Annotated in this window: 47 protein-coding genes and 1 riboswitch; of the genes, 8 read left to right on the forward strand and 39 right to left on the reverse strand. The window is 31.8% G+C overall.

Translation table 11 applies throughout. The features are described from left to right. Positions 1–283: 283 nt before the first annotated feature. From cas2 to BUB47_RS08230, 20 genes are all read right to left on the reverse strand, one after another. The gene (cas2, locus tag BUB47_RS08135) at positions 284–562 is read right to left on the reverse strand and encodes a CRISPR-associated endonuclease Cas2 (RefSeq protein WP_073185278.1); all 279 of its coding nucleotides are present in this window, start codon (positions 560–562) and stop codon (positions 284–286) included. Between the two features lie 2 nt (positions 563–564). Further along, positions 565–1,551, reverse strand: coding sequence for a type I-B CRISPR-associated endonuclease Cas1b (cas1b, locus tag BUB47_RS08140; RefSeq protein ID WP_073185280.1), 987 nt, complete (start codon positions 1,549–1,551; stop codon positions 565–567). Between the two features lie 10 nt (positions 1,552–1,561). Continuing rightward, a complete protein-coding gene (cas4, locus tag BUB47_RS08145) occupies positions 1,562–2,053 on the reverse strand; it encodes a CRISPR-associated protein Cas4 (RefSeq protein ID WP_073185281.1) in 492 nt (163 codons plus the stop codon). A gap of 8 nt (positions 2,054–2,061) precedes the next feature. Further along, positions 2,062–4,362 carry a CRISPR-associated helicase/endonuclease Cas3 gene (locus BUB47_RS08150; RefSeq protein ID WP_073185283.1) on the reverse strand — a complete coding sequence of 767 codons (2,301 nt, stop codon included), beginning with the start codon at positions 4,360–4,362 and terminating at the stop codon, positions 2,062–2,064. An 11-nt stretch (positions 4,363–4,373) separates the two neighbouring features. Continuing rightward, positions 4,374–5,117, reverse strand: a complete 744-nt coding sequence (gene cas5b / locus BUB47_RS08155; protein ID WP_073185285.1) for a type I-B CRISPR-associated protein Cas5b — start codon at positions 5,115–5,117, stop codon at positions 4,374–4,376. After that, positions 5,104–6,009, reverse strand: a complete 906-nt coding sequence (gene cas7i / locus BUB47_RS08160; protein WP_234945653.1) for a type I-B CRISPR-associated protein Cas7/Cst2/DevR — start codon at positions 6,007–6,009, stop codon at positions 5,104–5,106. Before cas7i ends, cas5b begins: the two co-directional genes overlap by 14 nt. Next, positions 5,966–7,663, reverse strand: a complete 1,698-nt coding sequence (gene cas8a1 / locus BUB47_RS08165) for a type I-B CRISPR-associated protein Cas8b1/Cst1 (protein WP_073185287.1) — start codon at positions 7,661–7,663, stop codon at positions 5,966–5,968. The genes cas7i and cas8a1 overlap by 44 nt, the downstream gene beginning before the upstream one ends. Positions 7,664–7,674: 11 nt before the next feature. Next, complete coding sequence (gene cas6 / locus BUB47_RS08170) at positions 7,675–8,406, reverse strand: CRISPR-associated endoribonuclease Cas6 (protein ID WP_073185288.1); 732 nt, start codon at positions 8,404–8,406, stop codon at positions 7,675–7,677. A gap of 143 nt (positions 8,407–8,549) precedes the next feature. Further along, on the reverse strand, positions 8,550–9,017 hold the full coding sequence (locus BUB47_RS08175) for a tRNA (cytidine(34)-2'-O)-methyltransferase (protein WP_073185290.1): 468 nt from the start codon (positions 9,015–9,017) through the stop codon (positions 8,550–8,552). A gap of 1 nt (position 9,018) precedes the next feature. After that, entirely contained in the window at positions 9,019–10,563 is a 1,545-nt protein-coding gene (locus tag BUB47_RS08180) for an NAD(P)/FAD-dependent oxidoreductase (RefSeq protein ID WP_073185292.1), read from the reverse strand. Positions 10,564–10,668: 105 nt separating this feature from the next. Further along, positions 10,669–11,838 (reverse strand): iron-containing alcohol dehydrogenase, encoded by a 1,170-nt coding sequence (locus BUB47_RS08185; RefSeq protein WP_073185293.1) that lies wholly within the window; start codon positions 11,836–11,838, stop codon positions 10,669–10,671. 154 nt (positions 11,839–11,992) lie between these two features. Next, on the reverse strand, positions 11,993–13,474 hold the full coding sequence (locus tag BUB47_RS08190; protein ID WP_073185295.1) for a carbon starvation CstA family protein: 1,482 nt from the start codon (positions 13,472–13,474) through the stop codon (positions 11,993–11,995). A 140-nt stretch (positions 13,475–13,614) separates the two neighbouring features. Further along, positions 13,615–15,096 (reverse strand): UxaA family hydrolase, encoded by a 1,482-nt coding sequence (locus BUB47_RS08195; protein ID WP_073185297.1) that lies wholly within the window; start codon positions 15,094–15,096, stop codon positions 13,615–13,617. Then, positions 15,096–16,451, reverse strand: a complete 1,356-nt coding sequence (locus BUB47_RS08200; protein ID WP_073185299.1) for a tagaturonate reductase — start codon at positions 16,449–16,451, stop codon at positions 15,096–15,098. Before BUB47_RS08200 ends, BUB47_RS08195 begins: the two co-directional genes overlap by 1 nt. Positions 16,452–16,466: 15 nt before the next feature. Beyond that, positions 16,467–17,753: a TRAP transporter large permease gene (locus BUB47_RS08205; RefSeq protein WP_073185301.1), complete on the reverse strand. Its 1,287-nt coding sequence runs from the start codon at positions 17,751–17,753 to the stop codon at positions 16,467–16,469. Then, positions 17,746–18,252: a TRAP transporter small permease gene (locus BUB47_RS08210; protein ID WP_073185303.1), complete on the reverse strand. Its 507-nt coding sequence runs from the start codon at positions 18,250–18,252 to the stop codon at positions 17,746–17,748. Before BUB47_RS08210 ends, BUB47_RS08205 begins: the two co-directional genes overlap by 8 nt. Before the next feature lie 19 nt (positions 18,253–18,271). After that, on the reverse strand, positions 18,272–19,333 hold the full coding sequence (locus BUB47_RS08215) for a C4-dicarboxylate TRAP transporter substrate-binding protein (protein WP_073185304.1): 1,062 nt from the start codon (positions 19,331–19,333) through the stop codon (positions 18,272–18,274). Positions 19,334–19,352: 19 nt separating this feature from the next. Then, positions 19,353–20,384 carry a zinc-binding alcohol dehydrogenase family protein gene (locus tag BUB47_RS08220; RefSeq protein ID WP_200779508.1) on the reverse strand — a complete coding sequence of 344 codons (1,032 nt, stop codon included), beginning with the start codon at positions 20,382–20,384 and terminating at the stop codon, positions 19,353–19,355. Positions 20,385–20,397: 13 nt separating this feature from the next. Further along, entirely contained in the window at positions 20,398–21,420 is a 1,023-nt protein-coding gene (locus BUB47_RS08225; RefSeq protein ID WP_073185306.1) for a sugar kinase, read from the reverse strand. Then, a complete protein-coding gene (locus BUB47_RS08230) occupies positions 21,420–22,046 on the reverse strand; it encodes a bifunctional 2-keto-4-hydroxyglutarate aldolase/2-keto-3-deoxy-6-phosphogluconate aldolase (protein ID WP_073185308.1) in 627 nt (208 codons plus the stop codon). Before BUB47_RS08230 ends, BUB47_RS08225 begins: the two co-directional genes overlap by 1 nt. A gap of 178 nt (positions 22,047–22,224) precedes the next feature. Between BUB47_RS08230 and BUB47_RS08235 the strand changes: the two genes are divergently transcribed. The 5 genes from BUB47_RS08235 (at position 22,225) to ribH (ending at position 26,762) form a co-directional block, all read left to right on the forward strand. Next, entirely contained in the window at positions 22,225–22,986 is a 762-nt protein-coding gene (locus BUB47_RS08235; RefSeq protein WP_073185310.1) for an IclR family transcriptional regulator, read from the forward strand. Between the two features lie 105 nt (positions 22,987–23,091). Further along, a riboswitch (FMN riboswitch) is annotated at positions 23,092–23,207 on the forward strand. 141 nt (positions 23,208–23,348) lie between these two features. After that, positions 23,349–24,455: a bifunctional diaminohydroxyphosphoribosylaminopyrimidine deaminase/5-amino-6-(5-phosphoribosylamino)uracil reductase RibD gene (ribD, locus tag BUB47_RS08240; protein ID WP_073185312.1), complete on the forward strand. Its 1,107-nt coding sequence runs from the start codon at positions 23,349–23,351 to the stop codon at positions 24,453–24,455. After that, positions 24,437–25,075: a riboflavin synthase gene (gene ribE, locus BUB47_RS08245; RefSeq protein WP_073185314.1), complete on the forward strand. Its 639-nt coding sequence runs from the start codon at positions 24,437–24,439 to the stop codon at positions 25,073–25,075. Before ribD ends, ribE begins: the two co-directional genes overlap by 19 nt. 9 nt (positions 25,076–25,084) lie before the next feature. Continuing rightward, positions 25,085–26,281 (forward strand): bifunctional 3,4-dihydroxy-2-butanone-4-phosphate synthase/GTP cyclohydrolase II, encoded by a 1,197-nt coding sequence (locus BUB47_RS08250; RefSeq protein WP_073185315.1) that lies wholly within the window; start codon positions 25,085–25,087, stop codon positions 26,279–26,281. Positions 26,282–26,294: 13 nt separating this feature from the next. After that, positions 26,295–26,762, forward strand: coding sequence for a 6,7-dimethyl-8-ribityllumazine synthase (gene ribH / locus BUB47_RS08255; protein ID WP_073185317.1), 468 nt, complete (start codon positions 26,295–26,297; stop codon positions 26,760–26,762). 106 nt (positions 26,763–26,868) lie between these two features. Here ribH and BUB47_RS08260 read toward each other — a convergent pair whose 3' ends face one another. The 14 genes from BUB47_RS08260 to htpG all read right to left on the reverse strand — a co-directional run bounded on the left by BUB47_RS08260 (position 26,869) and on the right by htpG (position 45,162). Next, positions 26,869–27,681 (reverse strand): alpha/beta fold hydrolase, encoded by an 813-nt coding sequence (locus tag BUB47_RS08260; RefSeq protein WP_234945654.1) that lies wholly within the window; start codon positions 27,679–27,681, stop codon positions 26,869–26,871. 33 nt (positions 27,682–27,714) lie between these two features. Continuing rightward, the gene (locus BUB47_RS08265) at positions 27,715–28,662 is read right to left on the reverse strand and encodes a CPBP family intramembrane glutamic endopeptidase (RefSeq protein WP_073185319.1); all 948 of its coding nucleotides are present in this window, start codon (positions 28,660–28,662) and stop codon (positions 27,715–27,717) included. A gap of 116 nt (positions 28,663–28,778) precedes the next feature. Further along, positions 28,779–30,524 (reverse strand): pyruvate kinase, encoded by a 1,746-nt coding sequence (gene pyk / locus BUB47_RS08270; protein ID WP_073185321.1) that lies wholly within the window; start codon positions 30,522–30,524, stop codon positions 28,779–28,781. An 11-nt stretch (positions 30,525–30,535) separates the two neighbouring features. Continuing rightward, positions 30,536–31,495 carry an ATP-dependent 6-phosphofructokinase gene (locus BUB47_RS08275; protein ID WP_073185322.1) on the reverse strand — a complete coding sequence of 320 codons (960 nt, stop codon included), beginning with the start codon at positions 31,493–31,495 and terminating at the stop codon, positions 30,536–30,538. A 7-nt stretch (positions 31,496–31,502) separates the two neighbouring features. Next, entirely contained in the window at positions 31,503–34,949 is a 3,447-nt protein-coding gene (locus BUB47_RS08280; protein ID WP_073185324.1) for a DNA polymerase III subunit alpha, read from the reverse strand. 58 nt (positions 34,950–35,007) lie between these two features. Next, positions 35,008–35,274 (reverse strand): HPr family phosphocarrier protein, encoded by a 267-nt coding sequence (locus BUB47_RS08285; RefSeq protein WP_073185326.1) that lies wholly within the window; start codon positions 35,272–35,274, stop codon positions 35,008–35,010. 2 nt (positions 35,275–35,276) lie between these two features. Next, positions 35,277–36,215, reverse strand: a complete 939-nt coding sequence (gene whiA, locus BUB47_RS08290; RefSeq protein ID WP_073185327.1) for a DNA-binding protein WhiA — start codon at positions 36,213–36,215, stop codon at positions 35,277–35,279. A 337-nt stretch (positions 36,216–36,552) separates the two neighbouring features. Then, positions 36,553–36,981 carry an aspartate carbamoyltransferase regulatory subunit gene (locus BUB47_RS08295; protein WP_073185329.1) on the reverse strand — a complete coding sequence of 143 codons (429 nt, stop codon included), beginning with the start codon at positions 36,979–36,981 and terminating at the stop codon, positions 36,553–36,555. Positions 36,982–36,983: 2 nt separating this feature from the next. Then, a complete protein-coding gene (gene pyrB, locus BUB47_RS08300; RefSeq protein WP_073185330.1) occupies positions 36,984–37,898 on the reverse strand; it encodes an aspartate carbamoyltransferase in 915 nt (304 codons plus the stop codon). Between the two features lie 284 nt (positions 37,899–38,182). Then, entirely contained in the window at positions 38,183–39,637 is a 1,455-nt protein-coding gene (locus BUB47_RS08305) for an SLC13 family permease (protein WP_073185332.1), read from the reverse strand. An 8-nt stretch (positions 39,638–39,645) separates the two neighbouring features. Beyond that, positions 39,646–40,566: a hydroxymethylglutaryl-CoA lyase gene (locus BUB47_RS08310; protein ID WP_073185334.1), complete on the reverse strand. Its 921-nt coding sequence runs from the start codon at positions 40,564–40,566 to the stop codon at positions 39,646–39,648. A gap of 14 nt (positions 40,567–40,580) precedes the next feature. Continuing rightward, on the reverse strand, positions 40,581–41,771 hold the full coding sequence (locus BUB47_RS08315; protein WP_200779509.1) for a CaiB/BaiF CoA transferase family protein: 1,191 nt from the start codon (positions 41,769–41,771) through the stop codon (positions 40,581–40,583). 341 nt (positions 41,772–42,112) lie between these two features. Next, on the reverse strand, positions 42,113–43,000 hold the full coding sequence (locus BUB47_RS08320) for a LysR family transcriptional regulator (protein WP_073185337.1): 888 nt from the start codon (positions 42,998–43,000) through the stop codon (positions 42,113–42,115). Positions 43,001–43,308: 308 nt separating this feature from the next. Further along, entirely contained in the window at positions 43,309–45,162 is a 1,854-nt protein-coding gene (htpG, locus tag BUB47_RS08325) for a molecular chaperone HtpG (protein ID WP_073185339.1), read from the reverse strand. Between the two features lie 447 nt (positions 45,163–45,609). On the opposite strand from htpG, the gene BUB47_RS08330 reads away from it, so the two are divergent. Together BUB47_RS08330 and BUB47_RS08335 are read left to right on the forward strand one after the other, a co-directional pair. Further along, a complete protein-coding gene (locus tag BUB47_RS08330; protein WP_073185341.1) occupies positions 45,610–46,791 on the forward strand; it encodes a hypothetical protein in 1,182 nt (393 codons plus the stop codon). Between the two features lie 24 nt (positions 46,792–46,815). Then, entirely contained in the window at positions 46,816–47,997 is a 1,182-nt protein-coding gene (locus tag BUB47_RS08335; RefSeq protein ID WP_073185343.1) for a M20 metallopeptidase family protein, read from the forward strand. 73 nt (positions 47,998–48,070) lie between these two features. On the opposite strand, the gene BUB47_RS08340 is transcribed toward BUB47_RS08335, so the two are convergent. The 5 genes from BUB47_RS08340 to BUB47_RS08360 all read right to left on the reverse strand — a co-directional run bounded on the left by BUB47_RS08340 (position 48,071) and on the right by BUB47_RS08360 (position 53,640). Beyond that, entirely contained in the window at positions 48,071–49,039 is a 969-nt protein-coding gene (locus tag BUB47_RS08340; RefSeq protein ID WP_073185345.1) for an ABC transporter ATP-binding protein, read from the reverse strand. Further along, positions 49,032–50,048 carry an ABC transporter ATP-binding protein gene (locus BUB47_RS08345; protein ID WP_073185347.1) on the reverse strand — a complete coding sequence of 339 codons (1,017 nt, stop codon included), beginning with the start codon at positions 50,046–50,048 and terminating at the stop codon, positions 49,032–49,034. Before BUB47_RS08345 ends, BUB47_RS08340 begins: the two co-directional genes overlap by 8 nt. Positions 50,049–50,056: 8 nt before the next feature. Beyond that, complete coding sequence (locus BUB47_RS08350) at positions 50,057–51,007, reverse strand: ABC transporter permease (RefSeq protein ID WP_073185349.1); 951 nt, start codon at positions 51,005–51,007, stop codon at positions 50,057–50,059. Next, positions 51,007–51,933 carry an ABC transporter permease gene (locus tag BUB47_RS08355; protein ID WP_073185351.1) on the reverse strand — a complete coding sequence of 309 codons (927 nt, stop codon included), beginning with the start codon at positions 51,931–51,933 and terminating at the stop codon, positions 51,007–51,009. Before BUB47_RS08355 ends, BUB47_RS08350 begins: the two co-directional genes overlap by 1 nt. A gap of 84 nt (positions 51,934–52,017) precedes the next feature. Continuing rightward, complete coding sequence (locus BUB47_RS08360) at positions 52,018–53,640, reverse strand: peptide ABC transporter substrate-binding protein (protein ID WP_073185353.1); 1,623 nt, start codon at positions 53,638–53,640, stop codon at positions 52,018–52,020. 371 nt (positions 53,641–54,011) lie between these two features. Between BUB47_RS08360 and BUB47_RS09830 the strand changes: the two genes are divergently transcribed. Then, the coding region (locus BUB47_RS09830; protein ID WP_143270629.1) for a transposase family protein at positions 54,012–54,249 on the forward strand (238 nt) is incomplete at its 3' end.

The following is a 54,249-nucleotide window of genomic DNA, read 5'->3' on the forward strand; positions in this document are numbered from 1 at the left end:
TTAATCTAATTTACATTCTACTTTAGTTCTATTAAGGTACCATTTATCATGTATGATTCGCCGTCTTCTGTTGTTGATTTACATTCTACTTTAGTTCTATTAAGGTCCTGCATCTTGTAATGCAGTATTTTACAAGTCTATGTTGCTACTTATTGTCATTCTATCATTTTCAGCAATAAGTATACAGATATATTTTTGATTTTCCCAATTATTTGTCTGCTAAGCTTAATATATAGACCTTTGTCAATCCCTGGTATTTTTTACACTATTCCAGGTTGACAGATTAAAAAATATTTGATGTTTTATCATCTTTCTTTCCAATAAATTTTTTATCTACCCAGTTTTCTGATCTACTTTCAAATATTATTATTGAATCTTTATCTTTTCTAATGAAATTTTTTAATTCATATTCTAATTTAATTAATTCGGATTTTTTTAAGTTTCCTTCAAATACAGATTTTTGTATGTTAGTTAAATATTTTTTACAAATTTTAAATACATTTCTAGATACTCTTGCTCCTTCTTCATCAGAAATTATATCATACACCAATAATATATACATAATTACCACCACATCCTAAATGCTTCATACTCTTTTTCTCTTATTATGTGTTTTATTAACTTATATGCTTCAAGTCTCATTAAATAGCGATAAGACACACTCCTATCAAGATCTCTATGTTTTATAGTAGTAGCTAGTCTTTTATCATATTTTTCTATTATTTTTTTTCTTGCACTTTCTTTTAAATAAAGAAAATTTGAACCTGTATCAAAATCTTTTTCAGTTATTTCCGCTTTGTTTAACATTGAAAATATCATTCTATCCACGATTATGGGCTTAAATATTTCCGATATGTCTAATGATAGAGAAAATCTTTTTTCACCTGGCTCATGAAGAAAACTAATTGTAGGATCTAATTGTGTCTTATATATTTCACTTAGTGTTGTCGTGTATATTAAAGAGTTTAAATATGATATAAGTGTGTTTATCATGTTATCAGGCGGTCTTTTTACTCTTTTTTGAAAATCTATATCTTGCTTCACTATCTTATTCCAAGTAGAATAATAAATTCTTCTTATATTTCCCTCTAATCCCATTAGTGCTTGGATTGTATCCATATCTTCAATTTTTTTTATTAAAATATCTACTTGTTTTAATTCCTCATCTAATTTCACATCTCTGGAATTGTAATACCTGAGATTCCTATAAATATTAAAACTGCCAGCTGATATAAATTGTTTTGCTATGTATAGTCTATTTTCATAGTCAAGATAGTTTTTCACTTGCTCTACTAAAAGAGATCCACCGACATTTGTCTTCCTTGGATAGTAACTTCCACTATAAAACCCATAGTAGTTAAATACATGGATTGTAATGTCTTTTTGACTTGCAAAGTTTAGCAGCTTTGTATTTAAGCTAACTTCTCCAAATAAATATATATCTTCAATAACTTCCGATTTTAAATCTTTCTTTTCCCCATCTACAATTATGGAGATATTGTTGTCTTTTCTTATTAACTCTCCATTACTAAATATATAAAAGTTAGACATAACTCACCTCTTAAATATAACAGAGTTCAAAATATGAACATGATTTACAATATCCTACCTTCTTTCCTTTTGGTGGTATTTCTCTATTTATAATGGTTTCTATATTTAATAAAATTTCTTTAATTTTAACTCTGTCTTCTTCAGAAAAATAAACTTCAGTCTTTTTCTTTAATTTTGGATAATCCAATACTCCCTTTTTTATATTTAAGCCCTGCTCTTCAAGGACTGAAATATAATATTTTATCTGCCAAATAGATGCTTCTTCTAACTTATCTGATTTTTTAACTTCATGAATTATATCCCACCCACGTGTAAAATCAATGTTAATTTTCTCATCTATCATTAAGTGCTTTTTTTCTCTTGAATAACTGTATTCATCTATTAACTTTCCTATTTCAACAAGTTCACTTTCCTGTTCCATATTTAAACCTTTAGCAAAATACCAAAGTCTTTTATGACAGATAAAATAATAGTACACCATAATACCGGTAATTTTTTTCATAGTATCACCTAAATAATATTTACTATATCTTCTTCATATTCTTTTTTTACTTTTTCTTTAATGTGTCTTAAACCATCTTTTTTATCATATTCGCATTCGTATATACTAATGGATTCATAGTCATTTATCTCCTCACGATAAGTATTATCGTAGTTTGAAAAATAGTAGGGTATACTCACTGTTAAATCATTTATCGCAATCCTTGCTTTTATTTTCTCCAGTCTTTCCTTCTCAGTAGTTTTCAAGTCTTTTTTATCTGTATATTTTCTTTTAATAATCTCAATGTTTTTCTTGATTTCTATTTCATTTTCTTTGTAAACCTCACTAGGTATTATATCAATATTATCTATTGCTCTAAATACTTTGCTAACCTCTGATTTACTTTTCTCGTAGATAAATGTGCTGTCTAAATACTTTATTGTATCTTCTACTTCTCTATAGTAATCTGTACTATTCATTTTTTCCGTACTGTATACTTTTTCAATTAAGTCCAGTTTCTCTAGTTCAGAAATTCTCCAAGTTTCTCTGTTCTTAAATTCTTCTCTAAGTTCATTTTTTGAAAACTCAAAAATACCTTTATCGTTTACAAATCCAATTCCAGTACATAGTTCATCTCCTCCATCAAATACAAATATATTAGTCTTTCCTTCTTCTAAATTCCTATTTCTATAACAACGTCCCATTCTTTGAAATAGTCCATTTAAATCCGAAAGTTCCGTTACCAATATATCAAAATCTATATCCAGAGATGCCTCTGCAACTTGAGTACATATCCATATACCTGTATCTTTATTGTTTTTATCTCCAAATTTAATTATTTGATCCTCTTTACTTTTTCTATCTTTTTTTATATAACTACCATGAAATATATTGATTTTTTCTTCTAATTCATCTTTTAAACCATCATAAATTTCTTGGGCTTTTCTAACTGTATTTGTTATGACTAAAACTTTGTTATCTTGAAATTGTTCTCTTACAAATTCAAAGTTTAGTTGTTCTTTTAGCAATTTTATTTCATGTCTAATTCTATTTTTCTTTGTATATTTATTTATAGGCTCTTTAAATTCTATATTCCTCTTTCTAAGTAAATCTACTATAAACGGAGGAAGTGTTGCTGTAATAATTGCAAATTTACCTCCAATTTTTGTAATCATATCTAAGCCAACTATTAAATATGCCAGTAAATCCGGAGAGTACATTTGAATTTCATCTATTACTATTTTTGAATAAGAAAGTGTTGCCAAATCTTGCTCAAAGCCCTGATACTTATATACAAATTTAAAAATTTGATCTAGTGTGGATACTGTTAAAGGCAGAGATTTTTGTCTAGCTCTATCGTTATAGTCAAGTATTTCTAAATCTTCTAACTTTAATTTATCTTCCTCTGCTTCTACTCTTTTAAACAACTCACTTAATGAATCTGAATGCAGCAAGGCTAGTTTGTAGCTTAAATTATTGTTGTTCTCTTTTAAAATTTCATTTCGTATTCTGTCATAAATTGAGTTTATTGCCGCTCTTATAGGAAGTGTAAATATTCCCTTGTTATTTCCTATCCACAGAAGTCCCGCCTCTGTTTTTCCATATCCAGTTTCTGCTACAACTATTACATTTTCATCCTGACTATCTTGCATATATTTTTGTAAGTCATTGAAATCTGCATTTTTTCCCCAAGATTTTTTATATTCATTTAAAGCCTCTGTCAAAAAATCATTTTTATATTCTATTTGATAATATCCACTAGCAGCATAGTCTATTCTGTTTAATAGACCTTTTACTAAAATATAATTTATCTTATCTTCTTCTTTAGAAAAACCACTTAACTCATTGTTATAGAGAGCCTCCAATGAATATTCATCTATATATTCAGATATATTCGGAATTTCATCATATGAAAATTCAGATTTAAATTCCTTGGACACTTCTTTTAAACTTTCAACTTCTTTTCTTATTTCTTCACGCATATCTTCTATTTCAAATTTTCTAATATGATGTTTTGCTACTGCTGTAACTAAAATACACACCTCTTCTTCAGTATATTTATCTATTAAACTATCAATATCAATAAAAGTAGCACTTAAATATCCATGCGGTATCTCTTTTATCTCAACTTTTTTTTGAGTTCTCTTTAACTTGTTTTGAAAAGCATTATTTATTTTTCCGACATCATGATATAAACAGGCCAATTTTAAAATTGACCAATTTATATCTATCTCTTCACCATATATTTTCTTCAATATATCATAGTTTTGTAATAAATTATCTGTATGCTTTTTTATGCTTTCTTCGGGATTTGATTTTGCTAAAAACATTTAATCACCTACTATAATAAAAACACAGGAATATTATCTGAGTCTGCAGCAATACTTAAATTGAATTTTTTAAAATCTTTTATGTAAGCCACATCAACTCTATTCCATTTTCTAAAATACTTATCTTTTTTTCCAGACCCAAAATTTATTAATTCATAGTTTTTATTTAAAGTATATTTTGAGCCCACTTGGTAACCTTCAATCTTTTCTGTCTTTAATTTTTCAAATATATCCATAGGTATATATTTGTTAAAATATTCATCTTTTAAGTCTCTACCCGTTACTTCTCTTAACTCAACTATTTTAACATCATCTATTAATGCAATATCCTCTCTTCTTCCAAGGGAAGGATATTCCCTTGGATATTTTAATGCATTATAAATTTCATCAAATAAACTTTCATCTTTTGGTTTCACATGAATTAACAACTCTACATCAACTAATAATTCAACTGTAGATACTCCCCTAGTTATTCCAACTTTTCTCTCATTGTCTTTTACATATAGTTGGTGACGTCCCTTTTCAAATTCCATATTTCCAAATTCATACATTGTATATAGGTCATTTACTTTTGAATAGTATTTACCTTGAATACTCACATCCATTTCCTTGTATTCTTCATATCCACAAAGATTGTGAATCATTCCAATTACAGTTGAAGGTGGTGGCAATGGATAGGTTTCTTTTAATTGAAAACTATTTGGTTTTTTATAATTAGGCATATTTTGATAAACTTTAAATCTAATTGCTTTCATAATACTGCCTAACTTTATTTTTTAAGTTTGAGAAGAATTCATTAATCTCAATGGTATTTAAACTGTCTTCTATTTCTTTTGTATTATCAAATACACCTTTTACTAAACCAATTTGAGTTTGTTCTTTAATTTTTGCATCTGAAAGTACGCTTTTAATTCTCTCTAAAACCACTTCATTGTTTTTTACATCTAAGGCATTATAGAAAAGAGGGTTCTTTATATCATATACTCCTCCTATTACAAATAATGGACTTAAATCTTCTCTTCTTCCCTTTATATCTCTATATAAATATCTAATTGTATTTAAAAGTTTTTCAATTCTATTTGCCTTTTCCTCATTATCTATTTCTATATCTTCATTTTTATCTATTCCCACTTGGTCTAAATCAACAGTTATAGTGTAGGCATAGTAAGAGCGATGTATTTCTGACTGCGCTATATTTCCTCCATCTTTTTTATTAGTTTTTGTATATCTATCTAAAAGGCCTTTATTAGTTAAAAAATCTAAATCACCTTTAAATGTTTCTAATGAAACTGCATTTGAAAGTCTGGCTATTGCAGACCTGGTCTTAGTATCTTTACCTGTTTTCATATATCCAAATAAATCTATTTCTGGATACTCATCTATCATAGCTTCTTTATCAAATTGAAGTACTGAGCCATCAACACCTATTGGAGTGTTATCAACGCCCATTTGATTTACTATATTATATCTAAGGGCCTGCCTTGAAATATATGTATATTGGTCTCCTGCACCTCTAGATAGTTTCTTAAGTGATGTTACGTTTCCTATTCCCTCACCATAATTGGCACTTTCCGCCTGAAATATAATAGATATTGTCAAACCCTTATTTATCATTATCTTCTCCTCCATCATTTTTTCTATCATCATAGGAATTTACTCCTGCTACAAATGCATATCCAACTATTCTTAACCCATCATCACTTTTTAACGCTTCTACTAAGTATATTGGAATGGGTTTTCCAACATAGGCATAAGTATTAATTAAAGTGTCCATAAATGATCCACTGTTATTCGTTTTTAATGCATTTAGCATCTTATAGGTTATGCTTTTCATTCTGTTATTTACTCTTTTTTCATCTTTCATGTTGTCCATATAATTTTTCCTTAGATGATATCCTGCATTTTTTGAAAGATCTGTTAGTTTACCTCTATCTTTTTCAACAGTCATAAATTCTTCCTCCCTAATAATTCTGCTATTAATATTTAAAATTCTAGATATGTGATGAATATTATAAAATCTTTGAAATCCAGCTCCTTCAGAAATTAAATGTACTATTAAAAAGTGAATTAAAGAATATAAATTTTGATTGTTAAATACTTTATCTATTACTAAATCATAAATACTAAAATTTGTACTTCCATCTCTATATCCCGCTTTCACAAGATAATTTATATCTGCTCTTGAGTCTATAATTATCTTTAGTGCTTCTTTTGACAATATATTAAATTTATACCTATCGTCAATATATCTTACAATTTGTATATCATTTAATTCAAATCTAGCATGTCTTTCATATTGTTTTTCTATTGTACTAATTAAGGTTCTATAGGAAATCGCATTTTCAGGTCTATTGATTTCAGCAATTGCATTTTCTTTTAAATTATTATTAATTATTTGTAGCCCTTCTAAATCAAAGTTGTAATTTACAAATATACCCTCATTCATAAAATAAAAGAAACCTGCAGAAAGACAACTATATAAAAATTGACACTTCGGACATATTGCAAAATCAGATTCATGGTTCCATATATTTGAAGTTTTTCTGGCACTGTCAAATCCCGTATTCTTTACTAAATTCATATTTATAGACAAATTCTTAATTTTTGAGCCACAAGAAAAACATTCAAATTTATATTTTTCCTTGTCTTCATCCAAATATTCCTCTAGTGGCTTAATAAAATAATTTTTATAATCAATAAAAATATCCCTTTCTTTTGTCTGTCTAAACAAAAAAGATACTCCATCAATTCCTCTATTTATGTAACTATAAATAACACCTTTAGCACCCATATAGTCTCTTGCTCTATCTGTACTTACATATTTAATTATTTCCTTTAATTTATTGAGTTCTAATTCTACTTCTTCAAGTTTATCTTTTAATTCTTCACCCTTTTTTAAATTAATTTTATTTAAATTTTTAACTTGCTCCTCTATATCAATATTTTCATCTATTAATTCATATACCTTAATATAATTTTTTCTTCGCATATAGTCTTTAACTATGTCTATTTGATTATTTAAGTCTTTTAACTTAGCTTCATCAAACTCAGATAAATTATTTAAATATTCCTCTACATTATCTTTATAGTTGGCAATTCTATACCAAGGAATAAATTTTTCATAAGTATCTATAAAGTACGAAAAATAATATTTTTCAAAATTTTCAAATATTTCATTTTCTATTAATAAGCTTTGTTTATCTTTTGAAAAATCATACTTTAAATTACTATGGTCTAAAATATTCATCAAACCTAGAATAGAGACGTTTGTTCTCCAGTCACCCATTTTAAAGTCAATCACTTTATCACCTCCTACTCAACTAAATCTAAATACCCAAATCCTTGACTTTTCCTACTACCTACTCCGTCTAAATACAAATATTCTAATATATATGGCTTGGCTTTAATTTCTATTTCCACTAAGTTACTATCTACTACTATTCCATAGTGTTTTACCTTAACATCTCTATTCCACAAAATTTCAAAGCTGATTTCTTCTAAGTCTCTTTCTTTAATTTCAGGAAAAGTATCTTTTATTTGATACTTTAAATTTTTAATAAAAATTTCTTTACCTTCTTTAGTTGAAATACTATGGTAAAATGTTGAACTGTTGTCGTTATTGTGCTCACGAATAACTATGGGACTCTTTGATAGAAATCTAATTTTATCACTTGTAATTGGCCTTGGCCTAACAATTCTAACTTTATCAATTAAAACTGTATTATTTTTTATTGGTATTTCTAGTCCCTTATATTTTAAGAAACAATTATACAATGATACTCCAATTACAGGATCATAAGTTGAAAAGTTAACTATAATCTTTTGTGATGGAATTTCTATTTCATCTCTTAAAAATTTTACATCTCGACCTAAATACATTGAAAAATTAATATCCTTAGGTCTGTTTGCATTTTCTGCATATATTTCTTTAAATATTCCATTGCTTTCTTTTTCCAATAATAACTTAATAATATGCATTATTATTTTATTTTTATCTTTATCTATTTTATTATTTTTTAGTAGCAAATCCACTGCTAATCTCATTTTTTTCACCTCCTTGCTTATATTCTAACTATTTTCTATATAAATGACAACGTTCTACTTGTACTAAATATATACTTTGCTTTAATGCCGAATATAAAAAGCTTGAGACAATTATTTATCTCAAGCTTTTTACTATTCTACATTTATTCCAAATCTAAAAAATCAAGTTGTCTAAGTGCTTCAAAGAGCATTATATTTGCAGAGTTTGAAAGGTTTAAACTCCTTCCAAAGTCCTTAATCATCGGAATTCTAATGGCATTTTCATAATTTTCAAATATTAATTCTTCCGGAAGTCCTCTTGTTTCAGGGCCAAACACTATAAAGTCTCCATCTTTATAGGATACGTCTGTATATTTCTTCTTTGACTTTGTACTTGCATAGTAAAATGTATTGTCCGGATACTTTTCCTTAAGTTCATCAAAGTTCTTATATATTGTAATATCTACAAGGTGCCAATAATCTAATCCTGCTCTTTTTAAATGAGAGTCATCTACAGAAAAACCAAGTGGCTCAATTAAGTGCAGTCTGGTGTTAGTAAGTCCACAAGTTCTTGCTATGGCTCCTGTATTAAATGGTATTTCCGGTTCATAAAAAACTATATTAAGTGACATGTTACTCTCCCTTTAAAATCAATTCCGCTGCTTTAATTCCATCTATTGCCGATGAAACTATTCCTCCTGAATATCCCGAGCCCTCTCCAATTGGATATAAGTTTTCAAAACTTAAAGACTTCATATTTTCATCTCTTAAAATTCTAATTGGACAGGAACTTCTAGTTTCAACTCCTGTTAAAATTGCATCTTCTGCTGCAAATCCCCTTAGTCTTTTGCCCATGTACTTTATTGCATTAGCTATGGCTCCTTCAACTGCTTCAGGATAAATCCCTCTTAAATTTGAAGGTTTATATCCCGGTTTTACTGTTGGGATAATTTTTCCAAATTCTGTTGTCTCTTTATTTTCTAAAAAGTCGCCAACTTTTTGAACCGGTGCAAGATAACTTTCTCCTCCTAGTTCATAGGCTTTTTTTTCAATTTCTCTTTGAAATCTAATTCCATCAAGTAAGTTACTGCCATAAATTTTTTCATCAATTGTAGCAATAATTGCAGAGTTAGAATTTTCTCTGTCTCTACTGTGAAAGCTCATTCCATTTACACATAGGTGGTCTTTTTCAGATGAGGCATTTATTACGTACCCTCCGGGGCACATGCAAAATGTATATACTCCAATGCCGCTATCTTCATCTCTATAAGTTAAATTATAGCTTGCAGGAGGAAGTGTTTTGTCTTCAACTTTATATTGAGCAAGGTCAATATCTCTTTGCTTGTGTTCTATTCTAAATCCAACTGCAAAGGGTTTATTTTCCATTTTTACATTTTCTGAAAGTTTAAAGAAAGTATCTCTGGCAGAGTTTCCCAGTGCCAACACAAAATTATCTGCCTCAATTTTTCCATTTGTAGTATCTATTGAAGTTACTCTATCTCCATTAAATTCAATATCATTCATTTTTGTAGAGAATCTAAATTCCCCACCTTTTTTTTCAATGTACTTTCTCATATTTGCCACTACATCTCTAAGGACATCTGTACCAATGTGAGGTTTTGCCTCATATAAAATATCTTCAGGAGCTCCGTTTTCCACATATATCTTTAGAACTTCTCTCAGTCTTTTATCTTTAGAACGTGCAGTTAACTTTCCATCAGAAAATGTCCCTGCTCCTCCTTCGCCAAACTGAACATTTGACTCTTCATCTAGAGAAAAACTCTCCAAGAACTTTTCTACATCTTCTACTCTTTCCTCTACTTTTTTTCCTCTTTCAATTAAAATTGGCCTAATTCCATATTTTGCAAGTATATATCCACAAAATATTCCTGATGGTCCAGTTCCCACAATTACCACTTTGCTATCACTATAAGGTGGATTTATTTTAAAATTTTCTTCCTTATATATTTCTGCATCTTTAATTTTTTGAAGTTTTCTGTCAGTTAAGTGAACATCTACCAACACTTGATAGTTAAAAGTTATTCCATTTCTGGCGTCAATTGATTTTTTATAAATTTCATATTTAAAATCATCTTCTATCCATAAAATTTTCTTGATTTTATTTACAAGTGTCTCTTCATCATCTTTTTTTATTTTTACATTTTTTAATAATATCATCTACACAGTCCTCTACTTTAATCTCATACCATTATATACAACTTGTTTTCACAAGTAAAATAAAAATAGTAGCAACTTAAAAAGTTACTACTATTTGACATATTACTATAAGCTCAATTTATAAATTTCCAATACATCTTTTGCCTCAAGTTTAGCAAACCCTTGAATTGGTCTACCCTTGTGTTTTATAGTTAGTTCTGCCATTTCTTCAAGGTGTTCTTCGCCTATTCCAACTTCTTTTAATGTACTTGGAACTCCTAAACTATTAAAGAAGTTTCTAAGCTCATCTATTGCTCTATTTGCATCTGCAAAATTATCTCCACTTAATTCAAGTTCAAATACATTTTTGCCAAACAAGCTTATTTTTCTTGCTGTATGCTCATTTAAAACGTACTTTAGCCAGTTTGGTGTAAGAATTGCAAGGCCTATTCCGTGAGTTATATCATAAAATGCACTTAACTCATGTTCCATAGGGTGAACGCTCCAATCAGTAGATTTCCCCGTACTTAAGAGCCCATTAATAGCCCATGAATTAGCCCACATTATATTGGCCCTTGCATCATAGTCCTTTGGATTTTCAAGTGCTATAGGTCCATATTTTACACAGGTTTTAAGAAGTCCCTCTGAAAATCTGTCTACTAGATAACATCCATCATTTAGTGAAAAATAATTTTCCATAGTGTGACTCATAATGTCAATAACACCTGATGCAGTATGGTGTGCATTAACAGTATAGGTATATACCGGATTCATTATTGAAAACTTTGGAAGAACCTTTGAACTGCCCCAACCTAATTTTTGTTTTGTTTTTAAATTTGTAATTACAGAGTTTTCATCCATTTCAGAACCTGTTGCTGCAAGTGTTAAAATAGTTCCAATAGGTAGAGCTTTTTCTACTCTACTCTTTCCAGTTACAATATTCCAAGGGTCTTCATCTACATAAAATCCTGCTGCAATAAGTTTTGCACAGTCAATTACTGAACCTCCACCAACAGCCAGTATAAAGTCTATGTTGTTTTCTCTTACTATTTTTATTCCATCTACTGCTGATTCTAATCTTGGGTTTGGCTCAATTCCACTTAGTTCTTTATAAAAAATGTTATTCTGTTCTAATAATTTTATTACATCTTCATAAAGTCCTATTTTTTTAATACTTCCCCCACCATAACAAAGTAAAACTCTACTCCCATGTTTTTTTATTTCACTTGGCAAATTTTTCAGTTGATCTTCTCCAAATAAAATCTTAGTATCAACTTCAAATATAAAATCTTTCATATAACTCCTCCTATGTAAATAATAAGCATTAAATCCTTTTCCATACTACTATATTATAACTTATTACCATTTAAATTTAAAGGAGTTTACATAATATTACATAATATTACAACAAAAAAGAGAGTGTAAAAAAACACTCCCCTCTAATTAATATTTAAATTCCATCTGCTTCTCTTATAATGTTTCTTCTCTTCTTGCTAATATTGTTTATTAAAACATAGAATAACACTACACAGATTGCAGCTAATGTATAAGAAATCACATAACTACTAGGATCTAATCCCAATCTTGATTCCAGTCCAAAACCTATTGGAGCATGGAATATATAAGATGTAACTATGAATGTATAGAACAAGCCTGGAATTAATGAAATCCAATAATTTTTTCCATGTGTCTTTAAGTATACACTTATCATTGCCAAAGCAAATACTGCAACTAATTGGTTGGTAAATCCAAAATATCTCCACAATAAATTAAATCCATTTGCATTGCTCTTTGCAAAGAATAAAATTAAAAGTGCAGGAATAAATATTACTAGTGACAATCCAACTCTCTTGCTGGCACTTTTTTGATCAATGTGGAATTGTTCTGCTATCATAAGTCTTAGTGCTCTAAAAGCTGTATCTCCAGATGTAATTGGAAGAACTATAACTCCAGCTACTGCAAAAAATCCTCCAATTGTTCCCATTAATTCTCTTGAAATTATTCCAACCATTGCTGTAGCACCAGTTGTAATATCTGTACCTCTGTTAAATAATATCATTGCACCTGCTGCCCAAACCATAGCTATAAATCCTTCAGCAATCATCATGTTGTAAAAAACGCCTCTACCTTGTTTTTCATGTTGTACTGTTCTGGATATTAGTGTGGCTTGAGAGCCGTGAAAACCTGACATAATTCCACAGGCAACTGTTATAAAGAATACCGGAATAAATCTTTGGCCGTCTGGATGAGTTGAAAATAGAAGTCCTGTATTAGTAATATTATATAGACTTGCTCCACCATCTCTTATAATTCCAATAAAAATTCCAACTGCTGAAGCAGCTAAAATTGCACCAAAAACCGGATAAATTCTTCCTATAATTTGATCTATTGGAAAAATAGTAGATACAACATAGTATAATAAAATTATTGCATACACAACCCAAATAATATTAGAATTTACATCCATTCCCAACATATCGTTTACGATTAAATCTCCGGGAGTATAAATAAATACAACACCGGTAAGTAACATTAGTATCCAAATTATAACGTTATAGATTTTATTCATTCCACTTCCCATGTACTTATCAACTAATTTTGGAACTTGAGCTCCGCCATTTCTCATGGAAATCATTCCAACGAAATAATCATGTAGTGAACCAGCTAGTACGCATCCTATTGGAATTGTTAAAAAAGCTATTGGTCCAAATAAAATCCCTTGAATAGGTCCAAGTATGGGTCCTGTCCCCGCAATATTTAAAAGCTCTATTAACTTGTTCTTCCAATCCTTCATAACAACGAAATCCACACCGTCATTTAACTTTACAGCCGGCGTTTCTCTGTCATCCGGTCCGAATACCTTTTCACAAAAAGCGCCATATAGATATCCGCCCACTACTAAAATAATAAGTCCAATAATAAATAGTAACATTTTCTCTCCTCCTTTTTATTAATTAATTCTTCTATAGGTCTTAACTATAGTATACTCTACTTTTCAATAATATCAATTGTGTAAAATTAATAAATAAAGAACTTACTTTAATAAGTAAGCCCTTTAAAATACAAATTAAGTTATAGTGTTACACCCTGTTTAAATATTGCCCATTCTTGACTGAAATTTCCCTCAGAACTTATTTTTTTTCCTGAAGCTACTTCACTTACATAGTCAAATAATTCCAGTGCTAACGAATGCTTGTCCACATCTCTCACTATTTTTCCTGCATCAAAGTCTATCCAATTTCTCTTCTTTTCAAATAACTCAGTATTTGACGATATCTTTATAGTAGGCACTGGACAAGAAAAAGGTGTTCCCCTTCCCGTTGTAAAAAGCACAATATGTGCTCCACTAAGTGCTAAAGCTGTTGATGAAACTAGATCATTTCCCGGTGCATTCAGCAAATTCAGTCCCGCTTTTTTTATTTGTTCCGCGTAATCTAATACATCTACTATATTTGAATCTCCTGATTTTTGAATACAACCATTTGACTTGTCCTCAAGTGTTGAAATTCCACCTTGCTTATTTCCTGGTGATGGATTTTCATATATAGTTTGATTATGATTTTGAAAATATATTTTAAAGTCATTTACAAGTTTTACTACTTTACTAAATATCTCTTCACTTTCAGCTCTGTCCATTAAACTGGTTTCCGCTCCAAACATCTCCGGAACTTCTGTCAAAATAGTACTTCCGCCTTTTGCTATTAGAATATCAGAAAATTCTCCTACTAAAGGATTTGCGGTAATTCCACTTAAACCATCTGAACCGCCACATTTGAGTCCCACTACTAATTCGCTGGAATCTATTTCTTCTCTAGTATCTCTACTTACAACTTTAAATATTTCTTCTAATTCCCTTTGTGCTGCACTATATTCATCATCTTCATCTTGACATTGAATAAATTTTATTCTCTCTGTATCATATTCGCCTATATAGTCTCTTAAAATTTCAATGTTACTATTTTCACAGCCCAAACCTAAAACTAATACTCCCCCTGCATTTGGATGACTTATTAAAGCTGCTAAAGCTTTTCTGGTATTTTCCTGATCGTCACCCATTTGTGAACATCCATAGGGGTGTGTAAAGGCAATAGTATTTATTTCATCACTTTTAATTTGAGCATTAAAGTCTATTGCCAATTTATTGCATATAGAATTTATACAGCCCACCGTTGGAATAATCCATATGTCATTTCTTATTCCAACTTTCCCATTTTTTCTTCTAAATCCTTTAAACGTTGAATGCTCTAGATGTAAAGGTTCGACTAATTTAGGTTCATATTTATAATTTAATATATCTCCCAAACTAGTTTTAATATTATGTGTGTGCATCCAACTACCAATATTTGTGTTTTCAGTAGCAATACCTATTGTCATTCCATATTTAATAATTTTTTCATTAGATTCAATTTCCTCTATGGAAAATTTATGTCCTTGTGGAATATCTTCTTTTAAATTAAAAGTATTATCATCCACATATATCTCTGTTCCCTTTTCCAAGTTTTTTAATGCCACTGCTACATTATCTTTTTTATTAATTTTTATATAGTCTAACATTAAATTACTTCCTCTTCTATTACATATTCAAAAGCTTTTTCAATTCCATTTTCATTAATCATATCATAGTACTTTTGAACTATAGGGATTAATTCTATTAAATCTGAATGCCACAGATCTCTATTTTTTAGTATATCTTCTACACTATTTTCCGCCATAAATTTCATTACTTCTTCTGAATCATTTGCCTCGTTCGTCTTATAGAATTTAATTAATGCCGCCATAGAAAAACTTAATCCAGCTGGATAATATCCAAACTTTTCTCTGTACTCCAATATAGTTGGCAGTACTCTAACATCAAATTTACTAACTGAATTTAATGCAATTGATAAAAGCTGATGTTCTATAAATGGATTTGAAAATCTCTCTATCACTGCATTTCCAAATTTTAAGTCTTCATCACTTCCACCTATTGCAGGAATTATTTCCTTAAAAATACACTTCCTGAGAAATTTATTTATAGTTTCATCTTCTAAGCACTCTCTTACTGTTGAAAGACCATATAGTCTAGCTCCAAGCACCATAGAAGTATGTGCCCCATTTAATATTCTAACTTTTCTCTTCTTATAAGGGCTTACATCATCAGTCCAAATAACGTTAAATCCTGCTTCTTGGAGTGGAAGTTCTGATTCATAATTGCCCTCTATAACCCATTGGTGAAATATTTCAGCTGTATCTAAACATAGGTCCTTATAGCCAATTTCAGCTTCTAATTTTTTTAACTCTGCTTCATCTTTCGGGTATCCAGTGACTATCCTATCAACTAGTGTAGAACAAAAATCATTTTCTGTATCGATCCATCGTTTAAATCCCTCTTCTAATTCCCACAGTTCAATATATTTATTTACACATTTTTTTAATTCTAAACCGTTGTTATCTATTAGCTCACAAGAAAGCACAATAAATCCAGGTAAGTTATTTTCATATCGCTTATATAAAAGCTGTGTCAATTTTCCTGGAAAACTACTTGCAGGTTTATCTTCAAACTTATCATCTTCATTTACAACTATTCCAGACTCTGTAGTATTGGAAACTATAAATCTAAAGTTTTTATCATTAGCTAAATCCAAATATTCTTCAAAACTAATATAGGGATTTATGCAATGTGAAATAATATCAATAAATTTATGTTCATTTACTACCTGTCCATTTTCAATTCCTCTTAAATAGAGATTGTAGTTGCAATCCTGTTTCTCTAAAACATCACACATTCCCTGTTTTATCGGTTGAACTACTACAACATCTCCATTAAATAAATTTTTTTCTTTAAGTTCATATAGAAAATCGTCTACAAATCCCCTTAGAAAATTCCCCTCTCCAAATTGAATAACTCTTTTTAATTCTTTGTTTTCCATAAAATCACCTTTCTTTTAATAGAAAAGATTTACTAAAAAAGTAGTAAATGGCGGGAAGTACGTCAATAATAATAAATTAAATGCTAGAAGTATATAAAATGGTACTGCCTCTTTAATAAATGCCCACGTTTTACATTTTGTAATACTACATGTAACAAACATAAGTGTTCCCATTGGTGGCGAAAGAGCTCCTATAGCATTATTAAATATATATACCATTGCAAATTGTATATCATTAATTCCATACTGTCTTGCAATTGGAGCTAGTAGTGGAACCAAAACTATCATAGAGGCATTTCCCTCTATAAACATTCCCACTAACAATAAAAATATATTAATAACAAGTAAAAACACATATTTATTCGTTATTACAGTCATTATATATCCAGCTAGTTGTTGAGGAATTCTCTCTTTTGTCAATATCCAAGAAAAAACGCTAGCCGCTGAAACTATTAGCATTATTGAAGATGTTGTAGTTATTGTCTCTTTAAGACCTTGTAATACATCTTTCATTCGCATTTCTCTATAAATTATTCCAAGCATTACTGCATAAACTATGGCAACTGCTCCAGCTTCTGTTGCAGTAAATATTCCCACTCTAATACCACCTATTATAATAATAGGTAAACACAGTGGCAAAAATGCCGGTTTAAATACTTCCCAGAATTTACTTGCTGTAACTTTTTCATTTGATATATTACCATATCCTCTTTTTATAGAAATATATCCTACTAAAATCATCATAGTAATACAAAGTAATGCTCCTACTCCAAATCCTGAAATAAACAACTTTCCTATTGAAACATTTGCTATTGATCCATAAAGTATCATTGCTATTCCAGGTGGAATTAAAGGTGTTATCATTGATGAAGCAGCTGTTACTACTGAAGAAAATTCAAGAGAAAATCCTTTTTTCACCATTTCGGGAACTAACATTTTAGACTGCATAGCAGCATCTGCTATATTAGATCCTGAAAGTCCACCCATTAATGTTGACAACAAAACGTTAACTTGAGCAAGACCCCCTGGAAGTCTTCCAGTAATTACTTCACAAAAATCCATTATTCTCTTTGTAACACCTGTATAGTTCATAAAAATACCTGCACATACAAAAAATGGAATTGCCAATAGTGAAATTTTCTCAACACCTGTTATTGCCTGTTGTGCAAATATTATAGGATTCGCCGTTGGATTTAATACAAAGTAAACTGCAGAACCACCTAAAACGGCAATATATACAGGAACTTTTAAAAACAAAAGTACCAACATTACTATTGCGGCCAATATTAAAATATCACTCATCGTTATTTGCAGCCTCCTTTGCTTCAGATTGCACACCTTTGACTAAGCTATAAAAATAACTTACAATCATTAAAATATATGAAACAGGTGCAATTCCATATATTAACCAATATGGAATTTTTAGCATACTGGTACTTCTTGCACTTTTTATAAATAAATTTATAAATCCTAAGCTATTTTTAAATAAATATCCAATTACTAATACCACTACTATTGAAATAAATACTTCCATTGCCTTTTGAACTTTTTTAGGCATTAAATCAACTATCATTTCAATTGCAACGTGATTTCCCGTTCTAAATGCTGCTCCACCTGCTGCAAATACAATCCAAACCATACATGCAAGCTGAACTTCTTCAAGCCAAGTAAATGGGGCGTTAAATAAACGCCTCCATATTACTCCTGCAAAAGTTAACACTATTAGAACTACTAATATTACACTTGCAACTGCAATATCTAAGTTTCCCAGTACAGAGGTTAACTTTTTCTTTTCTTTCATAATTAAACCCTCACTTTATTTACTTTGTCATAGCTGCTTTTACAGTATCATAAAGCCCTGGTGTCCATCCAAAAGTATCTTCCATTTCATAGAAAGGTTTAACTTTTTCTTTAAAAGCTGCAATTACTTCTTCTGATGGTTCTACAACTGTTACGCCTTCTTCTTTCATTTTATCTAAATAATCTTTATCTGCTATTTCTTGAATTTCGTTATTGTATAGTCCTGCTTCCTTAGCTGTACTTACTAAAAGTTCTTGTTGCTCTTCTGTCAATCCATTAAACCAATCTTCTGAACAAACTAGTGTTGTAAAGTTTTTAACGTGACCATCTAAAATTAAGTTTTTAGCTACTTCATGAAGTTTTCTACCATATAGTGTAGCTAGTGGGTTTTCTGCTCCATCAATAGTCTTTGTTTGAAGCGCTTGATAAACATCACCTAAATCCATTCCAACTGAAGCTGCACCCATAGTATCAAAACCTAGTGATTGAATTTGATTACTTGGAACTCTAATTTTCATTCCCTTTAAATCATCAACAGTATTCACCGGATCTACAGTTAACGTATGTCTTTCGCCATATTTCCAATTTGAAGCTATTAGTTTAAGACCCTTATCTTCTAATAATTTTGTTTGCTCTTTGTACCAGTCTGACTCAATTAAAGTCCAACATTCATCCCAAGTATCAAATAAAAATGGTCCAAATACTATTCCAAAATCTGGAACACCATAGTCTGCATAAAATGCTCCATCAGCTAATGTACACACATTTTCTCCCAGCAACATTGAATCTATAAGAGCTGGTTTTCCACCAAGTTGTGAATCTGGATACAAGTCTATTTTCATAGTTCCATTTGATTGCTCTGCTAATAAATCCGCCCATTTTTGAACTCCTTGAGAAAATGGTTCAGTCATATTATTTTCAAATCCCACTTGTAATACTACTTCAGCATCTGCTGTTTCTGTAGTCGCTACCGGAGTGTCTGCGTTGTTTTTTCCCTCTTCATTTGATTTTCCACAAGCCGTCAAGCTAAATAACATCATTACAGATACCAGTGTTAACGATAAAACTTTTTTTAATTTCATTATAATTTCCCCCTTATAATTATTTACTAAAATCCAATAGGATTTTTAACATTTTTCCACCTTTGTTTTCGTCAAATTCTTTAAATGCTCTAGGCGCTTCTTCCCAACTATACATATTAGTAATTACCTTTTCAATAGGAATGTTTCCTTTTCCAACTAAATCTATCAGTGTTTCAAAGTCTTTTTTTAATGCATTTCTTGATCCATATATATTTAATTCCTTTTTTTGAATAATTGTAAAGTTAAAATCTAAATTTTCCTTTCCAACACCAATTACAACTACCGTTCCACCAAAGCAAGCAGCCTCTATACAATTTTGAAATGTAGATGGTAATCCTACTGCTTCAACAGTTACGTCAAATCCATTCCCATTTGTTATTTCATTTACTTTATTTATAAATTCTTCATTAGTTGTATTTAAAATTATTCCATCTAAATTAAACTCTTTTTTTGCATACTCTAATTTATCTTTGGAAATATCTGCTACATACACATTAGCACCACGAGCTTTAGCACCAATGGCAGCAAATACTCCTATTGTGCCAGAGCCAACAATCAACACATTGTCTCCCTTTTTTACATTTCCTCTATCTATTCCATGCCAGCTTATGCAGAACGGTTCAATAACAGCTAAAAGTTTTGCATCTAAACCTTTTCCATCATATATTCTATCTATTGGCATAGTAATATATTCACTAAATGCACCTTCTCTTTGAACGCCCATGGTTTCATTTTGCATACATGCATTTACTACACCTTTTTTACACGAATAACATTCTCCACAGTTAAAGTATGGATTGCAAGTTACTACCATGCCCGGTTTTAAACCCTTATCATTTGGTCCAATTTCAATTATTTCAGCAGAAAATTCATGACCTGGCACTCTAGGATATTCAAAATATGCAAATGTCCCTCTATAAGATCCTAAATCACTTCCACATATTCCCCCGTATAATAATTTTAAAAGGGCTTCATTTTCTTTTGGCTCAGGTTTATTAAGTTCTACGAACTCAACTTTCTTTGGTTCTTTTATGCATATACCTTTCATCATAAATTCCCTCTTTTTATCTTTGTACTCTTCCCGAAGAATCTCCGTCTACAAGTGTTTGAACTTCAGACCTACTCATATGGTTAAAATCTCCCTTAATAGTGTGTTTTAAAGCAGATGCTGCAACTCCAAACTCAAGTGCATCACTTGTGCTCTTTCCATCTAATAGGCCACAAATAAGTCCTGAAGCAAAAGAATCTCCTCCACCTACTCTATCAACTATTCTCACATCATATTTTTTAGATTGGTAAAATTCTTTTCCATCATATATACAAGCACTCCAACCATTGTCAGATGCACTATAAGATTCTCTAAGAGAACTTGCAACATATTTAAATCCAAACTCTTCTTTCATTTCTTTCAAAATTTGTTTGTAACCTTCGATATTGATTTTTCCAGAAGTAACATCTAATCCTTTAGGTGTAAATCCTAAACTAAGTGAAGCATCTTCTTCATTTCCAATGCAAACATCTACATATTGCATTAAATCTCTCATCACTTCTTGAGCTTCCTCAGGTGTCCAAAGTTTTTTTCTGTAGTTTAAATCTATACTAACCATTACTCCCGCTTCTTTAGCAGCTTTCATAGCAGCTCTTGTAATTTCTGCTCCACTTTTACTTATTGCAGGAGTTATTCCAGAAATATGAAACCACTTAGCATCTTTAAATATCTCCTCAAAGTTGAAATCTTCTACTATAGCTTCTGCAATCGAACTGTTTGATCTGTCATAAACAACCTTTGATGGTCTCATTGAAGCTCCTGACTCAGAAAAGTAAATTCCCACTCTCTCTCCGCCTCTAGCTATGTAGTCTGTATTTACTCCGTACCTTCTAAGTTCATTTACTGCCGCTTGCCCTATTTCATGCTCAGGTAATTTTGTAACAAAATAAGAATCAAATCCATAGTTCGCAAGACTTACAGCTACGTTTGCCTCTCCGCCTCCATAAATTGCATCAAAAGAATTTGCTTGAACAAATCTTTCAAATCCCGGAGTTGACAATCTAAGCATTATTTCCCCCATGGTTACAACTTTTGTCATTAAGCTCTAGCCCCCTTTATGTTTTTTATAAATAATTTGCATTTTTCAATAATTTCTTCTTTAGTACCCTTTACTAAACTTGATCCTGCACCCACTGCAAATGCACCATTTCTAATCCACTCTCCAACATTTTCTACATCTACTCCACCTGTTGGCATTAAATTTACATGTGGTAGTGGTCCGTGGATGGCTTTAAAGTAATCTGGTCCAAAAGCAGAGCCTGGAAATATTTTTATTACATCTACACCAAATTTTAATGCATTAGTAATTTCTGTTGGCGTCATACAACCCGGCATATATGGCACTTGATATAAGTTACATAGCTTTGCTACTTCTTCATCAAAAGAAGGAGACACTATAAATTTAGCACCATTCATAATAGCAAGTCTTGCAGTTGTAGAATCTAAAACAGTACCGGCACCTAGTAAAGCGTTTTCACTTAAACTATCACTAAGTTCTTTAAGCACATCTACCGCATTTGGAACTGTGAAAGTAATTTCCAATATATCTACACCACCTTCAACACATGCCTTTGCATATTCCAAAGCTTCTTTTGAGTCTTTACCTCTAATTACAGCAACTATGCCTAAATTTTTTATTCTCATTAATGTATCGATCTTTGACATTCTATACCCCCTTTTAGTTTCGTATTGCGAAACTATATATTGTTTTATGAAACTTATTTAAAGTATACAAGATTTGTTTTTACAAGTCAATGTTAATTAGAGTTTTAAACAGATAAAATAAACAAGTATTTTTATAAATTTTATGTTAAAATCTTTAATTAGATTGGAGGATTTTCTAATGGAAGAAAGAATACAATCAGTTGAAAGAGTTTTTAAGATATTAGAAGCTTTTAAAAATTATCCACATGGAGTGGGATTAACAGAATTAAGCAAAGAAGTAAGTTTACACAAATCTACTGTTCACAGATTTTTAAATACTCTTATTTTTCTTGGCTATATAGGACAAAATTCTGAAAATAAGTATTATTTGACTTTTAAACTATATGACATTGCAAGTTCTAAATTAGAGGGATTAGATTTTATTGGTGCTGCTAGAAGCTATATTGAAAAACTTTCAAATATGGTTAATGAAGTTGTTCATCTAGTAATTAGAGAGGACATATATGCAGTATATGTAGATAAAGTAGATTCTGATAATGTAATTACAATGCACTCTAGGATAGGAAGAAGAAGCCCATTAATATACACCTCTGTAGGAAAGTCAATTCTCTCAAATTGCAGTGACTTAGAGATAAAAGATGTTTGGGATAAAACTGAAAAAATTAAAAAAACTGAAAATACTATATTGGATTTTAATACATTTATGGATGAAATAAATGAAACTAGAAAGACTAAAATAGCTAGAGATAACGAAGAAAATGAACTTGGAATATATTGTATAGGAACTTCTATTTATGATTCTTCTGGAAATGTTGCAGGTGCAATTTCCATAACCGGTCCGGTTTTTAGAATGAAAGAAAAACTAGGAAGTGATTTAAATAAAAACTTATTATTTACAGCTGAACAAATATCAAAACAATTAGGATATATAAAAAGGTAATGCTATGTTAAGGCGTTATCTTTTTATTCATTTCAAGGCACTTTAATTATATTAAAAATATACCTTGACAACGTTTCTATAACATTTTATAATCAATCTATTGAATAATATCTTCAGGGCAGGGTGAAATTCTCCTACCGGTGGTATAGCCCACGCGCCGCAAGGCATGATTCGGTGTAACTCCGAAGCCGACAGTATAGTCTGGATGAAAGAAGATTGTAATAAAGCAACGGTATTTTTGCTTATTTACTCTGAAATGAACAATTCATTTCAGAGTTTTTTTATTTTTTTGCAGAAATCTGTCCCTTTATTTTAATGCCCTGAAAATATTTTCAGGGCATTATTTTTTTGGAGGTGCACTATTGAAAGACTTAGAGTACATGAATATAGCTATTGATATGGCGCTCAAAGGAAGGGGCTGGACAAATCCAAATCCAATGGTTGGAGCTGTAATTGTAAAAGACGATGAAATTATATCCACTGGATATCACAGAAAATATGGCGACCTACATGCAGAGAGAATGGCAATTAAAAATTGTAAAAAATCTCTGCAAGGTGCTTCACTTTATGTAACTTTAGAGCCTTGTTGCCACTACGGACTTACGCCACCTTGCACAGAAATTATTGTTGAAAGTGGTATTAAACGTGTAGTTATTGGAACGCTTGACCCAAATCCAAAAGTTGCAAGTAAAGGTGTACAAATATTAAGAGACAACGGAATAGAAGTCGTCGTTGGAATTTTAGAGAAAGAGTGTAAAGATTTAATAAAAATATTTTCACACTATATAAAAACTAAAAAGCCCTATATAACCATGAAGTATGCCATGACAATGGATGGAAAAATTGCAACTTTCACCGGCAGTTCTCAGTGGATTACAGGTGAAATCGCACGTAGTGAAGTTCACAAGAGTAGACACTACTATTCTTCCATTATGGTGGGAGTAAATACTGTAATTGAAGATGACCCAATGCTGACAAGTAGGCTGGATAATACTAAAAATCCAATACGCATTATATGTGACACAAACTTAAGGACTCCCCTAGCTTCAAAAATAGTTCAAAGTTCTAAAGAGGTGCAAACTATTATTGCAACTTGCGAGTTAAATTCTACCAAGCACTCCCCTTATATAGATATGGGCTGCGAAATAATCACAGTTGATAAATATAATTCTCACCTGAATATTTTAAAACTTGTAGAGATTATTGGAAGTTTAAATATTGACAGCATACTACTTGAAGGAGGCTCTACATTAAATTGGAGTGCACTAAAGTCCGGGATTGTAAACTCTGTTCAAGCATATATTGCACCAAAGCTCTTTGGGGGAGTTGACGCAAAGTCTCCAATAGGAGGACTTGGAGTTGAGTTTCCCAATGATGCAATACACTTGACAAAACCTACAGTGCGCTTCCTCGGCGACGACATATTATTAGAAAGTGAGGTAATCAATAGATGTTCACAGGAATTATAGAAGAGGTCGGAACAGTTAAGTCTATAGAAAAAAATCACCGCTCTCTTCTTCTTAAAATATCTGCTAAAAAAGTAATTAGTGATTTGTCCATTGGAGACAGCATTGCTGTAAACGGAATATGTTTAACTGCTACTTCCTTTAATCATAATTCTTTTTCAGTGGACGTGATGAATGAAAGTATAGTTTCAACTTCCCTTTCAACTTTAAAAAATGGCAGCCTTGTAAATTTAGAACGTGCCATGCCTATTAATGGTCGCTTTGGAGGGCATATTGTATCCGGACATATTGATGGAACAGGTGAAATTACCTCCACTTCTAAATGTGGAATAGCAACTATCTACACCATTAAAACTTCACCTGAAATTTTAAAGTATATTATTAAAAAAGGCTCAATAACAATTGACGGTATTAGCCTTACAGTTTTAAGTGTTTCAAAAGATAATTTTGAAGTTTCAATTATACCTCACACTTCTAAAAATACAATTTTAAATTTAAAAAAAGTGGGAGATGTAGTTAATTTAGAAAATGACCTTATTGGAAAATACGTTGAAAAACTATTTTTACGCAGTGATGACAGTAGTTCCATAACTAGAGATTTTTTGTATAAACACGGATATTAGGAGGATAAAATGAAATATAACTCTATAGATGAAGCCCTTTTAGATTTAAAACAGGGTAAGATAATTTTAGTAACTGATGATGCAAATAGAGAAAATGAAGGCGATTTAATTTGCGCCGCAGAATTTGCAACAACTGAAAATATAAATTTTATGGCGACTCATGCCAAGGGTTTAATCTGCATGCCAATGAGTTTAGAACTTGCAAAAAAATTAGAATTTCCACAAATGGTTTCAGTAAATACTGACAATCATGAAACAGCTTTTACTGTTTCCATAGATCATATAAGTACAACTACGGGAATCTCTGCAGAGGAGAGATCCATTACTGCTAAATTTTGCATAGATGATTCCTCAAAGCCATCTGACTTTCGAAGACCCGGTCATATGTTTCCCTTAGTTTCAAAGAAAAACGGTGTTTTAGAGCGAAATGGTCACACTGAGGCAACTGTGGACCTTGTGCGTCTTGCCAACTTAAAAGAATGTGGTCTATGTTGTGAAATAATGGCAGAAGACGGAACTATGATGAGAGAAGAAGAACTATTTGAATTTGCAGAAAAGTGGAATATAAAGTGCATTAACATAAAGGACTTACAAGACTACCGTAAAAAACATGACCAACTTGTAGAATGTGTATCTACTACGAAAATGCCAACTAAGTATGGAGACTTCTCAGCTCATTGCTATATAAATAAATTAAACGGAGAACATCACATTGCATTAGTTATGGGAGATATTAGCAGTGGAAGAGATATTTTATGTAGAGTTCACTCTGAGTGTTTAACAGGCGATGTACTGGGATCTCTAAGGTGTGACTGCGGAGAGCAACTTGATGCGTCACTAAGTCAAATTCAAAGAGAAGGACGTGGAATCCTCCTGTATATGAGACAGGAAGGTCGAGGAATTGGACTTGTAAATAAATTAAAGGCCTATGAATTACAGGATAGGGGCTTAGATACTTTAGATGCCAACATAGCTCTTGGCTTTGATGGCGATTTAAGAGAATACTATACTGGTGCACAAATACTAAAACACCTTGGCGTTAAGACTTTAAATTTGCTCACAAATAATCCTGACAAAGTCTACCAACTTTCAGAATACGGAATAGAAATTTCACATAGAGTTCCAATTGAAATGAAAGCCAATTCACATAACTTGTTTTATTTAAAGACAAAGCAAGACCGCATGGGTCATGTTTTACACTATTAGGAGGAATTGAAAAATGAAAATATATGAAGGACAATTAATATCAGAGGACATTAAAATAGGAATAGTAATATCCAGATTTAACGAATTTATAACTTCTAAACTGCTATCCGGAGCAATTGACTGTTTAAAAAGACACAACATCAAAAAAGAGGACATAAATATTGCATGGGTTCCGGGTGCATTTGAAATTCCCCTAATAGCTTCTAAAATGGCTAAGAGTAAAAAATATGACGCTGTAATTTGCCTTGGTGCAATTATTAGAGGTAGCACAAGTCACTATGACTACGTATGTAGTGAAGTTTCAAAGGGCATAGCTCAAGTTTCACTTTCAAACGACATACCTGTTTCCTTTGGAATTTTAACCACCGAAAATATAGAACAAGCCATTGAAAGAGCCGGAACAAAATCGGGAAATAAAGGATTTGACTGTGCACAGGGAACTATTGAAATGGTAAATTTAATAAAAGAACTTGAATCATAAAATTTAAATTTGTATTTAAATAAAGTAGGTTTCTATTAAAAATAGAGCACCTACTTTATTTACTTTATAATTAATTTTCTAACTGTTAAATTTAAAATCTAATCTCTTAATTTTTATTTAAACTTAAAAAAATTATAATTCTATCTTCAAAGTCTTTAGCCTCTTCATAAGTTCCATGTCCAAGACCTCTATACATAAATAATTCACTTCCCACAATTTTTTCTGACAGCTCTATTGAGGCATCCGGACCTACAATTTTATCTTCATCTCCCCCAATAATTAAAGTTGGACACTTTATTTTATCCAGCTCGTCATAGGAGTTGTGGTTAATACATGAATTGGCCTCTATAAAAAATCTGGTAAAGTCCTTTGGCTTTCCCACTATTCCAAGAACGGGATATATAAGTCTATATTTTTTAAGAAACTTTTCTGAATAGGACTTTTCTGCAATGTCTAGTACTATAGATTTATAATCTTTGTTCTCTGCCATTTTTATCCAGCTACCTATAACTTTTTCTACTATTTCATTTTTCCTTGACATAGTTACAGCCAATATCAGTTTTTTTACCACATTTGGATAGTCAATTGCTATGTACTGAGAAATCATTCCACCTTGAGACACTCCAAGAAAATTAGCGCTTTCAATTCCCAACTCTCTCATGGCCTCCACTTGATCTCTTGCCATATCTCTCGTTGAATATCCCTTTCCCAAGCAGTTTTTCCTGCTAAACATATAGACTCTATACTTCCTTGCAAATTTTCTATATGCAAATGCCATAACAATAGCTTTGCCCCTTACAGTTACAAAGCTATCTCCAAGTCCCGGAATTATAATTAAAATTTCACTTCCCATTCCAAAGGAAACATAGTTCATATTTGTATTTTTAAGTTCAACACTTCCATTTTTCAAATTTAACAATATATTTTCTCCTACTTTTAACTAAGTTATTAACTATTTTTTACTGTCTACTCTATACTCTTTAGAAAGTATAAAAGGCATAAACAATATTATCTCTACAGCTATACTAACTAAAAAACTCTCAATTGTATAGACTGATTCATAACTAAATTCGCTTACAAATAAAACTGCCATATTGTTATTTAAATAGTGAATAATTGTAGCTATCCACACATTTTTAGTCTTCATTTGCACCAGTCCGAAAAACACTGAATAACAAATACAAGAAACAATATAACTAATTACAGAATAAATTGGAGTCTGCGGACTGTAGAGCATAAAATTTAAAGGCAAGTGCCACAGTCCCCATATTGCCCCAAGAACAATTACACCAAGTCTCTTTCCAAGCTTATTTTGAAGTTTTTCCTGTAAAAAATATCTCCATCCATATTCTTCTCCCATATAATACATACATGAAAAGAAAAACAGCATTACTAACAATGGTATTTTTATTATATAACTTAGTAAAAGTTTTATATTTAAAAATTCGTAACTTCCAAGTAATCCTCTAAACAAATATACTAACACAAATACTAATATGTACTTTAATCCAACTTTAAAATTTAATCCGAACTGTAGTCCATTTTTCTCTCTTTTATCTAAATCTACTAGCAAAATCATAAAACTTCCAAACATCATTATTATATTTACAAGACTATTTACTTTATTAACACTCATATAATTTAGCTTATAGAGCACTAGTAAGATTACCATTACTATAAAAGCAATTAGATACACCCCATAAAATTTAAGTGGAAGTTCGCTTTTCTCCTCTGTAAAATACTTTGCAACTCCAACGCTAAGTGCCGGAAATAGCATCATCATCCCTGCTAAATAACTGGAATCTAATTCTCTATTTAGCCAAAAAAACATTCCAAACAATGCCACAAGTCCAAAATTTGTTATAAAAAATAGTTTAAGTTGTTTGTTTTCTTTTTCCATGTCTACCTTCTTTTTATATCTTTTATACATTATATCACTTTAAAATATATACTTCTCAATAAAAAAGTACACTTTAAAAGTTAAAACTAACTTTAAAATGTACTTTAAATACTTATTTAAATTCCTCGTCCTATTACTCCCTCTGTTGGGTCTATAGTTATTATGTCGCCTGTTTTTATTTTATTTCTAATTCCCAATATCCCAAATACAGTGGGTATTCCCAGTGTTATTCCCGTTATTGCCGCATGAGAAGTGTATCCTGCCTCTTCTGCAATTATTCCGGATGCCTTTTGAACATAGTTCATTATATCTTTATCTGTCTCTGATACAACTACTATATCTCCATCTTTAAAATTTCTAATTAAATCTTCTTTGTTATTTACAACTACTGCCTTTGCTGTAACTTTTTCTGAACCTACACCTGTTCCCTTGCCTAAAATTTCAGAAATAGTCTGTACTTTAATAAGATTTGTCGAACCTGAAAGTCCCACAGGAACTCCCGCAGTTATAACTACAGTATCTCCCGGCTCAATTAATTTTTCCTCAAGAGATCTTGCTATTGCCACATTTACTACATCATCTGTATCTCTAGCATCTGGAACTAACACAGATATTACTCCCCACTCAAGAGACAACTGACGCCTTACTCTTTCATTTGGTGTTGCTGCAATTATTTCACTCTTAGGTCTAAACTTTGAAATTGCCCTTGTAGTATTTCCGGAAGTAGTTGCTGTTATTATCGCCTTTGCATTTAAATCTTCTGCTATTGTGCAAGTGCTCTTTCCTATTGCATTAGTAACTGTACTGGACAGCTCTTGAATTTTCTTTCTTAAAAGTTCTTTATAGTCTATAGAATTTTCTGTAACTTCTACTATTTTTCTCATAGTTCTAACTGCTAATAGCGGGTACTTTCCACTTGCAGTTTCTCCTGACAACATTACTGCACTTGTGCCGTCAATTACTGAATTTGCAACGTCATTTGCCTCTGCTCTGGTAGGTCTTGGGTTTCTCATCATGGAGTCCAGCATTTGTGTTGCCGTTATTACTGCCTTTCCAGCTAAATTACATTTTTTTATCATTTCTTTTTGTGCCAACGGAACTTCTTCTGTTTCAATTTCTACTCCCAAGTCTCCTCTCGCCACCATTATTCCATCGGAGACTTCCAGTATTTCGTCTATATTTTCAAGCCCTTGACCTGATTCTATTTTTGAAATTATTTTAATATTGTAGTTGTCATTATTTTCTAAAACTTTTCTAATTTCAAGTACATCTTCTTTTTTCCTTATAAAAGATGCAGCTATAAAGTCTATGTCATTTTCAATCCCAAAAACTATGTCCTCTCTGTCCTTTTCAGTAAGTGCAGGAAGTTTTAAGTGAATTCCGGGAATATTTACTCCCTTTCTAGATGAAATTTTCCCGCCGTTTTCAACTATACAGTAGACTTCCGTTCCCTCTATATTTTCAACTATAAGTCCAACAAGTCCATCGTCTATTAAAACTCTTGAACCCTTTGATATTTCTCTTGGAAGTTCTTTATAGGAAACTGATGCTATTTTTTGATTTCCCTCAATTTCTCTAGTTGTCAATATAAATTCGTCTCCATTGTTTAGCTCTATTTCCTTCATGTCTTCAAAAACACCAAGTCTTATCTCTGGTCCCTTTGTGTCCATCATTATTGCAATTGGCAAGTTTAATTCTTCTCTAACTTTTTTTATTCTCTCAATTTTTATCTTGTGCTCTTCATGTGTTCCATGAGAAAAATTAAGTCTACAGACGTCTACTCCCTCTTCAAATAATGTCTTTAGCATTTCTTCACTTTCGCTGGCTGGTCCAATTGTAGCTACAATTTTTGTTTTCTTCATATTTAACCTCACTATATTGAAATTATTTTTAATATTTCACTTAACTTTTCATCAAACTTATTTTCCATCTTTAATGCATCACCTATTGGATAGGTCTTTACACTTCCTTCTCTTATAGACATAACATATCCACCGGTGTTTTTTAAAATATGCTCCACTGCCACATTGCCCATAGTAGAGCCCAATATTCTATCTACTACACTTGGACTGCCACCTCTTTGAATGTATCCTAAAATTGTAACTTTAGTGTCTATGCCCGTTAGTTCTTCAAATTTTTCTGCAAATTCGTAGGAATTTCCCGCTCCCTCTGCCATTATAATTATATGGTGCCTCTTGCCTCTATTCTTACCCACAATTGCCTTCTTTGCAATTTCACTTATTTCATATTTTTTCTCAGGGACGATTATATTTTCCGCTCCACCTGCGATTCCTGAGTACAGCGCAATATCTCCACAATCTCTGCCCATTACTTCTACAACATTTGCTCGTCCGTGAGATTCCGTAGTGTCACGTATATTCGAAATTGCATTTGTAACTGTAGTTATAGCTGTAAAAAATCCAATAGAGTAGTCAGTAAAACCCAAGTCATTATCTATACTAAGTGGAATTCCCACAACATCTATTCCCGATTCTGAAAGTTTCTTAGCTCCTCTTAAAGAGCCATCTCCCCCTCCAACTATTACTTTGTTAATGCCGTATTTTTTTAGCACATCTATTGCCTGATTAAAACCCTCGTGAGTTATAAACCTCTCACTTCTTGAAGTTCCCAGCACAGTTCCACCTCTTTGGATTATATCTGCAACTGAGGACTCTATTAATTGTTCAACTTCTCCGTCAATTAATCCCTCATAGCCATTTTTTATTCCATATACTTCTATACCGTAATATATTGCTGTTCTCACCACAGCTCGTATTACAGCATTCATTCCAGGTGCATCGCCACCACTTGTAAGTATTGCTATTTTATCCATACTCCACCTACTTTAAAACTATTTTCGAAGGGTCATTGCCCAAATACTGTAGTATTTCTATTTTTAAATCATCTATTTTTCTCTCATCTACCCACAGGTCTTTTTGCGTGCCATAAGTTTTTTGTTCTTCTTCTGAATAGAGTATTACTGGTACATTTCCATTGTAATTTCTCAAAACTCCACTTATTGCATTTAAAAGGCTCTTTTCATTTATTGAATCTATACTTATATAGAGTCTCTCTTGTGAAGGATTTTCAATGGGTCTAATGCTTGAAACTAAAATTTTAGGTTCTTCTACATCTGAGGCTTGAATATGACCTTCTACAACTACTACACTGTCCTCAATTAGTATTGAAGATGTAAGTGCATAGGTGTTTGGAAATATTACAAGTTCAACTTGTCCATATAGGTCTTCTAATGAGGCAAATGCCATCATCTTTTTATTTTTTGTAATCATTGTCTTTTTGTTTTTTAACAGTCCGCCAATTTTTACATAATAATCCGAACTTCCCATGCTTTGGTCTTCATAGTTTTCAAATATTATATTTGTATTGATATTGCTAACGGAACTTAAAATATCTTTATAATCATCTAATGGGTGTCCTGATACGTAAATTCCCATCATTTCTTTTTCTAATTCAAGTTTTATTCTGGGGTTAAAGTCCTTTAAATTTGGAAGTTCTTCTTCAACACTTACATTATCAAAAAGTGAAAACTGCCCTTCTATGTTATTTCGCTTGTTGTTTAGTGCATTGTCTATTGTCTTTTCATATATAGCTAAATACTGCGCCCTGTTTCCGCCTAAACTGTCCAGTCCTCCCGATTTTATAAGTGACTCCACAGCTCTTTTATTTATAGACTGTGAATTCATTTTGCTGACTCTCTTTACAAAATCCTTTAGTGAAGTAAATTCTCCATCTTTTCTGGATTCCACTATTGCGTCAATAAAATTTTCTCCAACATTTTTAATTGCCTTTAGTCCAAATCTGATTTTTCCGTCTTCAACTGTAAACTTTTTAAAACTCTTATTTACATCGGGCGGAAGTATTTCAAGACCCAATCTCTTACACTCTTCTATATATAGAGAAACTTGTTTTATATTTCCCATATAAGAAGAAATTTGAGCAGCCATAAATTCTTTTGGATAGTAGTGTTTTAAATAAGCCGTTCTATAGGCCACTACTGAATATGCCACACTGTGGCTCTTATTAAAAGCATAGTTTGCAAAATCTATCATCAAGTCATATATTTCATTGGCACTTTTTTCATCTACGCCATTGGCGATTGCGCCATTACAAATAACTTCTCCATTTTCAACTTTTCCATAGATAAAGTTCTTTCTCTCTTCCTCCATTACAGCCATGTCTTTTTTACTCATTGCACGTCTTACAAGGTCTGCTCTTCCCAGTGAATATCCACCAATTGTTTGAACAATTTGCATAACCTGCTCTTGGTAGACTATACATCCATAGGTTGAGGAAAGTATATCTTCAAGTTTTTCGTGAATATAGCTGATTTTACTTGGATTGTGCTTTGACTCTATAAATTTTGGAATTTGGTTCATTGGTCCAGGTCTAAAAAGCGCATTTGCCGCTACTAAGTCGTCAAAGGCATCAGGTCTTAAATCTTTTAGAAAAGCTCTCATTCCGGCAGACTCAAATTGGAAAATTCCCAATGTTTCAGCTTTTGCAAACATTTTTAACACGTCTTTGTCGTCAAAGGTTATCTTTTCTAAATCTATTTTTTTATTATAGTCTTTTTCTATTAAATTTATGGCATCTCTTATTACTGTAAGAGTTCTAAGTCCCAAGAAGTCCATTTTTAAAAGTCCCAATTCTTCCAACTCTATCATATTGAACTGAGTTGCAATAATATCCCCATTCCTAGTTAGGGGAACATATTCCGTCAATGGCTCTTTTGAAATTACCACACCTGCCGCATGAGTTGAAGTATGTCTTGGAAGTCCCTCTACTTTTAGTGCGGTGTCTATTAAATTCTTTATCTCTGAATCTTCTCTATACTCTTTTATTAAAGTAGGGCTTACTTCAAGGGCCCTTTCTATAGTCATATTTAATTCATTGGGAACTTGCTTAGCAATATAGTCCACTCTGCCATAGTTTAAGTCCAGCGCCCTTCCAACATCTCTTATAGCACCTCTTGCCCCCATAGTTCCAAATGTCACTATTTGAGCTACATTTTCATCGCCATATTTATTTATTACATATTCAATTACTTCCTCTCGCCTTTCATAGCAAAAGTCAATATCAATATCCGGCATGGAAATTCTCTCAGGATTTAAAAATCTTTCAAATAGAAGGTCAAATTCCAAAGGATCTACGTCAATTATTTTTAATGCATAGGACACAATTGACCCAGCAGCCGATCCACGTCCCGGTCCAACTATAATCTCATTTTCTCTTGCATATCTTATAAAGTCCCACACAATTAAGAAGTAATCCACATATCCCATGCTCACTATAGTATTAAATTCATAGTTAAATCTATTTAAAACTTTTTCATCTATACTACCATATCGCTCTTTTAATCCACTTTCAACTAACTCTCTTAAATAAGTTTCGTTAGTATAGCCACTTGGAACTTCAAAATGTGGCAAGTGTAAATTGTGAAATTCAATATCTACATTGCATCTATCTGCAATTTTTTGAGTATTTAAAAGTGCTTCCTCATTTGAAGAAAACAGCTCATACATTTCCTCAGGACTTTTTAAATAGAACTCATCTGTTTCAAATTTCATTCTATTTGGCTCATTCACTGTAGTTCCAGTTTGAACACAGAGCAGTACGTCATGAGCTTTAGAGTCTTCTCTTTTCAAATAGTGCACATCATTAGTGGCAATAAGGGGAATGTCCAACTTTTCACTTAGAACTTCCAGTCGCTTATTTACTTCCAGTTGCTCTCTAATTCCATGATTTTGCAACTCTAAAAAGAAATTACCTTTCCCAAAAATTCTCTCATATTCCAAAGCCACATCTTCAGCAGTTTCAAAATCTCCATCTGAAAGTTTTCTTTGAACTTCACCTGCCAGACAAGCACTGCTGGCAATTATACCCTCATGGTACTTTTCAAGAATTTCTTTGTCAACTCTGGGTTTATAATAATATCCATTTACATATCCCTCTGATACGATTTTCATTAAATTTTTATAGCCTATATTGTTTTCTGCAAGAAGTATTAAATGAAATCTCTTCATATTTTTATCTCTGGATTTATAATCACCATCAGAAACATATACTTCACAACCCAATACAGGTTTTATTCCCTCTTTTTTACATGCTTTATAAAATGCTATTATTCCATACATATTTCCATGATCTGTCAGAGCAACAGAATTCATCCCCAGTTCTTTTACTCTCTTTGGCAATTCATCTATCTTTACCGAACCGTCAAGTAGTGAATATTCACTATGCACATGTAAATGAACAAAATTTTTCAAATTATCATTCCTTTAAATTTAAAAGAGTTTTAATATAATTTATTAAAACTCTCATTAACTAACTGCTTATAAAATTATTTTCCACTAATTCAACTAAATTGTCAATGGCTTCTTGTTCATCTACCCCATTAGCACTTATCGAAACTTCTTCTCCATGAAATGCCCCCAAGGACATTATCCCTATAATACTTTTGCCATTTACACTGTCTCCATGGGCTTCAAGAGTAATTTCAGAAGTATATCTGTTAGCTGTTCGAACAAAAATCGCAGCAGCTCTAGCATGCAGACCATCTTCATTTGTTAGTTTTACTGTTTTTGTTACCATTGTCATTCACTCCTTAACTTATTTGCAATTTCTTTTATTTTTTTTAATCTGTGATTTACCCCTGACTTTCCAATTGGAGGATTTAATTCGTCACCAATTTCCTTAAGACTAATTGAATCGTTTTTAAGCCTTATCTCTGCAACTTCTCGCAAGTTTCTTGGCAACCTATCTATCCCTATGGTCTTGTCTATAAACTCTATATCTGCTATTTGAGATAAAGAGGCATCTATTGTCTTGTTCATATTTGCTGTTTCTAAATTTACAAGTCTATTTACTTGATTATTAACAGATTTTACTACTCTAATATTTTCAAATTCAAGTAGTGCTTTTGTAGCTCCAATTATTGTAAGTAAGTCAGCAATTTGCTCAGCTTCTTTTAAATATACAATATAGTTTTCTTTTCTCATTACAATTTTTGAGTTCAAGCCAAAACTGTTTATTATCTCTGATAGGAATTCAGCATGTTCAACTTCTTCGCAAACAAATTCAAAGTGATAAGATCTTTCAGGATTTGTAATTGATCCCGCTCCCAAAAAAGCTCCTCTTATGTATGCCTTTTTGCAACTGACATCTTCAATAATTCCCCTTGGTCTATAGTTTAACATAAATACGTTTTCACTCTTTAGAAAATCAATATCATATAAAAGGGCCTTGACAGCGCCACTTTCCTTTAAAATAATTGAATATACATTTCTCTTTTTAAGCTGCTTGGACTTTGATACCATCACTTCTACTTCCTCAGAGTAATATCCCTTTAAAAATGTGAATATTCTCCTTGCAACAGCAGCATTTTCAGTATTAAAATAAATAGTAATACCCAGACGGTTAAATTTTAATGAGCCACAAGTTGGAACTAATCCACAAAGTTCTGAGATAACATCACATACATCATCGACCTTTATCTTTGCAACTTCATTTTTTACAATTGAAGAAAAACTCACTATCTCACCCCTCGAGGTTTTTATTTAATAAGCATCAATAATTTTATGAAAATGTTTTTATATTATCCTATTATACATCTTATATATATAAATTAAAAGTATAAATAAAAATAAATCACATTAAAATGCAATGTATTGGTGCTAATTTTTACACCTTTTTATTATTGTATATAAAAATATAAACATGTAACTCTTTTAAAAATACGATTTCCGATTTTTAGAGTATAAGTTTATTTTTCACTTTACAATATAAAATATGAGAGCAAGTACTTAATTTTAAAATTAAATACTCCCCCTCATGTTATAAATTAAATCTTTTAATTGTCTTTAAATTCTCTTATTCGTCATATATATTTAAAGAATCACAATACTCACATTTGTATTCTCTAGTTTTTGCATTTGAAAGTGTAAAACCGGCATCTTCTACTTTTTCTATATTTGTAATACACCTTGGATTTTTACAGTGCATAACTCCCTCTATTTTTTCAGGAAGTTCCATTCTGACTTTTTTAACTCTGATTCCCTCTTCTATAAAGTTCACTGTGGTGTGAGGTGCAATTAAGCCCAAAACTGTAAAATCTATATCAAAGTCTGTCTCTATTTTTATTAAATCCTTCTTTCCAAGCGTAGTTGAATTTATATTTTGCATCATTACAACCGGGTCTTCAACTTCGTCAAGTCTCAATGCCTTATAAATTATATGAGCTTTTCCACACTCTATGTGATCAAGAACAATACCTTTTTTTATTTTAGACACATTTATCATTTTTAGACCTCCAAATTTAACAAAAACATTATAAGAGCCATTCTAACAAACATACCGTACCTTGCCTGTTCAAAATAAACTGCTCTTTTATCATTATCTACTTCTGTTGAAATTTCATTTACTCTTGGTAAAGGGTGAAGTACTATCATGTCATCTTTTGCATGTCTCATTTTTTCATTGTCCAGTATAAAGAAGTCCTTTAATCTAACGTACTCTTCCTCTGATACAAATCTCTCTTTCTGTACTCTTGACATGTAAAGTATATCCAAATCTCCAATGACATCACTTAAACTTGTAGTTTCAATATAATTTTCCGGATCTATTTCATCTAAAAATTGTTTTGGCATTTTAAGTTCATTTGGAGATATAAAAATAAATTTCACATTTTCATATCTATTCATTGCCCTTACAAGAGAGTGGATAGTTCTTCCAAACATCAAGTCCCCGCAAAGTCCAATAGTCAAGTTGTCAAATCTATTTTTATAGTGTCTTATAGTCATTAAATCTGTAAGTGTTTGAGTGGGATGTTGATGACCTCCATCTCCGGCATTAATTATTGGCATAGTTGTCATATGCTTTGATGCTAAAAGTGCAGCTCCCTCTTTTGGGTGTCTCATTGCTGCTATATCTGCGTAATTTTCAACAGTTCTCAGTGTATCTGTAAGCGATTCGCCCTTAGCTGTAGAAGAAACTTTTGCATCAGAAAAACCTACTATAGACCCTCCAAGCCTTAACATTGCAGACTCAAAAGAAAGCCTGGTTCTTGTGGATGGTTCAAAAAAAAGACTGGCCAATAATTTTCCTTTACAAACCTCACTATATTTTTTAGGGTTTTGTAAAATATCATCAGCTAGTCCAAATAAAATTTCAAATTCTTCAGTTGTAAAATCTAACGGTTGAATTAAGTGCCTTAGCATAATAACCTCCTCATAAAAAAACTTGCCGTGCAGGTTCCAAGCAAGTAATAATTTATGTATCTTTACTTTTTTAGTGTCCTGCACTAACTTAAAGTAATTTTCTTTCTGGAATATAATATAGCAATATAGACTATATGTCAATAAGTTTTTATAAAATTAAAAAAATATCCTATTTGAAACTTATACAAAATTTCAAATAGGATATTTCAAATTTAGACACATTATAGAAACCTATCATATTTTTATATCAAATTACAACCTTATTACTACATTATTTTATTTAATTAAGCACCTAGACCAAACACATTTATACATATCATTAAAATTATTGGGAATACCACAGCATGTATAACTTTCATACCTATACCCGCTTTTACTAAATCCTTTATTTCTATTTCTCCAGTTGCATAGGCAATTGCATTTGGAGGTGTTGCTGACGGTAACATATAAGCATTGTTACTAGCCATTAAGCAAGTTACCATTAAAATAAACGGATTCATTCCAATGGCACTTCCTAAACTCCCTAAAACCGGTAGAAAAGAAGCTACTACTACAGCATTTGTTGTGAGCTCTGTAACAACTGCCGTAAATACACTAATAACTATAATAACAATAATTGGACTTAATCCACTTAAGAATATTAAATTGCCAGCTAACCATTCTGAGCAACCAGATGCTGTAAACGCAAGTCCCATAACCATTGAGCCTCCCAGCAATAAATAAGCATTCCATGGTACACCATCTAAGGCTTCTTTCATAGATAGTATAGGTTCCCCATTTTTCTTGCTAGAGTCTTTTAGCGGGGTTGAAATGGTAACACAAAGTAAAGCAATTAATAAAGCTACAGTTTCGTCAGAAGTAAAAGGCAAAAATCTATCCCAAAATATTTTTGTCATCCACAATACAACTCCTATAACAAATATTAACATTATTCTTTTTTCTGTGCCACTCATATCTCCAAGTTTATTGTATTCTTCAACTAAACTGCTATGATCCATTTCTTTTAATTTATCTAGCTTATAAAATTTTACTAAATAAAACCACATCAAGGGAACTAAAACTATTACAAAAGGCAATCCAAACTTTAGCCAATCTATAAATGTTATGTCTATTCCCAATGTTTCAGAAATTATAGCAACTCCTGTTGGATTCGTTGTTGAACCTACTATTGTACCCATACCTCCCAACGTTGCCGCCCAAGGTATACATATTACAAGCGCTTTTCTAAAATTGACATTGTCACTTGCTACTGATGTTGCTACTGATATTGCTACTGGCAACATCATTGCTGCTGCCGTTGTATTAGACATCCACATTGATATTAAAGTAGTTGCCAATATAAATCCCAGTACCATTGTCGATGGCTTACTACCTACTTTAAGAGTAATCCAAAGCGCAATTCTTTTATGTAAATTCCATTTCACCATTGCTGTAGATAAAAATGAAACTCCTAGTATTAAAAACACTGTACTGTAACCGTAATTTTCAAATAATACTATATCATTTTGTCCACTTTTTCCTGTTATTCCAACTAAAGGAAATAATATTATTGGCAATAACGATGTCATAGGAATAGGAATTGCTTCAGTCATCCAAAATACAACCATTAAAATAGTAACAGCTAGAACCTTTTTACCAACTAAACTTAACCCTTCTGGTGTTGGCATAAGTAATACTAATAAAAATAACACTATTCCTAATAATAACCCTATCAGTTGAGATTTAGATTTATATTTCATAACGCACCTCACTTTATATATTTTATTTTCCCCATTATAAACTTACTATTTTCTATATTTATATGATGCCCACTATAATTTCCAACTATATTTTCTTTTGTATATTTTGCCGCATCCAAAAGCACATCAAAATTAATACCTGTATCATATCCATCTTTATTCAAAGCATATACTAAATCTTCACTAGATGTATTTCCACTTGCTCCAGGAGCAAATGGACAACCCCCTAGCCCACCTATACTACTTTGTACACTATTAACTCCATTTTTTATGGCAATATAAGAATTTAATATTCCCATATTTCTTGTATCATGTATATGAGCCCCAAATCTCATATTTGGAAACTCTTTTTTTATAGATTCAAATATATTTTTAACTTGAGATGGATAGGCTATTCCTATTGTGTCGCATATAGTAAAGGAATTTATGCCAAGTTTCCCAATTTTTTCTATTAACTTTAATAGATCTTCTACTTGCATTTCTCCTTCAAAAGGGCATCCAAAAGCTGTCGCTATATCTACAGTTATGCTAAGTTCTGAACAGCTTTGCAAAATATTGTCTATTTCATTAATAGAATCTTCAATACTTTTATTTACATTGGCTCTATTATGAGTTTCACTTAATGATACTACAATAGATACTTCCTTTAATCCAACCTCCATAGCTGTTTTTGCTCCATATAGATTTGGCACTAAAGCGAAGAGCTCAACATTCGGATACCTTTCTAGACATTCTTCCGCCAATTCTCTGGAGTCTTTCATTTGAGGTATAGCTTTAGGACTTACAAAAGAAGTTATTTGAATTTTATTAAGACCTGAATTAATAATTTTATCTATTGCATTTAATTTTATTTCTGTAGGAATAAAATTTTTTATACTTTGAAATCCATCTCTAGGACCAACTTCTACTATCTTAACTTTTCCACCCAATTTTTTTCTCCTTTTTAAAAAACTCCTTTATTTTGTAACTTACTATACTCTTCTTCTCCAATACCTAAATAATCTTTCAATATATCTTCTGTGTCTTCTCCTAATAATGGCGATGATTTTCTTATTGCAATTTTATTATTTGTAAGTTTAATTTGATTTCCCGTTATTTTCATTTTTCCTGCAATTGGATGCTCTATGTCTACAAACATTTCCCTTGCTTTTGATATGTGAGGATCTTTAACAACTCTGTCAATTGTATTTACAGGAGCTGCTGGTATTCCCGCATCTAATAATATTCCTACAATATCATCTATATCTTTTTCCCTTGTCCATCTCTCTATAATAGCTTTTAATTTTTCATGATTATTGACTCTATCTATATTATCGTCAAATAATTCATCTTCTAAATTAACATCCTTTATTACATTTTTTAAAAGATTGTACAGTTTATTATTACCACAAGCTATTATAACCATTCCATCTTTTGCATGAAAACTATCATAAGGATATATAGCTTCGTATCTATTTCCAATCCTTGTAGGTACATTCCCTGTTACAAGATATATCATATTAATTATTTCTAAAGATGAAACCATTGAATCTACTAATGCCACATCTACCATATCTCCAAAACCTGTTTTTAATCTATTTATGTATGCAGCTAAAATTCCTATGCAACAACTTGATCCCGCCATAACATCTGCTATTGCCGTTCCAGTTCTAGTTGGAAGTGAATCTGGCCATCCAGTTGTAGACATTAGTCCACTCATAGCTTGTCCTATAATATCGTAGCCCGCTCTCTGAGAATATGGTCCATATTGTCCAAATCCTGACACTGCTCCATATACAATTTTAGGATTAATTTCTTTCAATACCTCGTAGTCCAATCCTAATTTTTCCATTACACCCGGTCTATAATTTTCTACTACAATATCACTGATTTTAACTAGTTCTTTAAATATTTTCTTTCCTTCTTTAGTTTTTAAGTTTAATGTCATTCCTTTTTTGTTCCTATTCAAATTTATATAATAAGCACTTTCACCATTAACTTGTGGAGCATTCGCTCTAGAATCATCACCTGTTTCTGGAATTTCTATCTTTATTACTTCGGCTCCCATATCTGCAAGCATCATAGTACAATAAGGACCTGCTAAAACACGTGATAAATCTAATACTCTTACTCCATCTAATAATCCTTTACTCATCTTCATCAATCTCCTTTTCAAATATTTCTTTTCTAGTTAAATTTTGATTACACCCCCTACATATAATGTATGTATATTATTAGCATAATATATGTTACATATAATTTAAAATACATTAAGTTAATAGTGCTATTAACTTAATGTATAACTAATTATTTATATTAATTTTTAGTATCATCTTATGTGAATTAAAACAAATAAAAAAGTCATTTATATATTTTGCTATGAAAACGCAAAAATATATAAATGACTTTTTACTATCTAATATTCTATGTACAAGTTTTATTGCTACTATGAGTTTAAGATATTTTTATAGTATAAAAAATAAATTGCCTATGCATTTAGTAAATTTTATCCAAAAAACTAATAAATTTTCTAGAAGTATTCGATAGGTACCTATTTTTTCCCCACAATATTCCTACAGAAAAGTTTATTGGATCTTCAAAGGGTTTACTAGTTAAACTTGGATTATTTCTTATGTAATCCAAGCCAAGTTCTGATATTATAGATATACCATATCCCTGAGCTACTAGCTCATAGATAGTTACTTGTTCTTTTACATACATAATATCTGGTATTATACCTTTTTTATCAAATTCTTCTTTTATAATTTTCTCCACATATGTTGTATCTTTAGGATACATTATAATTTTTTTTCCTTTTAAAGCTGATATTGGAATAGTTTTTAAATCATTTAACTCACTATCAGATGACATCAACAAACTCATTTCACCATCAAATATTTTTTTAACTTCTAAATCAATATTTATTTTATTATATTCGTTAAACATTCCAAACCCCAGTTCAACTTTATTTTCTTTCAGAAGTTCCATGACTATTGAATTTCCTACATCATATATATCTATTTCCACATCTGGATAATTTATTAAAAAATCATTGAAAATAAATGCCCATAACCATGAGCATAAGTTAACAGGAAAAGCTAACCTAAGTGTTTCCTTTGAATTAGGCTTAATATCTTCCATTACATCTACAGTTTTTTGAACTATCCCCAAAATCTGCCTTACATATTCTAAAAATAACTTTCCTTCTTTTGTCAAAAATAATTCTTTGTTATTCCTAATAATTAACTTAACACCAAATTCTTCTTCTAATTTTTGTATTGCTATTGTAATTGTTGGTTGAGACACAAATAGTTCTTTAGAAGCTTTTGTATAGCTTTTTAACCTGCTAACCGCTTCGAAATATTCTAAATATCTTAATTCCAAAACTTTTCCTCCTCAATTAATTTAAAAAAAGTTTATTATATTTTTTTACTAACTTTATCTAATATTCCCTTAAATGCAAAGATTATTTAATACGACCAACCTCTTTACATATTATAACTTTATCATAAATATAGTAAAATCCAATATAATTTTATATTTTGCTCTATTTATGATATTAATTCAATTTTTCATTGTTAGGTTTTACTTTTCCACAAAATGTTTTTTAATTTATAGTTGAGTATCACTTTATATATTTTACCTATTCTTCAGTAAAAAAATAGGCCACACATTGATGTGCAGCCCGATTTTTATCCTATTAATTTCCAAATATTTTTAGTGTATTCCACAGGGTCCTCTATAGGAAGCCCTTCTATTAATCTTGCTTGGTCATATAGTAATTTTGTATACACTTTTAATTCTTCTTCATTGTCTTTAATTTCCTCTAGTTTTTTGTAAATGCTGTGATTTTTATTTACTTCTAAAACTTTTTGAGCTTTCATTTGATTGTTGTCTTGATATTGTAGAACTTTTTCCATTTCTATGGACAAGTCTCCCCTTGCTAAAAGTGCCACAGGATTGTCTCCAAGATTGTCTGAGCCCTTTACTTCAACTACTTCATCGCCTAAAATATCCTTCATTTTGTCAAATATCGGATCTTTATCTGCGGTCTCTTCACTACTTTCAAGTTCTTGAGAAATGGAACTAAATTCTTTTTCCTTGTAACTTCCCATTACTTTTAAAACAAATTCATCTATTGAATCTGTTAAATATAAAACTTCAATGTCCTTGTCTTTTAAATTGCTTCCCTGAGGAAGTTTATCCATAGTTTCAATACTTCCACCAGTTGCGTAGTATATTTTATCTTGGTCTTCTTTCATTCTATCAAAGTACTCTGAAAGTGTTACAAGTTTTTTCTCCTTTGATGAGTAAAATAAGAATAAGTCTTGAAGTTTGTCTTTTTCCATTCCATAAGTTTCATAAACTGCTATTTTTAAAGTTTGTCCAAAATTCTCATAGAATTTTTCATATTTTTCTCTGTCTTTTTCCAATATCTTTTTTAATTCTGAAGTTATTTTATTTTCAATATTTTTTGCAATAACTCTAAGTTGTCTATCTTCTTGTAGTACTTCACGTGAAATATTAAGTGATAAGTCCTCGGAATCCACTACACCTTTTACAAATGAATAGCAGTCCGGTAGTAAACTATCACACTTATCCATTATCAATACGCCATTTGAATATAGTTGAAGTCCCTTTTTATAGCTCTTTGATCTAAAGTCAAAAGGTTGTGTTTCAGGTATATAGAGTATTGCCCTATATGAAACTACTCCCTCAACATTTATGTGTATCCAAGTTAGAGGTTCATCAAAGCCATAGTGTTGGTCGTGATAGAAATTAATGTAGTCTTCATCTTTAAGTTCTGATTTGTTTTTCTTCCAAATAGGAATCATTGAATTTAAAACTTCTAACTCCTTATATTCTTCATATTCAGGTTTTTCTGCACTTTCATCTTTAACTCTAGTCTTAGTTACAAGCATTTTTATAGGATATCTTATATAATTTGAATAGCTTTTAACGAGAGATTCTATTCTGTGTTCATTTAAAAAGTCGTCATAATTTTCATCTTCACTATTGTCTTTTAAGTATAGTTTTATTTCTGTTCCGTGACTTTCTTTTTTGCCCTCTTCAACTGAATATCCATCTACTCCATCTGAAGTCCAAAGCCAAGCTTTGTCTTCTCCAAATTTTTTACTTAAAACTTCAACTTCTTTAGAAACTAAAAACGAAGAATAAAATCCTACTCCAAACTGCCCTATTATCTCTGATGGTTTTTCTTCTTTTTCAAGGGCATTTTTAAATTCTAAAGTTCCACTTTGAGCTATAGTTCCCAGGTTTTTGTCAATTTCCTTTTCGTCCATTCCAATACCTGTGTCTTTTATTGTTATAGTTCTCTCTTCGCTGTCCACGCTAATTTCAATATAGTAGTCGTCCTTGTTAAAATTTAAATTTTCATCTGATAGCGATTTATAGTACATCTTGTCTATAGCATCAGATGCATTTGAAATTAACTCCCTTAAAAATATTTCCTTATTTGTATAAATAGAGTTGACCATTATTTCCATTAGTCTTTTAGATTCTGCTTTGTATTTTCTCTTAGTCATAATATGCCTCCTTAATATTAGCACTCTCTTTATCCTAGTGCTAATATTATATTACTTTTTGACCTTCTTTGTCAATATACTTACAGCATTTGAATTATTTATTTTAAATAATTATTGACAATCTTAAAAATACCATGCTATAATAGGCAAAACCTTTGAAGTGGAGATAAAAATAATTGCGAACCCACAGAGAGTAATCGGTGCTGAGAAGATTGCGGAAAAACGAATTATTAAATGGACCACTGAGGGCAACCTGAAAGATAGTCGAGTATGGAAGACGTGACCGGCGTTAACGGAAGGAAATGTGATGGCATTTTCATAAAAGGACTTTATTTGAAGTTTTTAAAAGGTGGTACCGCAGATTAATCTGCCCTTTTCCCCGATGGGAAGAGGGCTTTTTTTATACTTCAATCCTGAAAATGCAAACTAATCTAAAGGAGGAACATAATGACACCTATAGTATGTTTTGCAATAGTTGCAATTATTTTTTCAATAGGAGACCTGGTTTCCTATAAGACAAAGGGAATTGTATCATCCCTGATAGTAGTAATTTTAGTTTTAATTTTATTTGGAGGCTCTTTAAAAATACTACCTGCCGATTTAATGGAAACCTCTGGACTTTTAACCATGATACCCACATTCGGCATGCCACTTATTTTAACGGGACTTGGATCAACTATTAACTTAGCTGACTTAGTAAAAGAGTATAAAACTGTTTTAATTTCTCTGGGTTCTGTTTTAGGATTATTTTTAATCGGAATATTTTTAGGTCCTTTACTGTTTTCAAGAGAGTATGCTTTGGCTTCTCTTCCTTCAATTTGCGGAGGCACAGTTGCCACAATGCTCATGGGAGAAGCTGCAAAAACAGCTGGACGTGCAGACTTACAGGGCTACATCAGTGCAGTCAATGCACTGCAAGTTTTAATCGGACTCCCACTGGCATCATTTCTCATGAGAAGAGGAGCGCTGGACTATGCAAATAAAAATTTAAACTCACAAAACAATATATTGTTAAATACATCTTCACAAACTTTTCCACTAATTAACAATATTCCAACGTTTTTAGAAACTCCAGTAGGTCATTTGGCAAGACTTTCAATTTTTGCAGTCTTCGCAGATGTTTTAGCAAAGGCAACGGGAGTTCCTGCCACTATAACTTACTTACTTGTGGGCTGCATTGCAGCATCTATTGGATTTATATCAGTTGGAGTACTTGAAAAAGGTGGAGCTCAACATATTTTAATGCTGGCTACATATGCCATGGTAACTGAAAGTTTTTTAACTATGAACTTTAAAGAGTTCTACGGAATTTTATTTCCAGTCTTTGGAATGTTAATACTTTGTAGTATTGGAATCGTTGTAGTTTCCTATCCTCTTGGAAAGTTTTTAAAATTAAATCCCTTTCTCTCATGCGCACTGGGCTTTTCATGTATGCTGGGATACCCTCTCACATTTGCCGTTGCCTATGAAATTACAAAGGGTATTTCCAAAGAGAGAAACTTTTCTGAAAAAGAGGAACAAATTATGTACCAACACTTAGTTCCAAAGATGGTAATTGCCGGAATTATATCAGTAAGCATTGCATCAGTTGTAATGGCATCAATGATAATCCCAAAACTTTTTGGCTAGTTATTTTTATATAGGAGGAAAAAAATGAATATTTATTATAAAAGAGCACTTGAAAGAAAAGAAGAACTTTTAAAAGACAGACACCATATACACCAAAATGCAGAACTTGGATTTGACTTGCCAAATACAACTGCATATGTAAAAAAAGAGCTTTTATCCGCTGGAATAAATCCCATAGACTGTGGAAAATCCGGAATTACAGCCACTATTGGAAGCGGTTCCCCTGTGATTTTACTTAGAGCTGATATGGACGCCCTACCTATGGTCGAAAATACAGGCCTTGAGTTTTCTTCTACAACTTCTGCATGTCACTCATGTGGTCATGACACACATACGTCTATGCTACTTATGGCAGCAAGACTTTTAAAAGAAGAAGAGCAAAACTTAAAAGGCACTGTAAAATTAATGTTTCAACCTGCTGAAGAACTCTTACAAGGTGCCAAAGATATGATTGAAAATGGAATACTTGAAAATCCAACTGTAGATGGAGCCATTGGACTTCACATTCACACAGGAGAAGAGGAAAGCAGGCGTGGGGCAGTATTTTTTCCAAGAGGCCATGCTCTCTATTCAGGAGATGCCTTTAGAGTTAAAATCAAGGGAGAACAAGCTCACGGAAGTACACCTGAAAAAGGCGTTGATGCAATTATAATTGCCTGTCACATTGCCATTGCACTTCAAAACGTCCTTTCAAGAGAAACTCCTTCCAGCGAAAGTAATGTTCTGTTAGTTGGTAAAATTCAAGGTGGAGACAGCGTAAATACAGAAGCCGGCTCTGCTGAAATGGAAGTTTCCATTAGAGCTACAAATCCTAAGAGTAGAGACTTTTTAATTAAGAGATTAAACGAAATTTCAAAGGGAATCGCCTTGACCTATAGAGGTTCTGTAGAAGTAATTCACGAATATGGCTCACCTGCTATGATAAATGATGAAAACTTAAGTGACTTTGCAATGGATTCATTAAAGGGCTTAGTAGAAGACGAAGACAGATTTTTTATTCCACTTAGCTCTGGAACAGAAGACTTTGCCTTCGTATGCGAGAAAGTCCCATCACTTATGATATACCTTGGAGGTGGAAGTATTGATGAAGGCTACACTGCAGGACTTCACAATTCAGCAATGGTTTTAGATGAAGACGTATTGCCACTTGGCGCTGCAATATATGCCCACTTAGCTACAGAGTATTTAATAAAACATTTAAAATAAAAAAACAAAGACACGTCAACTTAAATGACGTGTCTTTGTTTTTATAGTTTTTATAGTTTTTTTATAGAGGATACTATAAATTATTTATTTCCTTAACTTTTATACATGAAACAAAATGTCCAGGTAGGACTTCTTTTAGTTTAGGTTCTTCTCCCCTACACTCCTCACTTGCATTTGCACATCGATCAACAAATCTACAACCAGGCTTTGGATCAATTGGACTTGGAACATCACCTTCCAGTTGAATTCTGTGTCTAGACCTTTGAATATCAGGATCAGCAATGGGAATTGCAGATAATAGTGCTTTTGTATAAGGATGTAGCGGATTTGTATACAGCTCGTCACTACTTGAAAGCTCCATCATATGTCCCAAATACATAACTCCAACTCTATCAGATATATACCTTACCATTGAAAGGTCATGAGCTATAAATAAAAGAGTAAGTCCCAGTTCCTTTTGAAGATATTTCAATAAATTTACTATTTGTGCCTGTATGGAAACATCTAGAGCAGAAATTGGCTCATCACAGATAATAAAATCAGGTTCCAACGCAAGAGCTCTTGCAATACCAACCCTCTGACGCTGCCCTCCAGAAAACTCATGCGGAAATCTTTGAGCATGTTCTTCTGAAAGTCCTACAAGTTCCAGTAGTTCTACAACTTTTTTATATCTTTCTTTTCCATGGGATATATTGTAAATTTCAAGAGGCTCTCCTACTATTTCTTCAACTGTCATTCTAGGATCTAAAGATGCATAAGGGTCTTGAAATATCATCTGCATGTTTTTTCTCATATCTTTTAAGTCTTTTTTTGAAAGTTCAAGAACATTTTTATCCTCAAATATTACTTCACCTGATGTCGGCTCATACAATCTTAAAATCGACCTACCTGCAGTGGACTTTCCACATCCAGACTCTCCAACTAATCCAAAGGTCTCTCCCTTAAATATATCAAAAGTCAGACCATCTACAGCCTTTAACTTTCCTCCGCCTACATCAAAATACTTACAAAGTTCTCTTACGTGTAAAAGTACATCACTCATTGACTACACCTCCTAAGCTACAAGATGGATGATTTAGCCAACACCTACTACAATGCGTTTCTGAATGATCTAAAAAATCAGGAACATTTTTTTCACATACTACCATTGCACTATCACATCTATCAAAAAACGAACAACCTTCCGGAGGTTTATATAAATCCGGTGGAGTTCCTGGTATTGAGTGTAGCGATTCACTTTTATCCATATTTAAATTTGGAACAGCTCCCAATAATTTTTTAGTATATGGATGCTTTGGATTTTTAAAAATATCTTCTACTCTTCCCTTTTCTAAAATCTGCCCTGCATACATTACTATGACATCTTCTGCCATATCAGCAACGACACCCAAATCATGGGTTATTAGTATTATAGAAGTTCCATTTTCTCTATTTAACTTCTTCATTAAATCCAGTATCTGCGCTTGAACTGTTACATCCAGTGCCGTAGTTGGCTCATCTGCAATTAAAAGCTCCGGATTAGATGCCATGGCTATAGCTATCATTACCCTTTGGCGCATCCCACCTGAAAACTCATGGGGATATTGATTTACTCTACCTTCAGGTTGTGGCACTGACACTAATTCAAGCATATCTATTGCAAGTTTTTTTGCCTCTTTATCAGATAAATGTTTTTTCTTTTTTAAACCTTCACTTATTTGATTTCCCACTTTCATAGTTGGGTTTAAAGATGTCATTGGATCTTGAAAAACCATAGATATATTATTTCCTCTTATATCTACCATTTCTTTTTCAGTTTTTTCTAACAAATTAGCCCCATTAAATACTATTTCACCATTTTTATACAGCGCTGGAGGTTTTGGAAGTAACTGAATAATAGAATTAGCAGTAACAGATTTTCCACATCCTGACTCTCCAACGATTGCCAAAGTAGATCCTCTTTTTAATTCAAAGGAAATATCTCGAACAGCTTCAACTTCACCAAAAAAGGTTTGAAATGAAACTGCTAAATTTTTTACTTCTAGAATATTATCTCTTATTGTCTTATCCATATTCAAACCTACTTTCTCAATCTTGGGTCTAATGCATCTCTTAAACCATCGCCTAAAACATTAAAGCTAAACATAATTAAAGATATACACAAAGCTGGAAATAAAAGTTGGTAAAATATACCAATGCTCATTAACTGTAACCCGTCATTTGTAAGAACTCCAAGACTAGGTTGTGGCGGTTGTAAACCCAAACCCATAAAACTTAAAGTTGCCTCTGAAAAAATAGCCCTTGGAACAGTTAAAGTCACATTTATTAAAATAGGTCCAAGTGTATTTGGAATTATATGCTTTTTTAAAATATATCCATTTCCCGCTCCAAGAGAACGAGATGCCAGAGCATATTCATTTTCACGAAGTTGCAAAACTTGCCCACGCACCATTATAGCCATGGGAACCCAACCTGTTATACACATTGCAAGTACTAGAGTAAATAAACTTGCCCCCTGTTGACTACTAAACATTACACTCATTAAAATTACAATTAGCATATATGGTATTGCATATATAATTTCTGCTATACGCATCATAAGAGTATCCAGCTTAGAACCTGCCATCCCTGCAATTCCACCATATACAACGCCTATTATAAGGTCAAAAGCCGCAGCTAATATACCTATTAATAGAGAATACCTAATTCCATAGCAAACCCTTGTAAATAAATCTCTTCCCAAAGTGTCTGTTCCAAATAAATGCGCACCACTGGGCCTTAAATTCTTATCTGCCAGGTTCTGTACTGCATAGTCCATTCCCGTAATTAATGGTCCAACAAAAGACATCACTATTAGTAAAACTATTACTACCAAGCCCGTCATAGCTAATTTATTTTGTCTTAATCTTCTAAATACATCCTTCCAATATCCAATTGTAGGCCTCGTGATTTTCTCTGAATCTCTACGCCTATTAGCTGGTTGAAATAATTCACTTGGAATAGTTGAGTTCATATTATATTCTCTATCCATTAATTACTCCCTCCCAGCTTAATTCTTGGGTCAACTACTACATAAAGCACATCTACTATTAGTAGCATTGCAATTAAAATAATTGAGTAAAATATAGTAGTTCCCATTATTAGTGTATAGTCACGATTTATAATTGCACCTGTAAAAAATGTCCCTAACCCCGGTACTCCAAATATTTTTTCAATTACAAAAGAACCTGTTAAAAGTCCGGAAATAGTAGTTCCCATTTGAGATACAATTGGAAGTATGGCATTTCTAACAGCATGCCCCATTATTACACTAAAATTTTTAAGTCCCTTTGACTTAGCAGTTTTAATATAATCTTGTCCCAAAACTTCAAGCATTGAAGACCTCATCATACGAGCCGAAGACGCAAGCGGCATCATAGCAAGTGCAATACTTGGAAGAATTGTATGGGCAAAACTTCCCCAACCCCCTATTGGCAGCCAAGATACATTCCTCGCAATAAACTGAATCATAACTGAGCCAAATACAAAGCTCGGAACACTGATTCCTATAATTGCTATAATCATCATTAAATAGTCCGGCCATCGATTCTGATACAGAGCTGCAATTGCACCAAGTGCCGGTCCAAATACCATTGCTATTAAAAAAGCTTGTAACCCCAATCTTGCAGATACTGGAGCTCCTCTTGTAATCATTTCATTTACATTTTCAGTCTTCGACTTCATGGACTCTCCAAAGTCCCCTTTTAAAATGTTTTTTAAATAAATTTTATACTGATCAAATAAAGGCTGATCTAAACCATATTTCGCCTGTAAATTTCTATATACACTTTCTGGCATTCTCCCCTCATCTGCAAAGGGATCTCCTGGAATTGAATGCATTATTACAAAAGTAATGGTGATAACTGCCCATATTGTGAGTATAGAAATTAGTAGTCTTTTACCTATGAATTTCTTCATTCTTATTTTCCTTCCTACACATATATTAAATAATTAATTAGAAAATCTATAGATTCTCTAATTAATTATTTATACTATACTCTTCTATTTTTCTATCTCTGCATAAATTAAAAATGGATCATTAAGAGGAGATGTAAATATTCCCTTAACATATGGTTTTGCCACATAATATCCATTTGAAAAATAGAGGGGCATTAAAGGCATATCTTCCATCATAATTTTTTCTGCTTCCTTCATAGAATCCATACGAACTTTTTGATCTCCAGTTGATTTTGCCACTTTTAATAATCTGTCATATTCCGGATTACTGTACTTAGGATCATTTTGAGGTTCACCTGTCATAAATAAATCCATCATAGTCATTGGATCTAAATAGTCTCCAGTCCATGCTGCACGACAAATATCAAAATCTCCTGCTGTTTTTCTTTCAAGCAAAACTTTAAAGTCCATATTTTCAAGACCTATTTCGATTCCCAAATTTTGTCTCCACATTTCTTGAATAGCCTCACACATCTTCCTTATATTCTCAGAAGTATTATAGCTTAATACTAAACTACTCATATCTTCTCTTGTCATATTAAGTTCTGCAAGTCCTTCTTCTAAAAGTTGATTTGCTTTTTCTATATCTTCAGTTACAAATTTTCCATTTGCTTCTCTAAAGTCCTTTCCTTGGTCATCTTTAGAGCCATATGGTATTAACCCATCTGCATAAGATTGTCCACCTTGTATTACATTATCTATAATAGATTGTCTGTCAATTGCCATTGATAATGCTTGGCGAACTTTTTGATTTGTAAAAGGTGCTTTTTCAGTATTAAATGCCAAATATTGAGTTCCATATTTATCAAAAGAGTGAAACTCAGGATCTTTGTTTTTTATAAGTTCTGCTACAACATCCTGTGGAGCATCCATAATATAGTCATATTCTCCACCTTGATATTTTTGCCAAGCTGTACTTTGTTCTTCAAGTATGTCTGATTCTACACCGTCTAATTTTATTTTATCTTTATTGTAGTAGTCTTCAAATTTAGCTACTATTATTTTTTCTCCATGTTTCCAATCAGTTATTTTAAAAGGTCCATTTGTCACAAAATTTCCCTTTGAAACATCTTTTGCCCAATCTGGATCACTTTCCACCACAGATTTGTTTACTGGCATCAAAGTATAAAATGCTGTTAACTCATCAAAATAAGGTGTTGGCGACTTTAAACTTACTTCAAGTGTCTTGTCATCTATAGCCTTTACTCCTACATCGTCAACACTTCCATTGCCTGTGTTATATTCTTCTCCACCTTTAATATAGTAAAGTTGAAATGAATATTCACTACCCATTTCCGGATTTAACACACGCTTCCAGGAATATTCAAAATCTCCTGCTGTAACAGGATCTCCATTAGACCACTTGGCATCTCGAAGTGTATAAGTATATGTCAATCCATCATCTGAAATATCTACTTTCTCTGCCATACCTGGCACTATTTCACCATTTTCATTATATTTCATAAGCCCTTCAAAAATTAAATAAATAGTCTTTGAATCATTATTGCCCTTTGCCAATGCTGGATCTAAGGAATTTGGCTCTGCTCCATTATTTGTTCTGATAACGTTTCCACTGGAGCTAGTTTCTTTACTTCCTCCACCGCATCCTGTTAGTGCTAATGCTAAAATAAGTACTAATGTCAACAAACTTAAACTGCGTTTCTTCATTTTTATATTCCCCCTTTTATATAATGTAAATTACTATAATATTATATAACACTAGTGTATTACTGTAAATATTATTTATTTAACCTATACTTATTATTTAATCTTACAATAATTTACACACTCGGCAATTTAGCCAATCTGTGAGGTTTATTTAAAAATAAACTATGTTATAATTCTTGTTCTTTTTGGAAAACGTTTTATTATCAGTTTAAACTTCTGATAAGATAAAATATTTCACATAAAAAAAGGGTTCTATAATAAATGTTGGGGTGAGTACTCCAACATTTATTTTTTTGCAAAAAAAGAATGCACGTATCCCAAAAATCCTTTACCATATAAAGTGACTAAACCAAATAGAAAGGGTGAAATACGTGCAAGATAATTATATACAAAAACTTCTCAATATTAAAGATATTATTGTAACAAATATAACAGAAAATAGTGAAACCATAGAAGTTTCTATTAAGTCTACTAATAATACAGGTATTTGTCCTTGTTGTAAACAGCCTACTACAAGAATTCATGACTATAGACTCCAACGTGTAAGACACAGTAACATCGGATTAAGACAAGTATGTCTACTTCTTAGAAAGAAACGATTTATATGTA

The organism is Anaerosphaera aminiphila DSM 21120, from assembly GCF_900129925.1.
In the GTDB taxonomy this organism is placed as follows: domain Bacteria; phylum Bacillota; class Clostridia; order Tissierellales; family Peptoniphilaceae; genus Anaerosphaera; species Anaerosphaera aminiphila.

What these genes read in the sequence shown, in the direction of transcription:
- cas2 (WP_073185278.1), bottom strand. Translation starts at nt 562, where the DNA reads ATGTATATATTATTGGTGTATGATATAATTTCTGATGAAGAAGGAGCA.
- cas1b (WP_073185280.1), bottom strand. Translation starts at nt 1,551, where the DNA reads ATGTCTAACTTTTATATATTTAGTAATGGAGAGTTAATAAGAAAAGAC.
- cas4 (WP_073185281.1), bottom strand. Translation starts at nt 2,053, where the DNA reads ATGAAAAAAATTACCGGTATTATGGTGTACTATTATTTTATCTGTCAT.
- BUB47_RS08150 (WP_073185283.1), bottom strand. Translation starts at nt 4,362, where the DNA reads ATGTTTTTAGCAAAATCAAATCCCGAAGAAAGCATAAAAAAGCATACA.
- cas5b (WP_073185285.1), bottom strand. Translation starts at nt 5,117, where the DNA reads ATGAAAGCAATTAGATTTAAAGTTTATCAAAATATGCCTAATTATAAA.
- cas7i (WP_234945653.1), bottom strand. Translation starts at nt 6,009, where the DNA reads ATGATGATAGAAAAAATGATGGAGGAGAAGATAATGATAAATAAGGGT.
- cas6 (WP_073185288.1), bottom strand. Translation starts at nt 8,406, where the DNA reads ATGAGATTAGCAGTGGATTTGCTACTAAAAAATAATAAAATAGATAAA.
- BUB47_RS08175 (WP_073185290.1), bottom strand. Translation starts at nt 9,017, where the DNA reads ATGTCACTTAATATAGTTTTTTATGAACCGGAAATACCATTTAATACA.
- BUB47_RS08180 (WP_073185292.1), bottom strand. Translation starts at nt 10,563, where the DNA reads ATGATATTATTAAAAAATGTAAAAATAAAAAAAGATGATGAAGAGACA.
- BUB47_RS08185 (WP_073185293.1), bottom strand. Translation starts at nt 11,838, where the DNA reads ATGAAAGATTTTATATTTGAAGTTGATACTAAGATTTTATTTGGAGAA.
- BUB47_RS08190 (WP_073185295.1), bottom strand. Translation starts at nt 13,474, where the DNA reads ATGTTACTATTTATTATTGGACTTATTATTTTAGTAGTGGGCGGATAT.
- BUB47_RS08195 (WP_073185297.1), bottom strand. Translation starts at nt 15,096, where the DNA reads ATGTTAGACTATATAAAAATTAATAAAAAAGATAATGTAGCAGTGGCA.
- BUB47_RS08200 (WP_073185299.1), bottom strand. Translation starts at nt 16,451, where the DNA reads ATGGAAAACAAAGAATTAAAAAGAGTTATTCAATTTGGAGAGGGGAAT.
- BUB47_RS08205 (WP_073185301.1), bottom strand. Translation starts at nt 17,753, where the DNA reads ATGAGTGATATTTTAATATTGGCCGCAATAGTAATGTTGGTACTTTTG.
- BUB47_RS08210 (WP_073185303.1), bottom strand. Translation starts at nt 18,252, where the DNA reads ATGAAAGAAAAGAAAAAGTTAACCTCTGTACTGGGAAACTTAGATATT.
- BUB47_RS08215 (WP_073185304.1), bottom strand. Translation starts at nt 19,333, where the DNA reads ATGAAATTAAAAAAAGTTTTATCGTTAACACTGGTATCTGTAATGATG.
- BUB47_RS08220 (WP_200779508.1), bottom strand. Translation starts at nt 20,384, where the DNA reads ATGATGAAAGGTATATGCATAAAAGAACCAAAGAAAGTTGAGTTCGTA.
- BUB47_RS08225 (WP_073185306.1), bottom strand. Translation starts at nt 21,420, where the DNA reads ATGACAAAAGTTGTAACCATGGGGGAAATAATGCTTAGATTGTCAACT.
- BUB47_RS08230 (WP_073185308.1), bottom strand. Translation starts at nt 22,046, where the DNA reads ATGTCAAAGATCGATACATTAATGAGAATAAAAAATTTAGGCATAGTT.
- BUB47_RS08235 (WP_073185310.1), top strand. Translation starts at nt 22,225, where the DNA reads ATGGAAGAAAGAATACAATCAGTTGAAAGAGTTTTTAAGATATTAGAA.
- ribE (WP_073185314.1), top strand. Translation starts at nt 24,437, where the DNA reads ATGTTCACAGGAATTATAGAAGAGGTCGGAACAGTTAAGTCTATAGAA.
- BUB47_RS08250 (WP_073185315.1), top strand. Translation starts at nt 25,085, where the DNA reads ATGAAATATAACTCTATAGATGAAGCCCTTTTAGATTTAAAACAGGGT.
- ribH (WP_073185317.1), top strand. Translation starts at nt 26,295, where the DNA reads ATGAAAATATATGAAGGACAATTAATATCAGAGGACATTAAAATAGGA.
- BUB47_RS08265 (WP_073185319.1), bottom strand. Translation starts at nt 28,662, where the DNA reads ATGGAAAAAGAAAACAAACAACTTAAACTATTTTTTATAACAAATTTT.
- pyk (WP_073185321.1), bottom strand. Translation starts at nt 30,524, where the DNA reads ATGAAGAAAACAAAAATTGTAGCTACAATTGGACCAGCCAGCGAAAGT.
- BUB47_RS08275 (WP_073185322.1), bottom strand. Translation starts at nt 31,495, where the DNA reads ATGGATAAAATAGCAATACTTACAAGTGGTGGCGATGCACCTGGAATG.
- BUB47_RS08285 (WP_073185326.1), bottom strand. Translation starts at nt 35,274, where the DNA reads ATGGTAACAAAAACAGTAAAACTAACAAATGAAGATGGTCTGCATGCT.
- BUB47_RS08295 (WP_073185329.1), bottom strand. Translation starts at nt 36,981, where the DNA reads ATGATAAATGTGTCTAAAATAAAAAAAGGTATTGTTCTTGATCACATA.
- pyrB (WP_073185330.1), bottom strand. Translation starts at nt 37,898, where the DNA reads ATGCTAAGGCACTTAATTCAACCGTTAGATTTTACAACTGAAGAATTT.
- BUB47_RS08305 (WP_073185332.1), bottom strand. Translation starts at nt 39,637, where the DNA reads ATGAAATATAAATCTAAATCTCAACTGATAGGGTTATTATTAGGAATA.
- BUB47_RS08315 (WP_200779509.1), bottom strand. Translation starts at nt 41,771, where the DNA reads ATGAGTAAAGGATTATTAGATGGAGTAAGAGTATTAGATTTATCACGT.
- htpG (WP_073185339.1), bottom strand. Translation starts at nt 45,162, where the DNA reads ATGACTAAGAGAAAATACAAAGCAGAATCTAAAAGACTAATGGAAATA.
- BUB47_RS08330 (WP_073185341.1), top strand. Translation starts at nt 45,610, where the DNA reads ATGACACCTATAGTATGTTTTGCAATAGTTGCAATTATTTTTTCAATA.
- BUB47_RS08335 (WP_073185343.1), top strand. Translation starts at nt 46,816, where the DNA reads ATGAATATTTATTATAAAAGAGCACTTGAAAGAAAAGAAGAACTTTTA.
- BUB47_RS08340 (WP_073185345.1), bottom strand. Translation starts at nt 49,039, where the DNA reads ATGAGTGATGTACTTTTACACGTAAGAGAACTTTGTAAGTATTTTGAT.
- BUB47_RS08345 (WP_073185347.1), bottom strand. Translation starts at nt 50,048, where the DNA reads ATGGATAAGACAATAAGAGATAATATTCTAGAAGTAAAAAATTTAGCA.
- BUB47_RS08350 (WP_073185349.1), bottom strand. Translation starts at nt 51,007, where the DNA reads ATGGATAGAGAATATAATATGAACTCAACTATTCCAAGTGAATTATTT.
- BUB47_RS08355 (WP_073185351.1), bottom strand. Translation starts at nt 51,933, where the DNA reads ATGAAGAAATTCATAGGTAAAAGACTACTAATTTCTATACTCACAATA.
- BUB47_RS08360 (WP_073185353.1), bottom strand. Translation starts at nt 53,640, where the DNA reads ATGAAGAAACGCAGTTTAAGTTTGTTGACATTAGTACTTATTTTAGCA.